We start from the raw sequence: 57384 nt of genomic DNA on the forward strand, positions 1-57384 counted from the left end.
CGAACCGACCGAAGCGGAATCCCGGCGCGCGTCCTCGGGGGCAGCCGAACCGGCCTTCCCCGCGGAACCAACACCAGGCGCCCCGGCCGCCGGCTTCACGGCGCGGAACACGGCGGTGCGCTCACTGTCGCCCGAACCCTCCGCATCCGGCGACCGGTCGGCAGCAGGCTTGCCCGAACCGACCGAAGCGGAATCCCGGCGCGCGTCCTCGGGGGCAGCCGAACCGGCCTTCCCCGCGGAACCAACACCAGGCGCCCCGGCCGCCGGCTTCACCGCACGGAACACAGCCGTGCGCTCACTGTCGCCCTGCTTCGCCGCGTCCTGGGCAGGCTTCTCAGCGGCGTCGGTCGGCTTCACGGCGCGGAACACGGCGGTGCGCTCACTGTCGTCCGAACCCTCCGCATCCGGCGACCGATCGGCAACGGGCTTGCCCGCACCGACCGAAGCGGAATCCCGGCGCGCGTCCTCGGGGGCAGCCGAACCGGCCTTCCCGGCGGAACCAGCACCAGGCGCCCCGGCCGCCGGCTTCACCGCACGGAACACAGCCGTGCGCTCGCTGTCGCCCGAACCCTCCCCGTCCGACGACCGATCGGCAACGGGCTTGTCCACGCCCGCCGAAGCGGAATCCCGAACCACCGGCCGAGCACCCCCAGCAGGGGCACCGGCCGGCTTCGCGGGATCCACCCGCCCGGAAGGCCCGGCAGGGGCCCCCGGCTCCTCGTCGGAGACGGGGTCGTCGGCAGTGGCGACCCACGCCGCCACCGCCTCCCGCAGCGGATCCCGCTGCGCGGAATCGGACTCGGGCTCGGGCTCCCGCTCCGGGCCCGGGTCCGGCTCGGCGGCGGCGCCGTCGGCGCGGCCGCCTGAACCGCCCTCAGGATCCCTAGGCCGGAACACCGAAAGCCTGGGATCGCGCTCCGCGGAGGTCTCCGCCGCCCCCGGCGCTGCTTCATCTACCGACTTGTCGGGGGACTCGCCCGCCACCAGTTCCTCCTCGATCGCCGCCACGTCCGGCTGTCCGAATGTCTAACAGTGTCCCGTCTAGGGGGCATCGCCCCCGTGCTAGACGAGAACGACATAGCTGCGGGTTCCCCCACAAAGCGGCCAGGCGCTCTCGACAGATGAATGTGAGAGGCGTCACCCTGTCACTCATCCACGCGGGGAGGCATGGATGGGCAGGAGCCGCAGAACAATTCCGGAGGAGCTTCTGCTGCTCGCTTTGGACCCGGCCACGGGTACCACGGCGCAGCCGCAGTCGCTCGACCTCGGCCTGGCCGGGGCACAGCTAGTGGAGCTGGCTCTGGCAGGACGGATAGCCCCTGACGGGGATCGTATCGCCGTGGTGATGCCACGGCCGACAGGAGATCCGACATTGGACTCCGCACTGGAACTGCTGCGCAGGCGCGGCAGCCCGGTACGGGCCGTCCACTGGATTGGTGGACCCCGACTGGGGCTCCGCCAGATTTACCTCGCCCACCTGGAGCGTTGCGGCATGGTTCATGCCGTCGCGGGACAGATGTGCGGGGTGCTGCCGACGACTCGCTACCAGGCGACGGACACGGCGATCAGCCGGGAGATCCGTAACCGGCTGGACAGTGCGATCCGCACCGGCGTACCGCCGGACCCGCGGACCGCGGCGCTTGCCGCACTGGCCCACGCGGTCGGACTCGGCAAGCACCTGTACCCCGGCAACGAAGGGCGTTCGTCCAGGTCCCGGCTGCGGGATCTGATCCGGCACGACCCGATGGGCGGTCTCGTGGCGCATGCCGTGATGGACGTCCAGAACGGCGTGGGTGCACAGCCACGCCGTGACCGCGCCCCAGTACCGCCCACCGCCCGGGCCACGACCACGGCCACCGCCACCGCAAGCGGTGTTCCGCTACAGCCACGCCGGACGGGTGCGATGGCCCGCGTGGCCGCACACTGATCGACCCGCAGCACCGCAGCACCGCAGCACCGCAGCACCAGTCTCGGATTCACAGCTCCACAGCTCCACAGCAACGCCATCGCCGCAACCGACGTCCGCAATGACCCGGTTCGGGAGCCGCCAGTGCGCGGGGTGGCGAGGCCGGTTCGCCGGTCTCGCCACCCCGCGCGTCTGTTTTCCCGGCCGTTCCCGAGCGGCGGCCCGTGCTTCGGTGGCAGTCTGCTCATCATCAAGCACGCAGAGAGACAGAAACAAAAGAAGGCGGAGGTGCCGTTCACGTGGCGTCCAATGTCAATCCCACCGTCCGACGCCGCCGACTGGGCATGGAGTTGCGCAAGCTCCGCGAGGACAAAGGCATGACGGCCGAGCAGGTCGCCGAACGCCTGCTGGTCTCCCAGTCGAAGATCAGCCGACTGGAGAACGGTCGCCGTTCCATCAGCCAGCGCGATGTCCGCGACCTGTGCGACGTGTACGAGGTCGAGGACCGCCGGCTCGTCGACTCCCTCATGCAGATGGCCAAGGATTCCCGCCAGCAGGGCTGGTGGCACGCCTTCGGCGACATCCCGTACAGCGTCTACATCGGCTTGGAAACGGACGCCGCCAGCCTGCGTACGTACGAGCCCCAGATGGTGCCCGGACTGCTCCAGACCCCGGAGTACGCCCATGCCCTCATCCGCGGCGCGCAGCCCGAGACGGCGGCGGCCGACGTGGACAAGCGGGTCCAGGTCCGGATGCACCGCCAGAAGCGGCTGTCGGAGACGGACAACAACAACGCGGAAGTCGGTCCGCTGCGCCTGTGGGCGGTCATCGACGAGGCGGCGCTGCGGCGGCACGTCGGCAACGCGCAGTTGATGATCCAGCAGTTGGAGTACCTGATAGAGCAGTCCGAGCAGCCGTACATCACCGTGCAGGTGATGCCTTTCTCGATGGGCGCGCACCCGGGCGTGAACGGCCAGTACTCCATTCTGGAATTCCCGGACGCCTCGGACTCGACCGTGGTCTACATCGAGGGCGTAACGAGCGATTTGTACCTGGAGAAGGCAAATGATGTTCAGAAATACAGTGTGATGTACGAGCATCTGCGGGCCCAGGCCCTCAACGTCGATCAGACCCGGCAGTTCATCGCCGAGATCATCGCCGCCTACGCGGGCAAGGACCAGTAGGCGGAGAAAGCGGGGAACAGGACAGTCGGCGAGGAGGGCCGGTACGGTACACCGCCGCCCCCCAGCCGCAGAAGGCCTGAATGGAATATGCCACTCGGTCGGGTGAATGAGTCCTTCACCCATCGGGCGGTGCGGGTAGCGTCGATCACGTCGGCGGGAAAACACAGAATTTTTGCCGACGCCCCCCTCGCACTCGCACCACTCGCTGAACCGGAGAGAAACATGGCAATTCGTCAGGGCGCTACGGAAAACTGGACCAAGTCCTCCTACTCCGGCCCCAACGGCGCCTGCGTCGAGGTCAAGTCCCCCGCCGTGGAAGCCATCGCGGTCCGCGACTCGAAGGTGCAGGACGGCCCGTCCCTCACGTTCGCGCCGGGCTCCTGGACCTCGTTCGTCGCCGATGTCGTCGCCGAGGGCCGACTGGGGCGCCTCGTCTGAACGTCACCATGTGCGCCCCAACCGACCGATCTGCACGACCCGCTCAGCCCGCACCAGCACCACCAGCACCACTGACTGGAGCCCTCTCGACCGGCCCGCCGTCTTGGCCGAGGGGGCTCGGCCATGTCCGCGTCCGGTCACCGCACTCCGGCATCACCGCATTCCGGCATCACCGCGTCACCGCAGCTGGTCGACGTAGCGATCCGTCCCCGGAACCGTCGGAATGAACGGCGCCACCAGCTCCACCCGCCCCCTCCCGGCCCCCGCGACCTCCGCGTCCAGCCCCTCGAAGCGCTCCCAGCACCCCCGCGGGTCCTCCTCCAGGAACCAGAGCAGGGTGAGGCGGGTGTCGACCCCCTCCACCTGCTTGACGTACGTCATCCGATCACCGGGCAGCGGCGTCGGCCGGAAGACCGTCACCATCGCGGCGGGCGAGCCGTCGAGCCGCTTCGGCAGGGCGCGTGAGCGCAGCCACTCCAGCAGCTCGGAACGCTGCTCCGGCCCGTCGGCGTCGATGACCTGGACGACGAGCCCGGCGTACGGGTGGTCGAGCGCGTGGAAGTCCCGCGGGCCGGCGGCTCCGTCGCGGTAGACCGTGGCCTCGTGGTCCTGGAAGGCCGTGAAGACGTGGGTGCGGTCCTGGTAGACCCGGCCGTCACGGTTGAGACGCTTGTTGATGCCGACGGTCCACTTCATGTGTTCGTCGTAGCGCCCCTCGGTCACCCAGTACGTCGAGAGGTAGCACCCGGCGGTGACCGGCTGGGCGACGGCCGACTTCTCGGGGTAGCGCAGCTCCTGGAGTTCGCGGGTGGCTACCCAGCGGCGGCCCGCGTACATCCAGGGCATGGCCATGGCACCGGCGTAGTAGTGGTCGTCCTCGTACCAGCGGTTGTACGCGTACTCGTGGCCCGGGTGCGGTTCCACCATGGTGATCAGCGCATGGCCGGGCCGGACACCGTACGGACCGACGGCCGCGAGCGCGGCGTAGTCGTCCACGAGGGTGTCCTGCTGCCGCTCCCCCTGTCGTTCCTGCTGTCGTTCCTGCTGCCGTTCCCACTGCTGCTCTCGCTGCTGCTGCTGCTCCTGCTCTCCTGTCGTCATGGGTACGGTCTAGCTGATGTGGCGTCAGATCGGGAGGGCCGGAACGGAGTCGGGAAGGTGGCAGGTACCGCCGTCCACGACCTGACACATACGTGCTGTCTGCATCTTTCTGCGGTTAGGATGCGCGCACCCACCTCCCGGAGGAGCCCCCCGTGTCCGCTGCCGCCGTCCTCACGTCGCCGCCACCCGCGTTCGCCGTCCGTGCCGCCTCGGTCGGAAGTTCGCCCGTACGCGAGATCCTCGCCCTCACCGAGCGCCCCGGGCTGATCTCCTTCGCCGGCGGACTGCCCGCGCCGGAGCTCTTCGACACCGAGGGGCTGCGCGCCGCGTACGACGCCGCCTTCGCCGTGTCGGCGCGTCGTGCGCTCCAGTACTCGACCACCGAAGGCGTACCGGAACTCCGCGCGGCGATAGCGGCCCGGGCGACCGCCCGCGCCCTGCCGACCTGCGCGGACGACGTACTGATCACCTCGGGCTCCCAGCAGGGCCTCACCCTCATCACGGCCGCGCTGGTCGAGCCCGGGGACGTGGTCCTGGTCGAGAACCCGACGTACCTCGCGGCGTTGCAGTGCTTCGGGCTCGCCGGAGCGCGGGTCGTGGCCGTGCCGTGCGACGAGGAGGGCATCATCCCCGACGCCCTCGCCGACCTCGTCGCGCGCGAACGCCCCAAGCTGCTCTACTCCGTCCCCACCTTCCAGAACCCGACCGGACGCACCCTGCCGGGAGCTCGTCGGGCGGCGGTTGCGGACATCGCGGCGCGCCTCGGGCTGTGGCTGGTGGAGGACGACCCGTACGGAGACCTCCGCTACGAGGGGTACGAGGTCCCCTGGCTCGCCGCCCACCCGGGAGCGGAGGACCGTACGGCTCTGCTCGGCAGCTTCTCGAAGGTCATGGCGCCCGGGCTGCGGCTCGGCTGGCTCCGGGCCCCGGCGGCGCTGCGCCGGGCGGCGGTCGTCGCGAAGCAGGCGGCCGACCTGCACACCTCCACGGTGGACCAGCTGGCCGCCGCGCACTACCTCGGCGCGGTGGACCTGGACGCCCACATCGCCACCGTCCGCACGGCGTACCGGGCGCGCCGGGACGCCCTGCTGGCGGGCCTGGGCGAAGCCCTCCCGCCGGGCTCTTCCTGGAACCGCCCGGAGGGCGGCATGTTCGTCTGGGCCCGCCTCCCCGAGGGCCACGACGCGACGGCCCTCCTCACCTCGGCGATCGCCCACGACGTGGCCTTCGTCCCGGGAGCCCCCTTCTTCACGGGCCCCCCGGACCCCCGTACCCTGCGCCTCTCCTTCACGACGCACACCCCGCGGGACATCACGGAGGGCCTGGCCAGACTGGGCCGCGCGGTGGGCTGAGAGAGGGCGGGGGGCGGGGTCGAGGGTCGGGGACCAGGGACCGGGACGGAATCGGCGCACATCGGTGGCCGTCAGCGGTCACACTTCCGCGACGCGGCGGGTCAGAGGAGTAACGAACGTACGACCCCGGCCGGAGCGAGCCCGCACCGGCAAGCCGATGGGAGCACCCCTGATGTCCACCGCCCACGTCATCGTCACCGTCCTTGCCGCCGCCATGGTGGGCTTCTCGGCCGCCTCCGTCTTCCTGCGCGCCAAGTGGGTCGTGGAGCCCATGGCCGACTACCGCATCCCCCTGCCTTGGCTGCCCTGGCTCGGCACGGCCAAGGCCGCGGGGGCGGCGGGCCTGCTGATCGGCCTGTTCGTGCCGGTCATCGGCGTCATGGCCGGTATCGCCCTCGTCCTCTACTTCGCCGGCGCGGTCGTCGCCGTCATCCGGGCGCGCTGGTACACCCACATCCCGTTCCCCCTGGTGTACGCCGCGCCCGTGATCGGCGCCCTGGCACTGGGCTTCAACTCCTGAGCCCCACCCCGCGGGGAGAGGAGTCGGGCGGTTCACCTGCGCCCCCGGCACCCATGGCCTCACCCCTTCACAACCCGGTCCCCCTCCCCTACCCTGACCCGCCTGACGCATAGTCAGATCACCAGGCCCGCCAGGTCCCCCCGCCCCCGGAGGCCGCCATGCTGCTGCAAGGGAAGACCGTCATCGTCTCCGGCGTCGGGGCCGGGCTCGGGCATCAGGTCGCCGCCGCCGTCGTGCGGGACGGCGGGAACGCCGTTCTCGGGGCGCGGACCGAGGCGAATCTCGCCAAGTCCGCCGCCGAGATCGATCCCGACGGCGCGCGCACCGCCTACCTCCCCACCGACATCACCGACGAGCAGCAGTGCGAGGCTCTCGCGGCGCTCGCCGCCGAGCGGTTCGGGGGTGTGGACGCGGTCGTGCACGTGGCCGCCTGGGACTCCTACTTCGGCGGGCTCGAAGACGCCGACTTCGGGACCTGGCTCCAGATCATCGACGTCAATCTGCTCGGCACCCTGCGGATGACGCGCGCCTGCCTCCCCGCCCTCAAGGCGGCCGGCGGCTCCGTCGTCATCATCGGCACCCAGTCCGCCGTCGCCTCGCCCTCCCAGGTGCGGCAGGCCGCCTACGCCGCCTCCAAGGGCGCTCTGACCTCGGCCATGTACTCCATGGCCCGAGAACTCGGCCCCCACCGGATCCGCGTCAACACCGTGCTGCCCGGCTGGATGTGGGGCCCGCCGGTGCAGGCCTTCGTCACCTTCACCGCCCACTCCGAGGGCGTCCCCGAAGCCGAGGTCCACGCCCGCCTCACCGAGCGCATGGCGCTGCCCGACCTCGCCACCGACGGGGACGTCGCCGACGCCGCCGTCTTCCTCGCCTCCGACCGGGCGCGGGCGATAACCGGCCAGTCACTGCTGGTCAACGCCGGTGAGCTGATGCGATGAGTCATCCCGTGCAGCGACCACCGGATCGTATGCTCACCGCATGACCACTCCGAGTGACGCTCCGACCGAAAACGCGACGCGCCGCGCTCTCCGGCGGGCCCGCGACGGCGTCGCGCTCGACGCGACCGAGGCGGCCGTACTCCTCCAGGCGCGCGGTGAAGCGCTGCGGGACCTCGCCGCCTCCGCCGCCCGGGTCCGCGACGCCGGCCTCGCCGCCGCCGGCCGCCCCGGCGTCATCACCTACTCGCGCAAGGTCTTCGTCCCCCTCACCCGTCTTTGCCGCGACAAGTGCCACTACTGCACCTTCGTCACCGTCCCCGGCAAGCTCCGCCGCGCCGGCCACGGCTTGTACCTGTCCCCCGACGAGGTCCTCGACATCGCCCGCCAGGGCGCGGCGATGGGCTGCAAGGAAGCCCTGTTCACGCTCGGCGACCGTCCCGAGGACCGCTGGCCCGAGGCGCGCGAGTGGCTGGACGCGCACGGCTACGACGACACCCTCGCCTACGTACGGGCCATGGCGATCAGGGTCCTGGAGGAGACGGGCCTGCTCCCCCACCTCAACCCCGGGGTCATGAGCTGGTCGGACCTCCAGCGCCTCAAGCCCGTCGCGCCGTCCATGGGCATGATGCTGGAGACCACCGCCACCCGCCTGTGGTCCGAGCCCGGTGGCCCCCACCACGGCTCCCCCGACAAGGAACCGGCCGTGCGGCTGCGCGTGCTGGAGGACGCGGGCCGTTCCAACGTGCCCTTCACCACCGGTGTCCTCATCGGCATCGGCGAGTCCTACGAGGAGCGCGCGGACGCCTTCTTCGAGCTGCGCCGGATCCAGCGCAGCTATCACGGCATCCAGGAGGTCATCGTCCAGAACTTCCGCGCCAAGCCGGACACCGCCATGCGCGGCATGCCGGACGCGGAGCTGGAGGAGCTGGCCGCCGCCGTCGCCGTCGCCCGGCACATCCTGGGCCCGAGTGCCCGGATCCAGGCGCCGCCGAATCTGGTGGACGCCGAGTACGCGCTGCTCATCGGCGCGGGCATCGACGACTGGGGCGGCGTCTCGCCGCTCACCCCCGACCACGTCAACCCCGAGCGCCCCTGGCCGCACATCGAGGAGCTGGCCGCGCGCACCGCCGCCGCCGGTTTCGAACTGCGCGAACGCCTCACCGTCTACCCGGAGTTCCTGCGGCGCGGCGAACCGTGGCTGGATCCCCGGCTGCTGCCGCACGTCCGCGCGCTGGCCGACGCGGAGAGCGGGCTCGCGGACGAGGGCGCGACGGTCGAGGGCAGGCCCTGGCAGGAGCCGGACGAGGGTTTCACCGCGTACGGGCGGACCGATCTGCACGCGACCATCGACACCGAGGGCCGCACCGGGGACCGGCGTGACGACTTCGACCACGTCTATGGCGACTGGGAGGCCCTGCGCGAGGCCGCCGTGCCCGGTATGGTCCCGGAGCGCATCGACACGGACGTGCGTGCCGCCCTCGCGCGGGCCGCCGACGACCCGACCGCTCTCACCGACGCGCAGGCGCTGGCGCTGCTGCACGCGGACGGGCCGGCGCTGGACGCCCTGTGCCGCGTCGCGGACGACCTGCGCAAGTCGGTGGTGGGCGAGGACGTCACGTACATCGTCACGCGGAACATCAACTTCACCAACGTCTGCTACACCGGCTGCCGCTTCTGCGCGTTCGCGCAGCGCCGCACGGACGCCGACGCGTACACGCTCTCCCTGGACCAGGTCGCGGACCGCGCCGCGCAGGCGTGGGACGTCGGCGCGGTCGAGGTGTGCATGCAGGGCGGCATCCACCCCGACCTGCCCGGGACGGCGTACTTCGACATCGCGCGGGCGGTGAAGGAGCGGGTCCCCGGCATGCACGTGCACGCCTTCTCGCCGATGGAGGTCGTCAACGGCGCGACCCGCACCGGAATGTCCGTACGGGACTGGCTGACGGCGGCCAAGGAGGCCGGGCTGGACTCGATTCCCGGGACGGCGGCGGAGATCCTGGACGACGAGGTCCGCTGGATCCTCACCAAGGGCAAACTCCCGACGGCGGACTGGATCGACGTGATCACCACTGCCCACGAACTCGGGATCCGGTCCTCGTCCACGATGATGTACGGCCATGTGGACCAGCCCCGGCACTGGCTCGGCCACTTCCGCACGCTGGCCCGGATCCAGCGGGCCGCGCGGGCGAAGGACGTGGCCGGCTTCACGGAGTTCGTGACGCTGCCGTTCATCCACACCAACGCGCCCGTGTACCTGGCGGGCATCGCCCGGCCCGGCCCGACCGTCCGCGACAACCGGGCCGTGACGGCGATGGCCCGGCTCCTGCTCCACCCGCACATCACCAACATTCAGACGAGCTGGGTGAAGCTGGGCGCGGAGGGTGCGGCCGAGATGCTGCGGTCCGGGGCGAACGATCTGGGCGGCACCCTGATGGAGGAGACCATCTCCCGTATGGCGGGGTCGAGTTACGGCTCGTACAAGTCGGTGCGGGACCTGATCGCGGTCGCGGAGGCGGCCGGGCGGCCCGCGAAGGCCCGTACGACGCTGTACGGGGAGGTGCCGCGGGAGCGCCAGGAGGCGGCCCGCGCCTCGGACGGGCACCTGCCGGAGCTGCTCCCCGTACTGGACTAGCGGTAGGGGGCCAGCCGTACGGGACGGCGCCGGGTCTGGCCGAAACCGGCCGACTCGAAGTCGACCGACAAAACGCGCCACTTGCCAGGTCCAGGGCGGTTCCCGGCCGGGGGCAGGCTGGAAGTGTTCGTTTTCCGGCCGATGTGCGCCTCCTTACAGCCCGCTTGGCGCACTCCTTCCGCTTCTGACCGAACCTGTCCACTACAGTGCGCGCCAGAGTCGGCGGGGGGAACAGCATGGACATGACGAGGTCTACGGGGGCCGCCGCGGGCCCGGCCATGCCGCCCGCACCCCCGTTCGCGATGGCGGGCCCCGCCGCGGCGGCCGAATCCCAGGAGTTGGGGTCGGTCGGCCTGCCCGCCGGGACCGCACCGGGCCCGGCCGCAGGCCAGGCGTCGGGGTCCACCGGCCTGCCTGCCGGGACGGCGGAGCCCGGGCCCGCCGCAGGCCGTCCGGACGCGGTCCCGGCGAAGCCGATGCCCGCCGCAGGCCGGGCGGTGGTCACCGGGCTGTGGGGGCGCGTCGAGCAGCAGGACTTTCGCAGCCGGGTCCGCGGGACGCTCCTCGGCTCCGCCCTCGGTGACGCCCTCGGCGCGCCCCTCGCCGCCCTCTCCCTCGACCGCATACGCGAGACCCACGGCCCGGACGGCCTCACCGCCCCCGCCCCCGCGTTCGGCCGCCGCGGCGCGGTCACCGCCTCCACCCAGCTCACCCTCTTCACCGTGGACGGGCTGATACGGGCCCACGTACGCCGGGACACCGGCGCCTGGCACCCGCCCACCGACGTCCACCGCGCGTACCTGCGCTGGGCCGCCACCCAGCGCGACTGGGGTCCCGACGAGCGCCGCAAGGACAACGGCTGGCTCGCGCAGGAGGAGTGGCTCTACGCCCGCCGCGCCCCCCGCCGCGCCTGCATGACCGGCTTCGGCGACGACGTCCTCGGCACCCTCGACCAGCCCAAGAACCCCGCCGCCCAGGACGCGGCCGCCGCCGCCCGCTCGGCTCCCTTCGGGCTGCTGGTCGGCTGGGATCCCGCCCTCGTGCTCCAACTCGCCGTCGAGTGCGCCGCGCAGAGCCACGGGCACCCCACCGCGTACCTTTCGGCGGGTGCCTTCGCCGTCATCGTCCACGGCCTGACGCGCGGCGACTCCCTGGATTCCGCCGTGCAGCGCACCCTCGGCCTGCTGGGTTCCCGCCCGGCCCACCAGCCCGTCACGGACGCCCTGCAGCGCGCGTTGTCGGCCGTCACCCTCGGCTCACCCGGCCCCGCGGCCGTGGAGGCCCTCGCCCCGAGCGACGGCCACGACGGCGCGGACGGCCCCGGCGGCCCCGACGGCCGCACCGCCGAGGACGCTCTCGCCGTCGCCCTGTACTGCGCCCTGGTCGCCGAGGACGTCGCGCACGGCCTGCGCCTGGCCGTCAACCACGGCGGCGACTCCGCCGCCACCGGCGCCCTGTGCGGGGCCCTGCTCGGCGCCCTGCACGGCGAGACCGCCCTCCCGGCCGCCTGGCTCGCCGACCTCGAAGGGCGTGCCACGCTGCTGGAGCTCTGCGACGACTTCGCCCTGGAGATGACCCAGGGCCCCTCCCTCCACGGCCCGGCCGGCGCGGCCCCGGGCTGGCTGGCCCGCTACCCGCGCGGCTGAAAGCGCGCACCCGGTTCGCGTACGGCGCCGCGACGCGGCGGGACGCCCCCTGCCACCGGCGCGCGGAACGCCGTACGTTGGCCGTCCCACACACCGGAGGTGCCCACGCATGCGGATCGCCACGACCGTCTTCCTCACCGACCGCACCATCGCCCCGGTCCGTCTGGCCCGCGCCCTGGAAGAGCGCGGGTTCTCCGGCCTCTACCTCCCGGAGCACACCCACATCCCGGTCAGCCGCGACACGGCCGCCCCCATGGGCGGGGAACTTCCCGAGATGTACGGGCACACCCTGGACCCCTTCGTGGCCCTCGGCCAGGCCTCCGCCGTGACCGAGCGGCTGCACCTCGGCACCGGCATCACCCTGGTCGCCCAGCACGATCCGATCGACCTCGCGAAGCAGATCGCCACCCTGGACCACCTCTCCGCCGGCCGCCTGACCCTCGGCATCGGCTACGGCTGGAACGTCGAGGAGGCCGCCGACCACGGCGTCGAGTGGAGCACCCGCCGCGAACTGGTCCGCGACCGGATGGGCTTGATGCGTGCGCTGTGGGCCCCCGAGCCGACGGCGTACGTCGGCCAGTACTGCTCCGTCCAGGCCAGCGCGGCCCACCCGAAGCCGGTCCAGGTCCCCCGCGAGCTCGGCCCCAGCGTCCCCCTCTACGGCCCCCGCACCCTCATCGGCGGCGCGGCCGGCCCGAAGCTCTTCGCGGCCATCGCCGACCACGCCGACGGCTGGCTCCCGATCGGCGGCCGCGGCCTCTCCGAGTCCCTCCCGGTCCTGCGCCAGGTCTGGGAGACCGCGGGCCGCGACCCGAAATCCCTCCAGGTGGTCCCGTACGCCGTCCACCCGAGCCCCGGAAAGCTCGCCCACTACGCCGACCTGGGCATCGAGGAGGTCGTCCTCCAGCTCCCCTCGGCGCCGGAACCGGAGATCCTGCGGGCACTGGACGACTTCGCGCAGTACCTGTGAGCTACGCACCGGCCTCTGCGCATCTGGTACGCATAGGGCATGAACGAGCCCGCCGACGAGGCCGAGAGCGCATGGCTGAACCGCCTGGCCGACGAAGCCGAGAGGGAGGGGACCGACGGCTCCGTGTCGGTATTCGGTCCGGATCACCGCGCACGGGGTCCAGTCACCCGTCGGCGGCCAGGCGGTGCCGAAGCTCCTCCTGCGAGACGTCTTCCAAGTGGGTCAGAAATACCCATACGTGACCTGAAGGGTCCTTGAGGATGACGGTGCGGTCACCGTGGAACATGTCCTTCGGCGGCTGGAGGATCTCAGCGCCGGCCGCCTCTGCGCGCTCAGCCAGGCTGTCGACGTCCGGCACGAAGACATGCAGCGTGACGGACGTGCCTCCGCCGAGTGAGCTCGGCGCGGCGAAAGAGGCGGCCTCCGCCTCGTCCACCCTGGCATCGCCCAGCATCAAGGCCGACCGCCCGATGGTGATCTCGGCGTGCAGAATCCCACCGCCCGGAGCGTCGATCCTGAAGTCCTCACGGGCGCCGAACGCCCGCTGGTAGAAATCGATCGCCGCGGCGGCGTCGCCGACCATGATGTGTGGGATCACGGCATAGCGGTAGCGGTCGGGGATCTCGATGTGGGCTGTGTGCTCGGTCACGGCGAACCTCCATGAACACCGCAGGGCGGTTCCTGCGGCTCTGGAAGGAACCTAGAAGCTCAAGTTTGGTTGAGGTCAAGCGTCGATGTGGTCCTGCAAGTGCCTGCCTGCAGGCGCCTGTAGGACCTGTCCGACCCATCGGAAGGCACAGCTCGCCTACTCGAGCGCTCGTCCGCCAACAGAAGCGTTGAGCCACATCAGGCATGCAGATCACGATCTACGGCTGGAGTACTAGGCAGGCCGCGCAAGCACCCCGGACGGCGAGGCCCCGCCCGGCGTGCCCGGCCGGCTGGTCGGGAGCTCGGCCCAGACCGTCTTGCCGATCAGGCGGTCCGTGACACCCCAGTCCGCGGCGATGCCCTCCACGATGCGCAGCCCGTAGCCCGACTCGGCCTGGTACTCCTGCGGCCGCACCGCGGGCCGGCGGTCGCGGCGGGCGTCGGACACCTCCACCCGCAGGACGCCCTCCAGCAGGGTCAGCTTCAGCTCGAAGTCCCGGCCGAGGACGCGGCCATGGGTCACCGCGTTGGCGGCGAGCTCGGAAACGAGCAGCCCCGCGTCGGCGGAGAGCGCGGTGGACTCGGGGATGCCCCAGTCGTGCAGCTCGACCAGGGTCAGCTGCCGGGCGAGGCGGGCCCCGCGCCGGGTGCAGCTGAAACGCTGCGTGAACATGCGTACGAGGGTCCGGGCGGAGCCGGAAGGTGCGGTCATGGCACCCAACGTCCCGTGTGGCCAGGCACGTTCCCAGCAGAACGACCGCTACTTTCCAAACTGTACGAGTCAACGCTCTGGACAGTAGCGGTCACCGTCCGTAAGCCTGTCTGCGGGAGGTGACCGCGATGGCGCATGCCGATGAGAGCGGTGACGGCGAGGTCGAGCCGGACAACGACCTGAGGAACTTCGGCGAGATGGTGAAGGCCTCACGCAAACGGGCCGGTTTGACCCAGGAGCAGATGGGCTCCGAGATCCGCTACTCGGTGCAGTACATCGGTTCGGTGGAACAGGGCCGCCGCCATCCGTCCACGAAGTTCGTGGACCGGGTAGAGGTGGCGCTGGATGCGTACGGGGTCATCCGCATCGCGGCGAAGCAGCTGACCCGGCGGCGGGGGCTGGCGAAGTGGTTCGTGCGGTGGGCAGAGCTGGAGGAGGAGGCGGTCACTCTCAATACGTACGAGTGCAGGTCGATTCCCGGGCTGTTACAGACCGAGGCCTACGCCCGCGCGTTGATCGAGAGCGTCTTGCCGCCGCCGACGCCGGAAGAGGTGGAGTCGCGCATCGTGGCCCGCCTGGCGCGTCAACGGCTGCTCTTCCGCACCCCCTTCACCGTCTTCAGCTTCATCGTCGACGAGTCGGTGCTGGAGAGGCAGACCGGCAGCCCGGAGGTGATGCGCGAACTTATCGACCACCTGTTGGAGATCGCGAAGCTGCCCAATGTCGATCTCCAGATCATGCCGAAGGTCAGCCCGCAGCACGCGGGCCTCGGCGGCCCCTTCCAACTCCTCGAAACCAGGGAGCACGAGTGGCTGGGCTACAGCGAGGGCCAACAGACAGGCCGCGTCATTCCCGACCCGAAAGACGTCAGCGTTCTCCACCAGCGGTATGCCAAACTTCGCATCCAGGCCCTCAATCCTGCGGACAGTGCGGGCCTGTTGATGCGAATGCGAGGATCCCTGTGAACAGCTCCCAGCTGCGGTGGTTCAAGAGCAGTTACAGCAGCGGCGACGGCGACAGCTGTGTCGAGGTCGCCCTCTCCTGGCGCAAGTCCACGTACAGCGGCAGCGAGGGCGACAGCTGCGTCGAAGTCGCCCTGCCCTGGCACAAGTCGACGTACAGCGGCAGCCAAGGCGACGACTGCGTCGAGGTCGCCACCTGCGCCGACACCATCCACATCCGGGACTCCAAGGTGACGGCCGGTCCCGAGCTGGCCGTGGCCTCCGCCAGCTGGACCGTCTTCCTGGACGGGATCACGGCCGGCCGCTGACCCGAAGCAAACCATCAGCTTCAGGCCATAGTTGTCGCGGGCGCCCACAAACGGGCGCCCCTCGGGCGGAGACGGTCCGCCCTGTCCGGCAGGGCGTGCGCTCCGGCGTGCGCCCCGGTCCGGTCCCTTCGCGACGGTCCATGACGGCCCGCGCGGTCGCAGGACCCCTGCTCGCGTCCCTGCGGCCGCCGCACCCGCCGCCCCGCGAACAGATGACCGGTAGTCGCCTGCGAGTCCGCCGCCCGACCGGCACCCGCACGCCGGTCCCGCACGCCCACCAGCGCATGTATGCGCCGTGTGAGAGAACGGTCGCCGCCGGTTCGTATACAAAACCGGGCCGCTTTTCCGCCGATTGCACGCAGCTGTTACTCGCACGCGCTCCTGGACAGGGATCAAGGCCGGGATCAGCCCCTCTCCGCCCGCCTGGACGATCTTTACCCCGTGCGTTCATCCAATCCCCGCCTCTTGGCCACCCGTACCGATCCGGCCAGGACCGCAAACGGCAAGCCACGTCCCCCAGGGCGTCCTTGACGCCAACAAGTGGGCCCCACCATGCTGTTGACGTCCGAAATCCAGGACACAGGTCTTCACTTTCCCAAGAAATGGGGTGACAAAAAATGAAGGTCAAGGTTGCCGAGAAGCAGGACACCGTGCGCACCACCACGCCTTACGTCGCCGGCTAAGGCGAATTCGGTGGGGGGTCCGTTCATTCGGGCCCCCCACTCCCTTCGGTGAGACACATTGCGAACATTGCGACACGGGAGAATCCGGCATGACCGCTCTTTATTCGCGCGTGCGCCCCGCCCTCTTCGCGGAGCTCGACCATGCAAGCAGCCGACTGGATTCCGGGGACCCGGAGGGCCCGGTATTCCTTCTGGTCACCTCACCGGACGGCGGCGGCAAGGCGGACACCGTGCGCGCCTGGCTCGACTCCGAGCGCGGCGGTCGGCAGGGACCCGTGATCGTGGGGAACGGCGACAAGCTGGCCCACGGCTACCTCGCCGGGCTGCAGCCGCTCGTGGACCATGCGATCGCGGTCGCGGAGGCGGACGCTCCGGAGCTGGTCACCGCCGCCGAGCAGTCCCTCAAGCGGATCTTCCCGCACCTGGAGTCCCCGACTTTCCGCGTGCCGAAGGACCTCACGGGAGTCGCGAGCCGGGACGAGCGGACCCGTTTCTACTTCCACGAGTACCAGGGCAAGCTGCTCAACGGCGTGTACGAGTTCCTCGAAGCCTTCCTCGCCTCCGCCGACCGGCCGCCCTACACCCTGGTCATCGACAACGCCGAACGCCTGTCGCCCACGGTGATGCAGTTCCTCGACATCGTCGCCCGCCGCCGCGGCCTGTGCCGCCGGCTGACGATCGTGCTCCTGGTCAACGGGGAGCCGGACGTCGCCCTCGCCGAGCACGGGATCCAGGTCGCTCTGCCGCCGCTGACCAGGCGCGAAGCCCGGGAGCTGATCGAGTCCTGGGGATGCGCGCCCTTGGCGGCCAAGCAGCTCGACAACCTGTGGCGGCTCTCGCAGGGCAGGCCGGCCCGGCTCTCGGCGCTGATGCGCTGCGCCGACGCGAAGGTGTCGCTGCCCGACTACCTGACCTTCGAGACGCATCTCGACCTCTACCTCAGCCTGCTCGGCGAGCGGCCCCGGTACGACCTGCTGGAGCAGTACGTACGGGCCCACTGCTCGGATGACGACCCGGTGACGGTGCGGAACTACGAGACCTACGACGCGGGCGTCAAGGAGCGCGTCCACCGCGAGGTGCTCGCCGGCCTCGCCGGTACGCCCGAGGAGGTCTTCCACCCGGTCCACCACCTCGCCCTGCCGACGGCGTCGGACCGGATGGTGGCGCTGGCGCCGCTGTCCATCTCCCTCCAGGAGATCGGGCTCTACGACACCTGGTTCGACCTGTTCTCCCGCTTCTGGGCGGACCCGCAGCTGCGCACTGTCCCCGGCGGCGGGCAGACCCACAACCTGGTCTACCTGCGCATGTCCTTCGTGCTGTACTCGCTCGGACTGGCGCACGTGTCCATTCCCTATCTGGACACGTTCTACCAGCATTTCCCGCAGAGCCTCTACACGCCCACGGTGCTGTATTCGCAGAGCATGGCGCACGGCCGTTACCAGTCGCCGCCGGACCTCGTCACCGCCGAGCGATTCGCCCTGCTCAACCTGGAGAAGCTCGGCACGGAATTCCAGGACCACCCGAAGTTCGAGTACATCAAGGTCTTCGCCGAAAACGCACTCGCCTACATCCGGGCCCGGCAGGGGCGGATGGACGAGGCGCTCAAACTCTGCACCGAGGGCATGGACCGGATGCAGAAGATTTACGGCGACGAGAAGTACGCGCTCCACCAGTCGATCCTCGTCTACAACACGGCGCAGATCTACGAAATGGTCAAGGACTTCCCGAAGGCGTACGAGATCTACCAGCGGACCATATCCCTGGACCCGAACTACGGGGAATACGCCAACGACCTGGCCAACATGCTCCAGCGCACCGGGCAATTCGATGAGGCGCTGGAATGCTACGAGCGGGCCATCGCCCTCTGCCCGCCCTATTACGAAGCGCATCTCAACCGCGCCCGGCTCCATCTGCAAAGGGGGGACTCGGCAGCCGCCGAGCAGGACTTCCGGCGCGTGGTGGAGCTCAAGCCGGGCGAGGCGCGGGCCCACTTGGGGCTCGGGACGCTCCGGCTCAAGCAGGGCCGGGCGGCCGAGGCGCTGGAGAGCCTGGACGCCGCCGTCTACCACGACCCGAAGAACGCGCAGGCATGGAGCAACCGGGGCCTGGCCCTGTCCGAGCTCGGGCGCGCCGAGGAGGCGGAGGAGAGCCTGCGCACCGCGGTGGCCCGCAACCCGAAGCTGACCGAGGCCTGGAACAACCTCGCGCACGTCCTCCACGGAAGCGGGCGCCCCCAGGAGTCCCTGGCCTGCCTGGACAGCGCCGTACAGCTGTCCGACGACCCGGACTACGTCTACAACCGGGCGGTGCTGCGGCTCGAACTGGCCGACGTGGACGGCGCTTCGGCGGACATCGAGCTCGCCGCCGAGCGCGGCGCCGACACCGCGGAGCTGGACGACCTGCGCGCCCAGCTGGCCGAGGCGCGCGGCTGAACCGCTCGATCCGCTCGTACGTCGAGCATCCACAAGGAGCAGGAGCACCTCGTGCCACCCACTGAGCGCCGCGATACAGCCGAGCGCCGTTCCCTCCGTTCGCTGTTGTCGGCGTATGCGGTGAGCCAGTTCGGCAACTGGCTGTTCCGCACGGGCGTCGTCTACTACGCCTACAACCAGAGCCACGGCTCGACCGCGTTGCTCACCACGGCGATCGTGCTGGTGTACCTGCCGATCCTGTTCGGCTCGCGGCTGCTGGCTCCGCTGGCCGACCGCTACGAGACCCGGCGGATGCTGATCGGGCTGGACGCGTTGCGCGCCGTGGTGCTCGCGGTGCTCCTCGCCGCGGTCTGGGGCGGCATCGGCTTCGTCTCCGCCGCCACCATCGGCGTGATGGGGTTCCTCTCCCTGCTCACCCCCTTCTTCACCGCTTCGCAGACGGCCTACATGCGGCGGGTCCTGCCGACCGACCGGATGCCTTCGGCGCTGGCGGCGGTGTCGAAGGTCGACTGGTCGATGTTCATCCTGGGCACCGCGGCCGCGCCCGTGATGCTTCAGGTCAGCAACCTGCCCGTGCTGATCTCCCTGGACATCGCCAGCTTCGTGGTGTCCGGGCTGCTGCTGGTCCGGCTGGTGCCGGCCCCCGCGCCGCGGGACGGCCGGCCAGGGGGCACTGCGGCCGGCTCCGGAAAGCCGCGGCTGACCGCGAGCAGCAAATGGCTGCTGGGCAGCGTCTTCGCGCTGAACGCCGGCGCCGGGATCATCAACGTCTACCCGAACGTCGTCGCCCGGGACTTCCTGGGCGGCGGCGCCGTGTGGCTGAGCGTGATCAACCTGGCCAACGGGGCCGGGGCGGTGCTCGGCGCCACCCTCGCGGCGCGGCTGCGCAAACAGCGGGGACTGCGCCCGGGCGTGCTCGCCGCGCTGGCCGTGGCCGTGTCCCTGGTGTGCATGACCTTCGTGACGACCGCCTGGGTGGCGGTCCTCGCCAGCTCCACCATGCTGATGGCGGGCCAGGTGTTCGCGGTGGTCTTTCAGGCCCGGATCCTGGAGAACGAACCGGTGGCGGTGGCCGGCCGGGTGTCCGGCCTCTTCACGCTCGGGACCTTCGCCGGCGTGACGCTCAGCATCCTGCTGTTCATGGGGCTCACCAGCGTCGGTCCGATGCGGAGCTCCTTCACCGTGCTGCTGCTCATCGCCGCGGCCTCGGCGCTGGTGTCGGCCTGGATCGGGCATGCCGCCGCGCGCCGTCACGGGGTCACGGCGCCCGAGCCGGCCGCAGCGGAGGTCCTCGACGCTGACCTCGGCACCGACCTGGGCACAGACCTCCACCCGGACCTGGACCTGGACGCCGAGGCGGTCGCGCTGCTGGTGCGGCAGGCCGGGCGGGCCTTCGCGACCGGTGTCACGGTCGCGTCGACCGTCAACGCCCGCGTCCCGCACGCCACCACGGTGAACTCCTTCGTCACCGTCTCCCTCGACCCGGCGCTCGTGCTGATCTGCGTCGCGCACGGCTCGCACCTCGCTTCGCTGATCACCGAGGGCTCTCCCCTGGGGATCACGGTCCTCTCGGCGCGGCAGCGGGACACCGCCGTGTACTTCGCCCGCGCCGACCGCCCGGTGGGCGAGACCCAGTTCGAGGGGCACCCGTGGCGGCCCGGCAAGGAGACCGGCGCCCCCCTGCTGGAGGCGGGCGCCGCATGGCTCGAATGCCGGGTGCAGACGCTGCTGCCCGCCGGGGACCACGCGATCGTGCTGGCCCGCGTCCTGGCCTTCACCCCGTCGGAGGAGACCGGGGACGGGCCCCTGGTCTTCTTCGGCGGCGCGTTCCACGCGCTGGGCGACTCCCCGTCCGTCCCGCCGGTCCCGGCCGGCCTCCAGAAAGCGGACCAATGAGCCGACCGATGAACGAGCCGATGAACGGCCCCATGAACGGCCCGCTGACCTTCACCTATCCGGCCGCACGCCGCGATCCCCGGCAGGAGAAACTGCACGGTCACGTGGTGGAGGACCCGTACCGGTGGCTGGAGGATCCGCACAGCGAGGAGACCCGGCGCTGGACGGCGCAGCAGCGCGAGGTGTGCGACCGCGTCCTGGACGGGCTGCCCGGGCGGGCCGGCTTGCGTGAGCGCGTCGCCGAACTGCTGGGGACCGGCAGTGTGGGCGCTCCCGTATGGAGGGGGCAGCGGCAGTTCTTCACCCGCCGCCTGCCCGGCGAGGAGCGCGCCGTCCTGCTGACGGTGCAGCCCTCCGGAGAGGTACGCGTCCTCCTCGATCCGATGCGCCTGGACCCCTCCGGCGCCACCACCCTCGACTCCTGGCATCCGGACCTGGAGGGGCGCCGCCTCGCCTACAAGACCTCCCGGGGCGGGAACGAGGAGTCCCACCTCCACGTACTGGACGTCGAGACCGGCGCCCTGCTGGAAGGCCCGATCCCCCGCACCCGGCATTCGGCCATCGCCTGGCTTCCGGGCGGCCGCGCCTTCTACTACGTCCGCCTGCTGCCCGGCTCCGGGCCGGGGAGGCGGGTCTACCTGCACCGGGTCGGCTCCGATCCGGAGCTGGAGGACGTCCTGGTCTTCGGCGAGGACATGCCCGACACCACCGACTTCGGCATCCTCGTCAGCCGCGACGGGCGCTGGCTGAGCCTGGGCGCGTCCCGGGGCACCGAGAACCGCAGCGACCTCTGGCTCGGCGACCTGTCGGCGGGTACGCCCCAGGCCCCGCGGTTCCAGCCGGTCCAGGTCGGCGTCGACGCCGACACCGGCCTCTACATGTGGCGCGACGGCCGCGCGTACCTCTTCACGGACCGCGACGCCCCGCGCTCACGCCTGTGCGTCGCCTCCCCCTCCGACCTGTCCTACGGGGCCTGGCGCGACCTGGTGCCCGAGGACCCCGAGGCGGTGCTGACCGACTTCGCCATCCTGGACGGGCCCGAACTGGACCGGCCGCGCCTCCTGGTGGGCTGGACGCGGCACGCCGTCAACGAGGTCACCGTCCACGACCTGGAGACCGGCGAACGGCTCGGCGCCGTACCGACCCCGGGCGTCGGGTCGCTCGGCGGCCTCTTCGAACGGCCGGAGGGCGGCCACGAGGCGTGGTTCTCCTACACCGACAGCACCTCGCCGGGATCGATCCTGCGCTACGACGCCCGCCACGGGACCACCGAAGTCTGGGCGCCGACCCCGGGCATGGTGCCGGTCCCGGAGGTGAAGAGCTCCCAGATCAGCTACCGCTCCACCGACGGAACGACCGTACGCATGCTGGTCGTCGAGCCCCTCGGCCGGACCGGGCCGCGTCCCACGATCCTCTTCGGCTACGGGGGCTTCGGCTCCTCGCAGGTCCCCGCGTACGACCCCTCGGTCCTGGCCTGGGTGGAGGCCGGCGGCGTCTACGTCGTGGCCAACCTGCGCGGTGGCGGCGAGGAGGGCGAGGAATGGCACCGGGCCGGGATGCGGGAGCACAAGCAGCAGGTCTTCGACGACTTCCACCGCGCGGCCGAAACGCTGATCGCCGGCGGCTGGACCACCGCGGACCGGCTCGGCATCCACGGAGGCTCCAACGGCGGCCTGCTCGTGGGCGCCGCGCTGACCCAGCGGCCCGACCTCTACCGGGCGGTGGTGTGCGAGGCGCCGCTGCTGGACATGGTCAGGTACGAGCGCTTCGGAATGGGGCGCCTGTGGTCCGCCGAGTACGGATCGGCGGACGAGCCCGAGGAGCTCGGGTGGCTCCTGGGGTACTCGCCCTACCACCACGTACGAGAGGCGGCGGACTATCCGGCCGTGCTGTTCACCGTGTCCGAGAACGACGCCCGGGTCGATCCGATGCACGCCCGCAAGATGTGCGCGGCGCTCCAGCACGCCACCGGCGGCCGGGCGCCGATCCTCCTGCGCAGTGAGGCCGAGGCAGGGCACAAGGGCCGGTCGATGAGCAGGGTGGCCGCGCTCGCCGCCGACACCCTGGCGTTCCTCGCGTGGCAGACGGGCCTGCCCCTGCCGTGACGGACGAACCGGCCGCACCCCAGCGCGGCGGCCGGACATCCGACTCCCCGACGCCCGGCCAACAGACGTCCCGACAGACAGCCAGACAGCAAGCCTTGAGGTTCGCATGAGTGAAAAGCCCGCCGCCCGCCCCGTCGTCGCGATCGTCGACGCCTACTCCAGCGCCCGGTGCCTCGCGCCGATCTTCCGGGAGCGGGGTTTCGACTGCCTCCATGTCAGGAGCGCCGCCACCGCGCACCCGGTGTACGAACGCAGCTTCCGGCCGGGGGACTTCGTCGCCGACATCGTGCACGACGGCGACGCCGCGCGCACGGCCGAAGCCGTCGCACGGCACGCACCCGTATGCCTTCTGCCGGGCATCGAGAGCGGCGTCGAGCTGGCCGACGTCCTGAGCGAGGCCCTGGGGCTGCGGACCAACGGCACGGAGCTGAGCCCGGCCCGGCGGGACAAGTACCGCATGCTGGAAACGGTGCGTGCCGCCGGAGTTCCCGCCGTGGAACAGATCCTGGTCACCGACCTCGACACCCTGCTCGACTGGCATGCCAAGGCGGAGGGCCGCGTGGTGCTGAAGCCGGTCAAGAGCGCCGGCAACGACGGCATCCACTTCTGCGACGACGCCGACGACGTACGCGTGGCCTTCGCGGCGCTGATCGGCACCGACAGCGCGCTGGGCGCCCGCAACCGGGAGGTGCTCGCCCAGGAGTACCTCGTCGGCGGCGAGTACATCGTCAACACCGTGAGCCTCGACGGCAGGCACCACGTCACCGATCTGTGGCGGATGCAGCACCTCAGCGCCAACGGGGTCCGCGACCTGGGGGCCAGCGCACGGCTGCTGCCCCGGCACGGCGCGGACCAGGACGCGCTGGTCGCGTACACCTGCCGGGTCCTCGACGCCCTGGGGGTGCGCAACGGGCCCGCGCACAGCGAGGTGAAGCTGACGCCGCACGGCCCGCGGCTGATCGAGACGGCCGCGCGCGCCTGCGGCGCCGACCTCCACGTCCCCGTGAAGGCCGCGATCGGCGAGAGCCAGCTGGACTGGACCGTCGACGCGTACGTGGAGCCAGACCGCTTCCTGGACCGCTGGGAGAGCTCCTACGAACTGGTCCGGCACGCCGGGCTCGTGAACATGGTCTCCCCCGCGGACGGCACCCTGCGCGGCTACCCGAACATGGCGCGGCTGCGCGGGCTCGACAGCTTCCACGACCTGGCCCTGAACGTCCGGCCGGGCGGCCGGATCCACCGCTCGGTGGACGACTGGACCTACCCCATGCGCGTGTACCTGGTGCACGAGACGCAGAGCACCGTGCTGCACGACATCCTGACCGCGCACTACCTGGACGGCGACGGCTTCTACGACATCGTCGCCGACGACTGACGGTGAGTTGACGGCGTACCGGCGGCGTCCGGCTGTGTCCGGCGGCGCCCGGTGGCTCGTTCCCGACCTCCGAGACCTGCCGGGCGCGCTCTGGTCGGGCCCCGGGCGCGCCCGTACGCTGCCCCGCATGATCGATTCACGTACCCACATCCGAGTCGCCCGCCCCTCCCTCGACCTGAAGGCCGCCGAGCGGTTCTACGTCGACGGGCTCGGGCTGGAGGTGCAGTGGCGCAGCGCCGAGAGCGTGCCCGGGGAGCACGATCTGCTGATGGTCGGCCCGGCGGGGGGCGGGTGGCATTTCGAGCTGACCCGTGACGCCGGCAACCCGGTCGCGCCCGCCCCCACCGTCGACGATCTCTTCGTGGTCTACCTCGGCAAGGCGCCCGACGAGGCCCTCGTGCGGCGGCTCGTCGAGCACGGCGGGACCCGGGTCCCCGCCCACAACCCGTACTGGGACGAGCACGGGGTCACCGTCGCCGACCCGGACGGCTACCGGCTCGTCCTGTGCTCGCGCACCTGGGGCTGACGACAGGGCCGAGAGGCTGCTGAGGCAGGGACCACGGGCCGGGTCAGCCGGCCTTCGGGCTCTTCGGCAGCCCGGAGTCGAGGGCCGAGCCCGCGCCCGCCAGGGAGGTGTCCGTGGCCTTCGTGGAGCTGCCGACCACCGACGCGGCGGTGCCGACCGCCGTCTTCGTGTCCTCCATGGCCTGTCCCGGGTCGGCGACGATCTCACCGACGCGCTGGGTGATCGGCGGCCCCTCGACCGGGGCCTCGTCGGCGTGCGCGACGACGGGTGTGAGGGCGAGGGCGGCGCCGCCGGAAAGAACCAGGGCGGCAAGGGTGCGCTTCATGGTCTTCTTCATGGCGTGACCAACGACAGCGGGCAGCGGGGGTCACCGCACACGCCGGGGCCACCGCGAACGCCGGCGGCCCCGGACCGAAGGAATTCGGTCCGGGGCCGCCGGAATGACACAGCAGGCAGTGGGTCTGGGTCAGTCCTCGACCACCAGGGCCGGGGTGGACTTCGTCAGGACCTCACCGCGGAAGAAGGCGGGGCTGCGGCGTTCGGTGATCACCATGATGACCACGCCCAGGAGCAGCAGGCCCACTCCGATGATGAACACGCTGCCGATGCCGAAGAGCGAGGAGCCGGAGCCGTAGGCCGGGTCCCACATGTCGTACAGCGTCTGGAAGAAGACCGCGGCGAGCATCAGGCCGCCGATGCCCGGCAGGATGCCCTTGACGAAGAGGTTGCGCACCGAGGCGCGCAGTTCGTCGCGGAAGAACCAGACGCAGGCGAAGGCGGTGATCGAGTAGTAGAAGCAGATCATGAGGCCGAGGGCGTAGATCGTGTCGATCAGTACGTTCTCGCTGACCAGGGTCATCACCGCGTAGAAGACGCCGGTGGCGATGCCCGCCATGACGGTGGCGCGGCCCGGGGTCTTGAAGCGGGGGTGGACCTTGGCGAACGAGGCCGGGAGGGCCTCGTAGGTGCTCATGGACAGGACCGTGCGCGCCACCGGGATGAAGGTGGTCTGCAGGCTGGCGGCGGCGGAGGCCAGGACCGCGACGAAGAGCAGGATCCCGAGGCCGGAGCCCATGATCGGCTCGGCGAGGGTGGCGAAGACGTTGTCCGCGGTCTCCTCGTTGCCGAGGCCGTTGCCCTCGGTGCCGACACCGGCGTACATCTGGGCGGCGATGGCGACGACCAGGTACGAGGCGACGATGACGACCATGGCGAGCATCGCGGCGCGGCCGGGCGTCTTGGCGCTGCCGACGCTCTCCTCGTTGACCGACAGGCAGGCGTCCCAGCCCCAGTAGATGAAGATCGAGAGGGAGAGGCCGGCGGTGAAGGCGGCGAGCGAGTCGACGCCGAAGGGGTTCATCCAGGACCAGGAGAAGGCGAGCGAGCCCGCGACCTCGTCGGACTTGGTGATGGCCATGTAGGCGAACATCGCCAGCACCGCGAGCTGCAGTCCGACCAGGACGTACTGGACCCACTTGGTGGCGGTGATGCCGCGGTAGCTGATCGCGGTGGCGATCGCGATGAAGGCCAGGGTGGTGAGGATGTGGACGTACTTGTTGTCGTCCAGCGCGGCGAGGTCCGCGCTGCCGCTCACCTCGCCCAGGAGGAGGAAGAAGAAGTTGGTGGCCACACCGGCGAGGTTGGAGAGCACGACGATGGTGGCGATGAGGAGGCCCCAGCCGCACATCCAGCCGACGCGGGGGCCGAAGGCCTTGACCGACCAGGTGAAGGAGGTGCCGCAGTCGGGCACTGCCTTGTTCAGTGCGCGGTAGGCGAAGGCCACCAGCAGCATGGGGATGAATCCGGCCAGGAAGATCGCCGGCATCTGCACGCCGACCTCGCTGACCGTGGGGCCGAGGGTGGCCGTAAGACAATAGACGGGGGCGACCGTCGATACGCCGATGACGGCGTTGCCGATGAGCCCGACCGAATTGCCGCCGAGTCCCTTGCCGCGTACGCCCTGGGCGACGCCGTTTACCGTGTCTCCGGCCTGGGGCCGAGCATCCGTCTGTGTCATGGGTCAGGACGTTAGACCCTGCGTTTTCCACATCTGGAGGTCTTACCTCCGGAACGGGAGGTGCTCCGACGCCTTTGAATTTCGAGATCCAGAGACTTCATGAGCATGTAATTCAAGGTTCATCCGGTGATCCGGCCTCGGTTCAGTAGGGCCTGGACAGCGGTTTCCGGTGTACGGAAACCGTAGCCATGTCCGTTTTGGGCCTTTCTAAAGTTTCCCTTACGACTTTCGGGTGACCCCTGGTAACCCGGCGTGAGGGCGGCCGCCGCTCAGCCCGCCCACACGATCGACTGCGTCTCGCTGTAGGCGTGCAGGGCGTACGAACCCACGTCGCGCCCCACCCCGGACTGCTTGAAGCCGCCGAACGGGGCCTCCATGTTGCGCCCGACGGTGTTCACGCCGACCCCGCCCGCCCGCAGCCGCCGCGCCACCCGGAAGCCGCGCGCCGCGTCGCCGGACCACACGTAGCTCAGCAGGCCGTAATCGCTGTCGTTGGCCAGCGCCACCGCCTCGTCCTCGCCGCCGTCGAAGGGGACGACCACGACGACCGGCCCGAAGATCTCCTCGCGGACCACGCGCATGTCGTTCGTACAGTCCACCAGGAGGGTGGGAGCCACGTAGAAACCGCGGCCCTCCCCCACCACCGGGCGCGCGCCGCCGTACGCGATCCGCGCACCCTCCTTCCTCCCCAGCTCCACGTACGACTCCACGCGGTCCCGGTGCGCCCCCGAGATCACCGGGCCGACCACCGTGCCCGCCGCCGCCGGGTGGCCCACCTTCATGTACGCCAGGTAGCCGGTCAGCTTCTCGACCAGCCGGTCGTAGACCGCCCGCTGTGCGATCACCCGGGTCGGTGCCGTGCAGATCTGGCCGGAGTAGAAGGAGAAGGTGGTCCCGATGCCCCTCACCGCCGCGTCCAGACCCGCGTCGTCCAGGTCGTCGAAGACGAGCGCCGCGCCCTTGCCGCCCAGCTCCATCAGCTGCCGCTTCATCGTCCGGCCGCAGACCTCCGCGATGCGCCGGCCGACGCCCGTGGAGCCGGTGAAGGACACCATGTCCACGTACGGGGAGTCGACGGCGGCCTCGCCCACCTCCACCGAGGTGCCCGAGACCACGTTCACCACCCCGGCCGGGACGCCCGCCTCGTGGAGCGCCTCGGCCATCTTGAACACCGACAGCGGGTCCTGCGGGGCCGGCTTGACCACCACCGTGTTGCCCATGGCCAGCGCCGGGGCCACCTTGCCCGCCGCGTTGGCCCACGGATTGTTGTACGAGGTGACGCAGGTGACCACGCCGACCGGCTGGCGCACCTCCAGCGCGCCCAGCACGCTCGCCCTGCCCATCGGCCCCGCCTCGGTGACCTGCGGCGGCAAGCCCCGCTCCACCGGCTCCAGGGCGCCCTTGGCGTACCGCCGGAAGCGGGCGACCCCGACCCCGACCTGCATGCCGCGGGCGATCCCGGTCGGCGCCCCGGTCTCCGCCCGGGCCAGGGCCGACCACGGCTCGGACTCCCGCTGGATGATGTCCGCGGCCCGGTCGAGGATCGCCGCCCGCGCCTCGGGCGGCGTGCGGGACCAGGCCTCGAAGGCCTCGGCCGCGGCGCGCGCCGCCTCTCCCACCTGGCCCCGCGAGGCCTCGGGCGCCAGGCCGGCCACCGACTCGTCCGCCGGGTCGACCACCTCGTAGTGGCCGCCGTCGGGCTCGACCCACTCCCCGCCGATGTAGAGCTTCTGCGGCTCGTCCCGAAGGCTCACCTGGTACTCACCGTCCTCGTGTCCCGGCCCGACCGGAGCACGATGCCCGGGATCGCACCCGTCACCTCGTCGTCGCGGACGGTCTCCACGCCGTTGACCCGTACCGAGACGATGCCGACGGCCCGCGCGTCCAGTCGCGGGCTGTTCCCCGGCAGGTCGTGGACGAGCGTCGCGGGGCCGGCCTCGATCCGCGCCGGGTCGAAGAGGACCAGGTCCGCGTGGAAGCCCTCGGCGATCCGGCCGCGCTCGCGCAGCCCGAACAACTGGGCCGGGTCGTCGGTGAGCATCCGTACGGCCTGCTCCAGCGGCACCAGCTTGCGGCCGCGCAGGCAGTCGCCGAGGAAGCGGGTCGTGTACGGGGCGCCGCACATCCGGTCCAGGTGCGCGCCGGCGTCGGAGCCGCCCAGCATGACGTCCTCGTGCTGCCAGGTCTCCCGGCGCAGGGCCCAGCTCGCCGGGTCGTTGTCGGTGGGCATCGGCCAGAGCACCGTACGCAGGTCGTCGTGGGCGCAGATCTCCACCAGGCAGTGGAAGGGATCCTGGCCACGCTCGGCCGCGATGTCGTTCACGACGCGGCCGCAGAGGCCCTCGTTCTCCTTGCTGTACGTGTCACCGATGACGTAGCGCCCGAAGTCGGCGAGGCGGCGGAAGACACCGGCCTCCTTGCTGTCGGCCCGGCGCAGCATCCGCGTCCGCACGTCCGCGTCGCGCAGCTTCTCGATCCGCTCGGGGACGGGCAGGGCGAGGATCTCGCCCCAGCCAGGAATGAGGTTGAGCGCGCAGAAGGTGCCGAGGGACATGTTCATGGGGGTCAGGATCGGCATCGTCAGCGCCACGATCCGGCCGCCCGCCGCACGGGCCCGCTCGCTGGGTACGAGCTGGCGCGGCACCCGCTCCGGGACGGAGGCGTCGATGGTGAGGACGTTCCAGTTGAGCGGGCGTCCCGCGGCGGCGCTCATCTCCACGAAGAGGTCGATCTCCTCGTCCGAGAACTGGTCGAGGCAGCCCGCGACGATCGCTTCCAGCTGGGTGCCCTCGTGTGCGGCGACGGCTTTCGCCAGGACCAGCAGCTCGGCCGGCTCGGCGTGCCGGGAGGCCACGGGGGATCCGGCGCCGTCGGAGTGGGTGGAGGACTGGGTGGTGGACAGGCCCCAGGCGCCCGCGTTCATGGCGTCGTGGAAGAGGGCGAGCATCTCCTCCATCTGCTCGGGGGTCGGCTGCCCGCCGACGGCCGCCTCGCCCATCACGTACCGGCGCAGCGCGCAGTGGCCGACCATGAAACCGGCGTTGACGGCGATCCGCCCCTCCAGGGCGTCGAGGTACTCGCCGAAGGTGGACCAGGTCCAGTCGACGCCCTCCTCCAGGGCCTTGAGGGCCATGCCCTCGACCTTGCTCATCATGCGGCGCGTGTAATCGGCGTCCTCGGGGCGGGCGGGGTTCAGGGGCGCCAGGGTGAAGCCGCAGTTGCCGCCGGCGACGGTGGTGACGCCGTGGTTCATGGAGGGGGTGGCGTACGGGTCCCAGAAGAGCTGGGCGTCGTAGTGCGTGTGCGGGTCGATGAAACCGGGCGTCAGGACGAGGCCGGTGGCGTCCTCGCTGGTGCGGGCCGGGTCGGTGACGGTGCCGGGCGCGGCGATGACGGCGATGCGGCCGTCCCGGATGCCGATGTCCGCGGTGAACGCGGGGGCGCCCGTGCCGTCCACGACGGTCGCTCCGCGAATGAGGTGGTCGAGCATGGGTTTCCCCTCCTGGGCCATTGCCCTGGCCGGGCCTTGACCGGTCCTGGCCGTTGCCCTGGCCGGGCGATGACCGGGCCGGGCGGGCGGGTCCTGTACGACTGTGTCGAGCGGTCGCTCCGGCGGGTCGGGGGCGGGCCCCGCCCGGCCCGGCTCGGCCCCGTTCCCGCCGGGCGCGACGGTCAGGCGGCTTCGCGGAAGCGCGTCGTGCGGTGCACCGGGTCCGTGTCGATCTCCGGGATCACGTGTTCCCCGATGAGCCGGATGCTGTTCAGCGTGTCCTCGTACGAGACCCCGATCGGCAGGCCGAAGGACAGCTGGTCCGCCCCCGCCGCCTCCCACCGCTTGCACTGCCGGAGGACCTCCGAGGGGTCGCCGCAGATCATCAGCTCCTCGGCGATCAGCAGCTCGATGATCTCCGCGCTGTACTCCGGGAGCAGCTCCGGCCACTCCGGGATGCCCTCGGGACGCGGGAAGGTGTCGTGGTAGCGGAAGACCAGGGACTGGAGCCGGTTCAGCCCGCCGTTGACGGCGATCTCGACGGCCTTGTCGTGGGTTTCCGCACAGATCGCGGTCGAGGTGACCATGACGTTGTCGTTGACGAAGGCGCCGATGGCCTTCGCCTCCTGGATGGCGGTCTTGTACTGCTCCAGGACCCATGACATGTCCGAGACCTTCTGCACGCTGAAGCCGAGGACCCCGAGGCCCTTCTTCGCGGCCATCGCGTACGAGGACGGCGAGCCCGCGGCGTACCACATGGCCGGGTGCGCCTTCCCGTACGGCTTGGGGAAGATCTTCCGCGGCGGGAGCGACCAGTGCTTGCCGGAGAACCCTTCGTACTCCGCCTGGAGGAACATCTTGGGGAACTCCGCGATGGTCTCTTCCCAGATCTCCTTGGTGTGGTTCATGTCCGTGATGCCCGGAAAGAAGCCGAGGATCTCGTGGCTGCCCGCGCCGCGGCCGGTGCCGAATTCGAAGCGGCCCTTGGAGAGGTGGTCGAGCATGGTGACCTTCTCGGCCACCTTGACCGGGTGGTTCACCGGGGCGAGCGGGTTGAAGATGCCCGAGCCGAGGTGGATGCGTTCGGTGGCGTGGGCTAGGTACCCGAGGAAGACCTCGTTCGCCGACAGGTGCGAGTACTCCTCCAGGAAGTGGTGCTCGGAGGCCCAGGCGTACTTGAAGCCGGACTTGTCGGCCTGGATGACGTACTCGGTCTCCTCGATCAGCGCCTTGTGCTCCGCCTCGGGGTCGACCTTGGACCGCGCCTCAGGCACGTATCCCTGCACGAAGAGCCCGAATTCCAAGGGGTTCACCGTCCTTTGGTTTCTGACGAACCGTCAGATCAGATGGGACGACTGTTCCATCGCGAAGGCGCGAGCGTCAAGACCCGGGGCCTCTCCTATCTGACGCCACATCAGGTTTCACTCTCCAGCTCACCTCAGAGGACGCTGACCCCCGCCATCCAGCCGCCGTCGATGACGAACGGCTGGCCGGTGATGTAGGAGGAGTCCTCGCCGGTCAGGAAGAGCGCCAGCCTGGCGATCTCCTCCGGCCGCCCCACCCGCCCCATCGGCACCACGCGCTTGTAGAGCTCCGCCATCGCGTCCCTTGCCTCGTCCGTCATCGCGGCCGGGTCCAACAGCCCCGGATTGGCCATGGGGGTGTCCACCGCGCCCGGGCACATCGCGTTGACGCGGATCCCCTTCGCGGCCAGCTCCAGGGCGGCGACCCGGGTCAGGCCGACGATGGCCGACTTGGTCGCCGCGTACGAGCCGACGTACGCCATGCCCGTCAGGCCGGTGTACGAGGAGGTGTTGACGATCGTGCCGCCGCCCGCCGCCTCGATCTCGGGGGCGACCGACTTGATGCCGAGGAAGGCGCCGACCTGGTTGACCTGGACCACCTGCTGGAACTCCTCCAGCGGGGTCGCGGTCAGTTCGTTGAAGCGCAGGATCCCCGCATTGTTGACCAGCCCGTCGACCCGGCCGAAGGCCTCCTTCGCGGCCGCTATCGCAGCCGCCCAGTCCTCCTCGCGGCTCACGTCCATCCGTACGTACCGGGCCCGGTCCTCGCCGATCTCCTTGGCGACCGCCGCGCCCTGCTCGTCCAGTACGTCGCCGAGCAGCACCTTGGCGCCCTCGGCGGCGAAGAGGCGGGCCTCCTGCTCGCCCTGGCCGCGTGCCGCGCCCGTGATGATGACGACGCGTCCGTCCAGCTTGCCCATGCCGGTCCCCTAATCGTTGAGGAGCGGGGCCACCTCGGCCCCGAAAGCGGTGATCTGGTCGACGAGTTCGGCCCGGTCGCGGCTGCGGAAGCGCACCTGGATCTGGTCCACGCCGAGCCCCTTGTACTCCCGCAGGGACGCGGCGAGCACCTCCGCCTTACCCGTGAGGGTCCGCCGGCCGGTGTCCCAGCCGGGCTCGCCGACGTACAGCGCCTCGGCGATCGCACCGAACTCCATGGGGCCGGTGACCCCGGCCCGCGTGCGCAGCTCCTTGATACGGGCGATCCGCGCCGGCAGCTCGTGGCGCGGGTCGCCCTGCGGCAGCCAGCCGTCCCCGCGGACGGCGGCCCGGCGCAGAGCGGCGGGCGAGGACCCGCCGACCCAGACGGGGATCCGCTCCTGCGCGGGCCGGGGCAGCTGGCCGAGATCCTTGAAGGAGAACAGCTCGCCCTCGTACTCCGGATACTCCTCGGGCCCGAGCGCGGCCCGCAGGGCGTCCAGGGTCTCGTCCAGCACCGCCCCGCGGCGCGCGAAGTCCACGCCGAGGATCTCGAACTCCTCCTGGACGTGCCCGGCGCCGACGCCGAGGATCAGCCGGCCGCCGCAGAGGTGGTCGAGGGTGGCGTACTGCTTGGCACTGACCAGCGGGTGGCGCAGGCCGACGATCGCGACGTGGCTCAGCAGCCGCACCCGCTCGGTGATGCCGGCCAGGAAGGCGAGGGTGGCCACCGGGTCGTACCAGACGGTGCTCATGGGCCCGGCGAGCCGCCGCGGGACGGCCACGTGGTCACAGGTGGCCACGTACCCGAAGCCGGCCCGGTCGGCGGCCCGCGCGACCTCGGCCAGATCGGAGGCGGTGGCCGACGCCTCCCAGGGCTCGGCGTAGAGGGTGCTCTGCGACTGGATCGGGAGCTGCATCCCGTAGACCAGCCGACCTTCCGGAAACACGCGCGCCATGCCGGGCCCGCCTCGCCTTCGTCTGCCGATTCGTCCTAGGCCCTGTCGTCAAAGTCCCGCCTGGCCCGCGCCGTCTGGCACCGCACCTCGCCGTACTGCGTTCGCTGCGCTCACTGCGTCTCGGCTCCTCTTCGAGGACCTTGGCGGCCGAGCTGTCGGAGCGCCCAAGTACGTCCAGTACTCGGGCGCTCCTCCGCCTTGCGATGCACGGCGCCAGACGACGCGGGCCTTACCGGCGCTACTTTGACGACAGGACCTAGCGGTGCCGGGCCATCGTCGTAGCTGACGGTCCGTCAGGCAAGGGGTGCGGCAGCACGGACGTGCGGGCGTCGGCCCCGCGGGGAACCGGGCGCGGTCCGCCTACGCGGTCTCCGGCGCGGGCGTCCTGGCGCCGAGCGGTGCGGCGGGCGAGCGAGGTGTTCCGGCCGCGGCCGGGCGGCCGGGCGTACGGGCGCCCGGGTCTGACGGCGGCGGCCGTCACATGCCTTCGGGGCCCATCACGATCACCGGCTTCGCCGCCGGGTCGAGGGTCGCCAGAACCTTGCGCATGGCCTCCTTCGGGATGCCGACGCAGCCCTGTGAGGGGCCGTCGTGGTCGACGTGGAGCCAGATGTTGCCGCCCTTGCGCTCACCCTCCGGCTTGGCCGGGTCCAGCGGTGAGCGGCCGGGCCTGCGGTTGAAGTCGATGGCGACGACATAGTCGAAGGAGCCCAGCAGGGACTCGCCGTTGACGCCTCGGCCCGTGGCGACGAAGGCACCGTCCTTGTCGTACGGGAGGCGCGTGCCGGGCGGCGGGGGCAGCAGGCCGCCCGCGTCGGTGAGCGCGAAGACGCCCTGGGGCGAGGTCAGATCCCCGTACGTGCGCTCCGTGGACCAGCCCTTGGCACCGTTGCGGGCCGGCCAGCTCTCGATCTTGACCCAGTCGGCGCCGGGCGCGGGTCGGGTGTAGAGGGTGGCCGTGGACTCCGAGGAGTCCTTGGCCTTGCCGGTGACGAGGACGAGCTGGCGGGAGTCGACCGGGATCTTGGCCCGGGTCTGCTCACTGATGCCGGTCAGGCCCTGCATGACGTCGCGCCGGGCGTCGCGCCGGGCGTCGCGCGCGGCCCGGTCGGCGACGCCGCCCGTGGCGGGCGGCCGGCTGTCCGCGCCCGCCTGGGCCGCGCTGCCGGCGGCCCTGCCCGCGTCCTGGAGCGCGTACACCCAGCCCGCCCCGAAGGTCAGCAGGCCGAGGGTGGCGGCGAAGGCCACGCGGCGGGACGCGCGGGGCGTGCCGGTCTTACGGGGCGTGCGGGAGCGGGCCCGGGCGTGCTTGCTCATTGAATCGACCGTACAGCAGGCAATCTTCAGAGACGTTGAGCATCCGCCGCGCGCGGCCCGGCGGGTGGCACGGGAAACCTGACCCGGACCGTCAGGCCGCCCTCCGGGGCCGGATTGGCCTGCGCCGCCAGCTCCGCGCCGTGCGCCCGCGCGACCGAGGCGACGATCGACAGCCCGAGCCCGGCGCCCTCGCCCGCGGTGTGCTGCCGCTCGACGCTCCGCCGGAAGGGCTCCAGGAGCCCCGGCACCTCCGCCGGATCGATCACCGGGCCGGTATTGGACACCGTCAGCCCGCCGTCGGCGGAGGTCGCCACGGTGAGGCGGCCGCCCGCACGGTTGTGACGTACGGCATTGCTCAGCAGGTTCCGGACCAGGTGGCCCAGCAGGGCGCGGTCTCCCGTCACGGTCAGCGGCGCGAGGGTCCGTACGACCGTCAGCCCCCGGTGGGGGCCGGCGGCGGGGGCTGCGGTGTCGGCCACCCCGGCCTCGGGCGGGGTCTCGGGCCGGGTCTCGGGCGCGGTCTCGGGCTTGGGCTTGGGCTTGGGCTTGGGCTCCGCCACGGTCTCGGCCGCCGCCGTCTCGGGCGCGGTCTCCGCCGTCCCGGCCGCCGTCCCGGGCGCGGTCTCCGCCGCCGTCTCGGGCACGGTCTCCGCCGTCCCGGCCGCCGCCGCCTCGGCCGTGGTGTCCGTCGCGGCGAGCCCGGCCAGCTCGGCCAGGTCCACCGGCTCGGCCGACCGCAGCCCCTCCTGCGACACCGCGAGCAGCAGCAGCGACTCGATGAGGTGCTCGCTGGTGTCCGCGACGTCGATGAGCTTGTGCCGGATCCGGGCGACCCGCTCCGGCGACGGATCTCCCGCCAGCCCGATCTCGGCCGCCGCCCGCTGCACGGCCAGCGGGGTGCGCAGCTCGTGCGCCGCGTTCGCCGCGAACCGCCGTTGGGCGCAGACCAGGTCCTCCATCCGCCCCAGCATCGCGTCGAAGGTGTCGGCGAGCTGCTTGAGCTCGCCGGGCGGCGCGTCGAGGGCGATCCGCTCGTCCAGGTTCTCGCCCGACAGGCGGCGCGCGGTCTCGGTGATCACGCCGACGGGCCGCAGCACCCGGCCGGCCATCCACCAGGCCAGCCAGATCGACAGCACGGCGAAGACGGCCAGGGCGATGAGCGAGAAGGTCAGCAACCGGTGCTGGGTGGCCTCGGTGACGGCGTCCGAGAGGTCGCGGGTGTAGGCGTACTGCTTCAGCTGCTCGGCGGTCGGCCCCTCGCCCGGAGGCAGGGTCCGGGCCGGCTCGGGGCCGCGGCCCGGTTCCGCCTCCTCGCCCATGCGGAACGCGGGACTCACCGTGGTGACGACCCCGCTGACACTCGCGTACAGGCCCTGGCCGACCAGGACGTAGACCAGCGCCACGAGACCGCCGCCCGCGAGGAGCAGCAGCGACCCGTACAGGACGGTGAGGCGGCCTCGCTCGGTCCGCAGGAAGCGCTTCACCGGGCGCTCGCCTGCGCGATCCGGTAGCCCGCGCCCGGCACCGTCTCGATCAGCGGCGGCTCGCCCAGCTTGGCGCGGAGCTTGCTGAGCGTGACCCGGACGGCGTTGGTGGAGTAGCTGGTGTCCTCCTCCCACACCTCCTCGATCAGGTCGTCGTTGCTGACCACCGCCCCCTCGGCGCGCAGCAGGGTCTCCAGTACGGCGAACTCCTTGGGGGACAGCGCGAGCCGGCGGCCATCGCGGCTCGCGGTGCGGCGGGCGGTGTCGACGGCGGTCCCGGCGCGTTCCAGTACGGGCGGCAGGGCCGGGCGGGCGCGCCGGCCCAGGGCCAGGACGCGGGCGAGGAGCTCGTCGTAGGCGAAGGGCTTGGTGAGGTAGTCGTCGGCGCCGAGGCCGAGGCCCTCGACGCGGTCCCGTACGGTCCCGGACGCGGTCAGCATCAGCACGCGGGTCAGCAGCCGCTCGCGCACCACCTGGCGGCAGACCTCGTCTCCGTGCAGTCCGGGCAGATCGCGGTCGAGGACGAGGACGTCGTACGCGCCCAGGCGCAGGCGCCGCAGGGCCTCCAGGCCGTCGGCCGCCTCGTCGACGGCCAGCGCGTCGCGGCGCAGCCCTTCGGCGATCATCTCCCGGAGGAATTCCTCGTCCTCCACCACCAGTACGCGCATGCCGTCCTCTTTACCCGAGAACGGCATTTCGGCGTTGTAAGCACCGTGCGAGAGGGAAGCGAAATCCCCCTCTGCCGCAGGCTCGGGCCCATGAAGCGATCCCTGATCATGACCACGGCCGCAGCCGTCACCGGGCTGGCCCTCGCCGTCACCGGATGCGCGAACGGGACGTCCGAAGGGAAGGAGGACGACTCCGCAAGTTCCGGGAGCTCCGGGAGCTCCGGGAGCTCCGGGAACGGCTCGGCGGGCAGTGGCGGCGGCGCCGATGCGGACAACGCCCTCAAGATGCGCCAGTGCCTGCGCGAGCAGGGCATAGACATGCCCGACCCCGAGCCCGGCCAGGACCCCCGCGGCATGACCGTGGGCGCGGGCGTGGACCCGCAGAAGATGCAGGAGGCCATGAAGGCGTGCGGGATGAGCGGCCCCGGCTCCGGCAAGGAGCCCACGCAGGAGGAGAAGGACAAGCAGCTCGCGTGGACCCGGTGCATGCGCGAGAACGGCGTGGACCTCAAGGACCCGCAGTACAGCGGCAGCAGCATGTCGGGCATCGAGATCCCCAAGGGCCAGGAGAAGGCCTTCGAGGAAGCCCAGAAGAAGTGCGAAACGGCCCGGTCGTGAAGAAGGACGACGAGGACGGCAAGGACGCCAAGGACGATGCGGACGGCCGGGGCGGGGCGCGCGGGGCGGGCGGGAGCCGGGCCAAGCGCGGGAAGCGCGGCAAGTGGCTGCTGGTCTCCCTGGCCGTCGTGCTCGCGGCCTCCGGCGGCGGCTACGCGGTCATCGCCCAGCCCCGGCAGGAGAGCGAGCGGGAACAGCGCGGCGACGGCCTGCCGCCCGCCACGGCTCCGGTCCAGCGCGGCGATCTCAGCTCGGGCCTCCAGGTCGACGGCACCCTCGGCTACGCGCAGGAGCGCAAGCTGAACGCGGCCGGGCCGGGCGTGCTCACCTGGATCGCGGGCGAGGGCACGGCGGTGGAGCGGGACGGGCGACTGTACGAGGTCAACGGCAAGCCGGTGCGGCTGATGTACGGCGCCACGCCCATGTACCGGCCGCTGAAGGCGGGGGACAAGGGCGAGGACGTCAAGCAGCTCAAGCGGAACCTCAAGGCGCTGGGGTACGGGACCGGTCTGGACCCGGATGACCCCACCTTCACGGCGGGTACGGCGACGGCGGTCAAGCGCTGGCAGAAGGCCCACAAGGCGGCGGAGACGGGCGAGGTCGCCAAGGAGGACATCGCCTTCGCCTCCGGGCCGCAGCGGATACGGAAGAACGACGCGGCGGTGGGCGACGAGCCCGCGCCGGGCAAGCCGGTGCTGACGCTGACCGGCACCGATCGGATCGTGCGCTTCCAGCTGGATGCGGCGAAGGCGGGCGCCGCACCGGCCGGGGAGCGGGTCACCGTACGGCTGCCGGGCGGCGCCGGCGCCACCGGGACGATCGAGTCGGTCGGCGGCGCGGCCGGGCCGGACGACATGAACGGGTCCGGAGGCGGCGGCGGAGGCGGCGGGGGTGGCGACAAGAAGGCCAAGGTCGAGGTGGTCGTGGTCTTCGACGACCCAGCCGGGATCAAGGCCCCGGACCAGTCCCCGGTGTCCGTCGCCCTGACCGGCGAGACCCGCAAGAGCGTACTCTCCGTACCCGTCAACGCGCTCCTCGCACTCTCCGGCGGCGGCTTCGGCGTCCAGGTCGTCGAGGACGGCAGGGTGCGCGAGGTCAAGGTCGAGCTGGGCATGTTCGGCAACGGCCGGGTCGAGGTGACCGGCCCGTCCCTCAAGGAGGGCATGCAGGTAGGGATCCCGAAGCTATGACGACAACACACACGGACGCGGTTGTGGACACGGGTGTGGACAGGCACCCGGTCGTCGAACTGGCCGGGGTCACCAAGGAGTACCCGGGCGGCGTCGCGGCCCTGCGCGGCGTCGACCTGACCGTCATGAATGGCGAACTGCTCGCCATCGTCGGCCCGTCCGGCTCCGGCAAGTCCACCCTGCTGCACATCGTCGGCACGCTCGACCGGCCGACGGCCGGCCGGGTCGCCATCGCCGGGTACGACATCGCGGCCTTGTCCGACCGTTCGCTGTCGGCCCTGCGCTCGCGCCACGTCGGCTTCGTCTTCCAGTCCTTCCACCTCGTGCCGGGCCTCAGCGCCCGCGCGAACGTCGCCGAAGGACTGCTGTACTCCGGCCTCTCCAGGGCCGAGCGCGGCCGCCGGGCGGCGCAGGCGCTGGAGCGGGTCGGCCTCGGCGACCGGATGGAACACCGGCCGCACGAGCTGTCCGGCGGACAGAAGCAGCGCGTGGCGATCGCCCGGGCGGTGGCGGGCGCACCGGACCTGCTGCTGGCGGACGAACCGACCGGCGCGCTCGACACGGCGTCCGGGGAATCGGTGATGGAGCTGCTGCACGAGCTGAACCGGGACGGGGCCACCATCGCCGTGATCACCCACGACAACGAGATCGCTTCGAGCCTGCCACGACACGTGCGGATCCGGGACGGGGAGATCGTGGCGGACGTGCGGAACGCGGCCGGGGCGGGGGCGGCGTGAGGGGCCGTACGGACCGAGGTGCGCGTACGGGTGGCCGTACGCGTACGCGTACGCACACGCCGGCGGCCAAGCTGCGCCCACCGAGGCTGTCCCCCCGGGACGTCCTGCACGTCGGATCGGCCGGCCTGCGCTCGCGCCCCATGCGGGTCTTCCTCTCCGCGCTCGGCATCGCCATCGGTATCGCGACGATGATCGCGGTGGTCGGAATCTCCTCCTCCAGCCAGGCCAAACTGCTGCGCGAGCTCGACAAGCTCGGCACGAACATGCTGGTCGCGACGCCCGGGCAGGGGATGTTCAACGGCCAGGACACCAAGCTGCCCAAGGACTCGCCGGGCATGATCTCCCGGATCAAGGGGGTCCGGTCGGTCGGCACCACCGGGGACGTGGCCGAATCCGTACGCCGGTCGGAGAACATCCCGAAGGAGGAGACCGGCGGAATCGCGCTGAAGGCGGCCAAGGACGACCTGCTGGGCACCCTGCGTGCGGAGATGGCCGACGGCACCTGGCTGAACGAAGCCACCGGCCGCTACCCGGCCGTGGTGCTCGGCCACGTCTCGGCGCGCCGACTCGGCATCACCGAACCGGGCGGGCAGGTCTTCATCGGCGGCCGGTACTTCACGGTGATCGGCATCCTGAAGCCGATCCCGCTGGCCCCGGAGATCGAGCGCTCCGCGCTGATCGGCTGGGACGTGGCCGAGCGACTGCTGGGCTTCGACGGCCACCCGACGGCGGTGTACGAGCGGTCGGCGGACGACCGCGTCCCGGAGGTCCGCGGCCTGATCCCGCACACCGCCAATCCGCAGTCGCCGAGCACGGTATCGGTGACCGACCCGTCGGCGGCGCTCCAGGCGAAGGCGGCGACGGAGGGAGCCTTCAGCACCCTGCTGCTCGGGCTGGGCGGGATCGCGCTGCTGGTGGGCGGGGTCGGCGTGGCCAACACCATGATCATCTCGGTGCTGGAACGACGCCACGAGATCGGCCTGCGCCGCTCGCTGGGCGGGACGAAGGGCCAGATCCGGATCCAGTTCGTGACGGAGTCGCTGCTCCTGTCCGGCCTGGGCGGCCTGGCGGGCATCGTCCTCGGCGGCGCGGCCACCGCGGTCTACGCCCGCGCCGGCGATCTCCCCTGGGTGGTCCCCCTCTGGTCGGTGACCGGCGGCTTCACCGCCACCCTGGCCATCGGCACCCTGGCGGGCCTCTACCCGGCCATCCGCGCGGCCCGCCTCTCCCCGACGCTGGCCCTGTCCTCGGCGTAGCGCGCTGGGGGCGCGGGGCGGGCGCGGGCCCGGGGCGGGCGCGGGCCCGGGGCGGGCGCGGGCCCGGGGCGGGCGCGGGCCCGGGGCGGGCGCGGGCCCGGGGCGGGCGCGGCCCCACCCCGGGCCCAGGCCCAGCCAACCCACCGTCCCGGCAGGCCAAACCCAGCCCCGCCGACGACTGAGGCGCGGGGTGCGGGGCAGAGCCCCGAAACCCCGGGCGCAGCCCAGCCCGCGGCCGACCCCGCGCCCGCACCCGACCAGCTCGGCCCCGCCGGCGATTGAGGCGCGGGCCGAGCCCGGGAGGAGGCCGGGCCCGGGCCTCCACCTGCCGCCGCCCCGGACGTACGCTGAGCTGATGCGAACTCCACGCCACGCCGCCCGCGTTGTCATCGTCTCCCCCACCGGATCGGTGTTCCTCTTCCGCGAGAACAACGTAGAGGTCGGCATCCACTGGCTACCCCCCGGCGGCGGCATAGACCCCGGCGAGAGCCCCGAGGACTGCGTACGGCGCGAGCTGCGCGAGGAGACCGGCTGGACCGACGTCGAGCCCGGCCGGCTGCTCTGCACGTGGGAACACGACTTCACCCACCAGGGCGTCCCCGTCCGCCAGCACGAGCACATCTACGTCACCACCGGCCCCCGCCGCGAACCCGTCCTGGAAGAGCCCGGCATCCACTGGCAGTGGCTCTCCCCGCAGCGGCTGGCCGCTCTCGGCGAACCGCTGTGGCCGCCGCGCCTGCCGGACCTCCTGGCGGACCTCACGGCGAACGCCCAGGCCGAGCCGGTGCACCTCGGACTCCTCGCCTGAGCTCAAGGCCCGGCTGGCCGGCCAGCCGGGCCGCAGCCACCCCCGACGCACCGCCCGTCCCACCGGCCCGTCCCACCGGCCCGTCCTGCATGTACGGCCGGACAGCGAGAAGGGCGCCGAGCACCGAAGCGAAGCGACACCGCCACCGCCCGGAAAATCGCGTCGCCCCCGTCCGCGTTCGGAACTAGCCTCGACCTCCATGAGCACCCCGCAGACGATCCACGACGTGCCCGTCCTGATGTGCGCCGCCGAGGGCGAGGTGATCGGCGGCGATCGCGACGTCACGGATCTGGTGGGCAACGCCATGTACCAGGGCGTCCAGTGGGTCGTCATCCCCACCGGGCGGCTCGACGAGGCCTTCTTCCGGCTGCGCACCCGCGTCGCCGGCGACATCATCCAGAAGTTCGCCAACTACCGGGTGGGGCTCGTCGTTCTCGGCGACATCACGCCCTACACGCAGGCCAGTTCGGCGCTCCGGGACTTCGTCCGTGAGTGCAACCGGGGGCGGCAGACGTGGTTCCTCGCCGATGTCGAAGAACTGCGGGAACGGCTGAAGGGCTAGCCGAGGCGCTGGTCGGCCGGGGCGGGTGTCGGGCCCGCGCCCGCCGCCGAGCCTGCCCCCGCCGCCGAACCCGCGCCGGCGGCCCGAGTTGCGGCCGTGGCCTTCGCGTACAGCGAGGCCGCGTAGTCGCCGAGGACCGTGCTGGTCGAGACGTCGTCGGTGTCGCCGCCGGTGAGGATGCCGATGATCTTCCCGTCCCGGGCGATCCACGCGCTGCCGCTCGTGCCGCCCGGGAAGTCCGCGCAGTCGAAGCGCTGCTGCGTCGCGCTCTCGCGGACCGCGACCGCCGTGCAGGTACGGGGCACCTTGCGGTCGGCCGGATAGCCGGTCACGGTGACCTCCTCGCCCCCGCGCCCGCTGGTGTCGAGCACGGCCGCACCGGTCACGTCCTCGATGGCGCGGCCGTTCGCGTCCGGGGCGAGACGGGCGAAGGCTAGGTCGTAGGCGTCGTCCGTGCCCTCGGACCAGCGGTCGTCCTCGAAGACCTCTTCAAGCTTCCATGTTCCGTACGGCGCGAAGCCGTTGGCGTATGCGGGCGCGAACACCGCTTCCCCGTCGGGCTGTTCTCCGTCGAGCAGGCAGTGCCCGGCGGTGACGATCAGGTTCCGGCCCGGGCTGCGCACCACGGTCGCGGTGCAGAAGTGGTCCCCGTCCAAGCCGCCCGTGAAGAGCGCGCCGGTGAAGGCGGCCGGGCCGCCGGGCCGGGGGGTGACGGGCGGCGGCAGCGTGGTCCCGGGCGGGTTGGAGAGCTGCGGCTTCGCCGCTTGCGATCGCGACGGCGTCGTCGCCGGCGCCGTAGGTCCCGCCTTCGCCCGCACGGCCGGGGTCCCTTCGGGCGGTGGCGCGAACTTGGCCATCGCCGCAGACGCCCCCAGCGCCGCGGCGGCACAGAGCACCACCGTCGCCAGAGTCCGCTTGTCCACCGGCATGATGATCCTCCTACTTTGCCCTGGCGAAGCATGCCTTGGGGGCGCGCCGGGGTGCAAGCGGGGCCGAGTGCCGCGCTGCGCTGTCAGTTCTCTCCCCTATCATCTGTTCGACTCCCGGCGGCCCGAGGGGGTGACGCGGGGGGATCGGGAAGTGATTCTTGATGAGAGGGCAACGGGGACTTGAAATTTGCGGGTAAGCGTCGAATATCCATCGTCGCGGTGTGTGCCGTGGCGGCGATCGCGGGCAGTGTGCAGCTCTCGGCCAGTGCGTTCGGAACCGAGACCGCGGAGCCGGAGGCCGTGACCTCGGCTTCGGCGCCGGCGGCCGTAGAGGAGCACGACGCCCACACGGACGACTCCACCTACAGCAGCGACAGCCCGGTCTTCAAGGACGGCGTCATGTCGCTCGGCGCGGAGGCGCCCCGGCCCGCGGCGAGGTTGGCCGCGGCCGCACCGCCCCAGGGCGATGGGTGGAAGCTGGTCGGTGCGACCAAGTGGCTGCAGACCGGCTACACGATCAAGTTCTACGATCAGAAGTCCGCGGACTGGCTGGCCCCGTACGTGCAGGCTTCCGCCGCCGACTTGCGGCGCATCACGAACCTGCCGGTCACCGTCGACACGAAGCCGGTCGGCTGGGACTACGCCAGGCCCAAGGGCGAAGTGGTCCTCGGGGTCCTGCACCGCCCATGCGTCCCGCCGGCCGAAGGCGGCATCATGGGCGACACGGGATGGAAGGTGGTCCGCGACGGGTCGGGCCGCGCGAACATCAGTTGTGGCTTCACCAGCTCTTCCGTGGCCGAGACCGTGACCAGCGGACACGCTTACATCGACAGTGAGTTCTTCACCTCGGACGGCAAGCCGACCGCCGCCATGGGCGAGACGCACATGCGCAACCACATCAGCCACGAGCTCGGACACACGCTGGGCCTGGCGCACGCCAACCGCAGCCTGAACAGGAGCGACTGCGTCAAGGGGACCGACTCCGGCCAGTTCCCGGTCATGTGCTCACCCGAACACGCCTACCAGGACAAGCGCGCGGGTACCTTCGTCCAGCAGTTCGACGTACAGGGCTGGCGCCAGCTCGCCGCCGGTGCCGGCGCCGCGCTGCCCCCACAGGGCAAGGTGAGCGGGCTCGCCGGCAAGTGCATGGACGTCAAGGGCGGGAAGGCGGCCAACGGCACGCAGATCCAGCTCTACACGTGCAACGGCACCTGGGCGCAGTCGTGGATCCTAAGCAAGGACGGCACGTTCCGCGCGCTGGGCAAGTGCCTGGACAACGCGGCCAACGCGGCCACCAACGGCAACAAGATCAGGCTCTATGACTGCAACGGCACGCCGGCCCAGCGGTGGTCCGTCAACGCGAAGGGCCAGATCGTGCACGTCGCGTCGGGCAAGGTTCTCGACGTGACCGGCGGCGCGACCGCCAACGGCACCGCGATCCAGCTCTACACGCCGAACACGACCAAGGCCCAGGTCTGGGTCACCCCGAAGTAGCCACACGTAGTTGCATGTACCGCATGTACCGCATGTACCGCATGTACCGCATGTACCGCATGTACCGCATGTAGCCGCATGTAGCTCCCAAGTAGTACGAGACGCAGGTCAGGGGCCGGCCGGGCACACGCCCGCCCGGCCCCTTCCCGTGGGGCGCGGTCGGCCCCTCCCCCTCGGGTCAGGCGCCCGGTCCCGCCCACAGCCCTTCCGCCGTGAGCCCCAGCAGATCGATCGCGTTGCCGCGCACGATGCGGTCCACCACGTCCGGCGGCAGGTGGCCCATCTGGGACTCGCCGACCTCGCGGGACTTCGGCCAGGTCGAGTCCGAGTGGGGGTAGTCCGTCTCGTAGAGGACGTTGCCCACCCCGATCGCGTCGAGGTTCTTCAGGCCGAAGGCGTCGTCGAAGAAGCAGCCGAAGACGTGCTCCGCGAAGAGTTCCGACGGCGGGCGGTGGACCTTGTCCGCTACGCCGCCCCAGCCGCGGTTCTCCTCCCAGACCACGTTCGCGCGTTCCAGGATGTACGGGATCCAGCCGATCTGTCCCTCCGCGTACATGATCTTCAGGTGGGGGAAGCGCTCGAACTTGCCGCTCATCAGCCAGTCGACCATCGAGAAGCAGCAGTTGGCGAAGGTGATGGTGGAGCCGACCGCCGGCGGGGCGTCCGCCGAGGTCGACGGCATGCGCGACGAGGAGCCGATGTGCATGGCGATGACCGTGCCGGTCTCGTCGCACGCCTGGAGGAAGGGGTCCCAGTCGTCGGTGTGGATCGAGGGAAGGCCCAGGTGCGGGGGTATCTCGGAGAACGCGACCGCGCGTACGCCCCGTGCCGCGTTGCGGCGTACCTCCGCCGCCGCGAGGCGGGCGTCCCAGAGCGGGATGAGGGTGAGGGGGATCAAGCGGCCGTGCGCGTCGGGGCCGCACCACTCCTCCACCATCCAGTCGTTGTAGGCCCGTACGCCGAGCAGCCCGAGTTCGCGGTCCTTCGCCTCGGTGAAGGTCTGGCCGCAGAAGCGGGGGAAGGTCGGGAAGCAGAGGGCCGACTGGACGTGGTTGACGTCCATGTCCGCGAGCCGGTCGGGAACCGAAAAGGACCCCGGGCGCATCTGCTCGTAGGTGATGACTTCCAGTTTGATCTCGTCGCGGTCGTACCCGACGGCGGTGTCGAGACGGGTGAGCGGCCGGTGCAGGTCCTCGTACACCCACCAGTCGCCGATCGGGCCGTCGTCGCCCTTGGCTCCCATGACGGGGGCGAACTTCCCACCGAGGAAGGTCATTTCCTTCAAGGGGGCGCGGACGACGCGTGGGCCGGTGTCCTGGTACTTGGACGGGAGCCGGTCCCGCCAGACGTGGGGGGGCTCAACCGTGTGGTCGTCCACCGAGATGATCTTCGGGAAGGTCTCCATCGTCCCACCGTAGCGCTGATCTGACGAACCGTCAGCTACTTGGGAGCCGATCGGTCCGTTACGGGCTGACGTGCAACCGCAACACAGGGCAGACTGACCCTTAAACCGACGGAAGGCAGGGGGGACGACAGATGGACGGCATACCGGCCATCCCGCACCCGCGGAACCACCCCGAGGCAGCCCGGCTCACCCCCACAAGCGCAGGTCCCAGAAGCACAGGTCGCACGAGCACAGGTCACACAAGCGCAGGTCCCACCAGCGCAAGTCCGTCAAGCGCAGGTCCGTCAAGCGCAGGTCCGTCAAACCCAGGTCCCGCCCGCACCGTCCGCACCGGCACGGCCACCGCGGGCACCGCATCCGCCACCACCGCCACCGCCGCCTCCACCGGCTCCGCCACCACCGCCTCCGGCGATTCCCGCTTCGCCGTCCTCGGCCCCATCCGCGCCTGGCGCGGAGCCGAGGCCCTGCCCTCCGGCACTCCCCAGCAGCGCGCCCTGCTCGCCGCGCTGCTGCTGCGCGACGGCCGCACCGCCACCGCGCCCGAGCTCATCGACGCCATCTGGGGCGAAGACCCGCCGCAGCAGGCCCTCGCCACCATCCGGACGTACGCCTCCCGCCTGCGCAAGGTCCTCGACCCCGGGCTCCTCGTCACCGAGTCCGGCGGGTACGCCATCCGGCTGCGCTCCACCGCCACCCTCGACCTCGGCGTGGCCCGCCGCCTCGCCGCCGAGGCCGAGGCGGCCCGCGCCGCCGGTGATCGCGCCCTCGCCCGTACGCTCCTCGCCCGCGCCCTCGACCTGTGGGACGGCGAACCCCTCGCAGGAGTCCCCGGCCCGCACGCGGAGACCGAGCGCACCCGCCTCGCCGAATGGCGCCTCCAGCTCCTGGAGACCCGCCTCGACCTCGACCTGGAGGTCGGCCACCACGCCGAGGCCGTCTCGGAGCTCACCGCCCTGACCGCCGCCCACCCCCTGCGCGAGCGCCTGCGCGAGCTGCTCATGCTCGCCCTCTACCGCAGCGGCCGGCAGGCCGAGGCCCTCGCCGTCTACGCCGACACCCGCCGGCTCCTCGCCGACGAGCTCGGCGTCGACCCGCGTCCCGAGCTCGCCGCCCTCCAGCAGCGCATCCTGAACGCCGACGCCGACCTCGCCCGCGCCGAGGACCCGGCCCCCGCCGCCGCGCCCGTCCTCGTGAGGCCAGCCCAACTCCCCGCGACTGTGCCCGACTTCACTGGCCGGTCCAGCTTCGTGGGCGAACTCGGCGCCATCCTGTCCGGCGGCGCCCACGGCCAGGTCATGGCCGTCTCCGCGCTCGCCGGGATAGGCGGCGTCGGCAAGACCACCCTCGCCGTGCACGTCGCCCACGCCGCCCGCCCGCACTTCCCCGACGGGCAGCTCTACGCCGACCTCCAGGGCACCGAGGCCCGCCCCGTCGAGCCCGAAGCCGTCCTCGGCTCCTTCCTGCGTGCCCTCGGCACCCCCGACACCGCCATCCCCGACTCCCCCGCCGAACGGGCCGCGCTCTACCGCTCCACCCTCGACGGCCGCCGCGTCCTGGTCCTCCTCGACAACGCCCGCGACGCCGCCCAGGTACGCCCGCTGCTGCCCGGCACCGCCGGCTGCGCCGCGCTCGTCACCAGCCGGGTCCGCATGGCAGGCCTCGCCGGGGCCCATCTCGTCGACCTCGACGTGATGAGCCCCGAGGAGGCCCTCCAGCTGTTCACCCGGATCGTGGGCGCCGAGCGGGTCGGCGCGGAACGCCAGGCCGCCCTCGACGTCGTCGGCGCCTGCGGATTCCTGCCGCTCGCCATCCGCATCGCCGCCTCCCGCCTCGCCGCCCGCCGCACCTGGACCGTCTCCGTCCTCGCCGCCAAACTCGCCGACGAACGCCGCCGCCTCGACGAGCTCCAGGCCGGCGACCTGGCCGTCAAGGCCACCTTCGAGCTGGGTTACGGCCAGCTGGAGCCCGCCCAGCAGCGCGCCTTCCGCCTGCTGGGCCTCGCCGACGGCCCCGACATCTCCCTCTCCGCGGCAGCCGCCGTACTCGACCTGCCCGAACACGACACCGAGGACCTCCTCGAAGCGTTGGTCGACTGCTCCCTCCTCGAATCCGCCGCCCCCGGCCGCTACCGCTTCCACGACCTCGTACGGCTCTACGCGCGTGCGTGCGCGGAACGCGACGAGCAGCCGCAGAGCGGGCGCGACGCCGCCCTCGACCGGCTGCTGGACTTCTACCTGGCCACCGCCTCCGGGGTCTACGCACTGGAACGCCCCGGCGACCGGCTCCCCGCCCACCTGTCCGCCACCTGCTACCCCGGCCTGGCCTTCACCGAGCCGCGCGCCGCCCTGGACTGGCTGTACGCCGAGGCGGACCCGCTGCTGGCCTGCGTCCGGCAGGCCGCCGTACGCGACGACGGTACGCGCGTCCTGCGGCGGGCCGTGGACCTGCTGTGGGCGGCCAAGGACCTCGCCGAGTCCGGGGCCAACTCCAAGCAGTACGAGTCGGCCGCCGTGGCCCTGCGCGACGCCGCGCACACCGCCCGGGACCCGCAGTCCGAGGGCCGCGCCCGTACCACCCTCACCAACGTCCACCTGGTCGCAGGCCGCTTCGCCGAAGCCGACGACGAGGCCCGCCAGGCCATGGCGCTCGCCCGCGAGGCCGGCGACCCGCTGCCCAGCTGCTGGGCGCCCAACGACCGCGGGATCATCGCCCTCTACCAGGGCCGCCACGCGGACGGCGAGCGGTACCTGCTGGAGGCCATCGAGAACTTCCGCGCGGACGGCAACCACGTCGGGGAGGCCAGCGCCCTGTGCAACCTCTCCCGGATCCACGTCGAGCTGGGCCGGCTGACCAGCGCCATCGACCTCGCCCAGCAGGGCATCGCCGTCTACGACCGGATGGGCCTCACCCTGCGCCTGGCGAACGGCCGCTACGCCCTGGGCATCGCACTCACCCAGGCCGGCCGGCTGGGCGAGGCCCTGACGCAGCTCGCCGAGGCGCTGTCGCTGTTCCACGACAACCGCCAGCCGCTGTGGGAGGGCGTGACCCATTTCCGGCTCGCCGAAGCCCACTTGGCGGCGCGCAGGCCCGCCCTGGCCGCCTCGCACGCCGAACAGGCCATCGCGCTGCGCGGCATCGGCGGGGAGTGGCGCCGGGCCACCGTCCTGACCGTCCTCGGCAAGGCGCTGCGGCGGCTCGGCCAGACGGACCGGGCGCGGGCGTGCTGGCGCGACGCGGAGGCCGTCTTCGCACAGCTCAGCTCGGCCGAACTGGCCGAGGTGCGGGCGCTGCTGGCCTCGGAGATCGCCGCCTGAACCCCATCCGGCCTGGGACTTCACATGATGAACGAGGCGTTCATCGTTCGTTTATCGCCCTCCGACAAGATAAGTACATCGACCCGGCGCGGCGGGGGGCACGCAGGTCGGTTGGAGGACCACCCGTTCGGCGGTCCGCGGGGGAATCGCCGAACGGGTCCTACCCATCCATCAGGAGATCCGATGACGACGAACGAGAACATCCTGCCGATCGACGGCGACATCAAGCCGCTGGACAACCACGCCTCGGGTGTCGAGATCACACCGCTGGACAATCACGCGTCGGGCATCGAGATCAAACCTCTCGACTCCACCCCGGTCGTGCCGGGCGAGGAGATCCAGACCCTGGACAACCACGCGTCCACGCCGCGTCCGTAGCGGAGGTCGCACCGGCCCACGGGGGAATCACGGGGGACGGGGGAGCACGGGGGAGCAGGGGGGCAACGGGGGAACGGCGGTCGCGGTGGCCAGGAGGGGAGCCACCGCGACCGCCGCGTTTGCGTGTGCCCGCTCCTCCCCCGACGGGTCCGGCGCACCCGGCGCACCCACGGCTCACTTCGGCCGGGCCCGGCGCCTGCCCACCGAATCCCCGACCGGTCACTAGGCTGGGTGGGTGTTCACCAGCCACGGGCCGAGCGTCCGCGAACTCGCCGCGCAGGCCCTCACCTCGGTCGAGCGGGGCTACGACCTGCTCGCGCCGAAGTTCGACCACACGCCCTTCCGCACCCCGGACCGGATGCTCGACGCGGTCGAGGAGACCCTCGCCGAGCGGGAGGGCTCCTTCGGCGCCGGGCTGGACGTCTGCTGCGGCACCGGCGCCGCAATCGGCATGCTCCGTCGGCTGTGCCGGGAGCGGGTGACCGGGGTGGACCTCAGCGCGGGCATGCTGGCCGAGGCCGAGCGCGTCCACGGCCGGCGCCCCGGACCCGACGCCGGGCCGGGGCGGGACCCCGGCCAGGCCCATGCGTCCGCGTCCCCGCCGGTGGACTTCGTACGGGCCGACGCGCGGGCGCTTCCGCCCGCGCTCGGGGACTCGTACGACCTCGCGGTGAGCTTCGGGGCCTTCGGCCACTTCCTCCCGTCCGAGCGGCCCGCCCTCTTCGCCGGCGTCCACTCCGCACTGCGCGCGGGCGGGCTCTTCGCCTTCCCCATCGGCGCCCCGATCCCGCCCGCCTCGCCGCTGTGGTGGGCGGTGACCGGCTTCGACGCGGCGATGCGCGTGCGCAACGCGGTGTGGCGGCCGCCCTTCGTCATGTACTACCGGACCTTCCCGCTGAGCGGCGTCCGCAGCGACCTCCAAGCGGCCGGTTTCACGGTGGAGACGGTGCCGCTGGAACACTTCGGCCGCCGCCCCGTGCGCTCTGCCCAGGCCGGAGGGCGAGGACAGAGCAGCCCCCGGTGGCGCCTGGTCCTGGCCCGCCGCGGCCCGGCCGGGGGTTAGCGGGCCCGGAGCTCCCGCTTCAGCACCTTGCCGCTCGCGTTGCGCGGCAGGCCGGTGACGAATTCCACCGCCCGCGGCACCTTGTAGTTGGCCATCTCCCGCCGGGACCAGGCGATCAGGTCGTCGGCGGTGAGCGTCGAGCCCGGGCGCCGGACCGCGTACGCCTTGCCGACCTCGCCCAGGCGCGGATCCGGGATGCCGACGACCGCGACGTCCGCGATGTCCGGGTGCAGGCCGAGGAGTTGCTCGATCTCGGCCGGATAGGCGTTGAAGCCGCCGACGATGAACATGTCCTTGATGCGGTCGGTGATGCGGAGGTTGCCGCCCGCGTCGAGGACTCCGACGTCGCCCGTACGCAGCCAGCCCTCCGGTGTGATGGCCCTGGCGGTCTCGGCCGGGTCCTCGAAGTAGCCCCGCATCACGTGGTGGCCGCGGACCCACACCTCGCCCGCCGCCCCGGCGGGCAGGGCCCGGCCCGCGGGGCCGGTGATCCGTATCTCGGTGCCGGGGATGGCCCGCCCCGAGGTGGCGGCGATGACCTCCGCCGGGTCGCCCCTGCGGCACATGGTGACGATGCCGCCGGCCTCGGAGAGCCCGTACGCCGTGAGCACGACGCCGATGCGCAGCTCGCTGCGGAGCCTCTCGACGAGCCGGAGCGGGACGACGGCCGCGCCGGTGACGACCAGGCGCAGCGCGGACAGGTCGTGGTGGTCGCGCTGGGGGTGGTCGAGGAGGGACTGGTGGAGGGTGGGCGGCCCGGGGAGTACGGAGATCCGCTCGGCGGCGATGTTGGCGAGGACGGTGTCCACGTTGAAGACGGGCTGCGGGACCATCGTGGCCCCGCGCATCAGGCAGGCGATGATGCCGGCCTTGTAGCCGAAGGTGTGGAAGAAGGGGTTCACGATCAGGTAGCGGTCGCCCTCGCGCAGTCCGGCGAGCTCGCTCCACACGTCGTAGCAGCGCAGGGACTGGGCGTGGGTGATGACCGCGCCCTTGGGGCTGCCGGTGGTGCCGGAGGTGAAGATGATGTCGGAGGGTGCTTCGGAGGGGATGGACTCGGCGCGCTCGCGGACGGCCGCGGCCGGTACGCCGTCGCCGCCCGCCAGGAAGTCCTTCCAGGTGCGGAAGGACTGGGGGGCGTCCTCGGCGAGGACGACGACCTGGTCCAGGTGCGGAAGCCCGGGCAGTGGGCCGGCGCCCGGCCCCTCGGCGGTGGCGCGGCGCAGGGAGGCGACGTAGGAGGTGCCGAGGAAGGTGCCGGTGACGAAGAGCAGGCGGGCCCGGCTGCTCTGGAGGACGTACGCCGCTTCGGCGCCCTTGAAACGTGTGTTGAGGGGGACCAGGACCGCGCCCGCCGAGACGGCTCCGAGCGCGGAGACGATCCACTCCAGGGTGTTGGGTGCCCAGACGGCGACCCGGTCACCCGGCTCGACCCCGGCGGCGATGCAGGCCGCCGCGGCGCGTTCGACGCGCTCGCCGAGCTGGGTGTAGCTGATCCGGACCCGTCCGTCGACGACGGCCTCGCGGTCGGCGTACCGCGCCGCCGCCGCGCGTACGAGCCGGGCGATGCTGCCCCAGCGCAGGTCCCCGCGTACGCCCTCGCCTGCTTCACCGCCTGCTTCCCCGATCACGCGCTCGTCCATCGTCCGCCCTCCCGGTTACCCCGTAGCTGACTATCCGTCAGATTAGCTGTACCCTTCGCGGCTGTCAGCACTGACGCACCCCGGAGGTGGCGATGGCGGCAACGCTCAAGGACGCTACGGCGATAGTCGGCATCGGCCAGACCGCCTTTGCCAGACAACTGCCGGAGTCGGAGAAGGAATTGGCCTGCCGCGCCATCCTGGCGGCGCTCGCCGACGCCGGCGTGGAGGCCCGCGAGGTCGACGCCTTCGCGTCGTACACCATGGAGGAGACCGACGAGGTCGAGGTGGCCAAGGCCATCGGCGCCGGCGATGTCACCTTCTTCTCCAAGGTGGGCTACGGCGGCGGCGGTTCCTGCGCCACCGTCGGCCACCTCGCGGCCGCCGTGGCCACCGGCCAGGCCACCGTCGGCGTCGCGTGGCGCTCGCGCAAGCGCGGCTCGGGCCCGCGTCCCTGGAAGAACACCGCCGTCCAGCTGCCCACCCCCGGCCAGTGGACCCGCCCCTTCGGGCTGCTGCGCCCCGCCGACGAGATCGCCATGCTGGCCCGCCGCTACATGCACGAGTACGGCGCCACCCGCGACCACCTCTTCAACGTGGCGATGGCCTGCCGCAACCGCGCCAACGAGAACCCGGCCGCGATGATGTACGAACGCCCGCTGACCCGCGAGATGTACATGACCTCCCGCATGATCAGCGAGCCGCTCTGCCTCTTCGACAACTGCCTGGAGACCGACGGCGCGCTGGCCTGCGTGATCGTCTCCGCCGAACGGGCCCGGGACTGCCGCCAGAAGCCCGTCTACGTGCACTCCGTCGCCCAGGGCCTGCCCGCCCAGCACCACGGCATGGTCAACTACTGGAGCGACGACCCGCTGTCCGGGCCCGCCTGGACGGCGGCCCGCCACCTGTGGAAGCAGGCCGACTTCGGCCCGCAGGACGTGGACGTCGCCCAGATCTACGACGCCTTCACGCCCCTGATCCCGCTCTCGCTGGAGGGCTACGGCTTCTGCGGGCGCGGCGAGGGCGGTTCCTTCACCGAGGGCGGCGCCCTGGAGACAGGCGGTCGGCTCCCGATCAACACCGGTGGCGGCGGCCTGTCCGAGGCCTACGTACACGGCTTCAACCTGATCAACGAAGGCGTCAAGCAGCTGCGCGGCGTCTCCACCGCCCAGGTGCCGGACGCCTCCACCTGCCTGGTGACGGCGGGCGAGGGTGTCCCGACGTCCGCGATCCTGCTTCGAACCTGAGGAGAGCCGCGCCATGACGACCACCGAGGAATCACTCACCAGGGAACCGGGCCCGGAGCCGGGGCCGGGCAGGGGGCCGGGCAGGGGGCCGGGGCCGGAGCCGGTCACCGGGGATTCGCTTCTCCTCCCGGTACCCGACGAGGACGGCGCCCCCTTCTGGGAGTACGCCGCCCAGGGCGAACTCCGCGTCCAGGCCTGCGCCGCCCCCGCCTGCGGCAAGCTCCGCTTCCCGCCCCGCCCCTGCTGCCCCCACTGCCGGTCGTTCTCCTCGGACTGGCGCCTGATGAGCGGGCGCGGCCGCATCTGGTCCTATGTCCGGCCGCATCCGCCACTGCTCCCGGCGTACGCCGCGCAAGCCCCGTACAACGTGATCCTCGTGGAGCTGGCCGACGCCCCGCACATCCGGCTGGTGGGCAATCTCGTGACCTCGGCCGACGCACCGCTGGACTCCGTCGACCCGGCCCGGCTGCGCATCGGCGCGAGGGTCCAGGTGGTCTTCACCGAGACGGGCGGGGTGGCCGTGCCGCGCTGGATCCCGGAGAAGCCGTGAAAACTGTGAAGGCTGTGGAAGCGGTGCAAGCCGTCCACTCGACCGTGCGGGTGGAGCGGGACAAGGCGAGCGGCGTCGCGGTCGTCACCCTGGACCGGGAGCACCGGCACAACGCCATCGACCTGGCGGCGGCCGCCGAGCTGAGCGCGGTGTGGAGGGAGTTCCGGTACGAGGAGGACGTACGGGCGGTGGTGGTGACGGGGGCCGGGACGGCCGCCTTCTGTACGGGCATCGACCGGGACGTGGAGGTCCCGCAGCCCCCCTCCCCGTACTCGGTGGACGATCCGCTGGTCGCGATCGGCCCCAAGGCGGGCGACCTGTGGAAGCCGGTGATCGCCGCCGTCAACGGCATGGCCTGCGGCGGGGCGTTCTACCTGCTGGGCGAGGCGGACTTCCTGATCGCCTCGGAGACGGCCACCTTCTTCGACCCGCACACGACGTACGGGATGGTCAGCGCCTACGAGGCCGTGTACATGGCCCAGCGCATGCCGTTCGGCGAGGTCGCCCGGATGTCCCTCATGGGCACGGCGGAACGGCTCTCCGCTCGGCGGGCGTACGAGATCGGCCTCGTCTCCGAACTGACCGCGCCCACGGAGCTGCTCGCGGCGGCCCTGCGCGCGGCGCGGACGCTGGCCGGCTTCCCGACGGAGGCCGTACAGGGCACCGTACGGGCCCTGTGGTCGGCGAAGCAGGCGGCGCTGCAGCAGGCCCTCGCGCAGGCGCCGGCGCTGATCGCGCTGGGGAACCTGCCGCCCCAGCGGCAGGCGGAACTCTTCGGGTCCCGTCGGCCGGGCGGGGACTTCCGGCTGCGCTGACGGGCGTGTCGCTAGGAGCGGGGCTTGGCGGGCTTGGGCTTGGGCTTCGACGTGGACGTCGGCGTGGACGCGGCGCCGGACCCTGTCGGCGTGGGGCCCTTCGGCGTGGAGCTGCTCGTGGCGGAGGAGGTCGGGTCGGCGAGGACGGTGATCGAGCTGATCCGGCACGTCCTGACCTCGGCGGCGCGCGCCGGATTCTCCAGGGCGACGTCGACCGTGCGGGTCTCGCGGGCCTCCAGGGTGACCTTGACGACGGTCGCCTCGACGACGGCATCTGACGCGGTCTCCCGGTAGAGCTCCATCTCGAAGGTCGCCTTGCGGGCCAGTCGCGAAATGACCTTGAGGGTGGTCACCGGCGGGTTGGCACCGACGCAGGTGACCACGACGGCCGTGGCCGGATCACCGCTGGGGCTGGACGAGGGCGTTGCGGTCGCCGTACTGCCGCTGCTGCCGCTCCTGCCGGAGTTCGTCTTCTTCTTGCTGCTCTTGGAGCTGGAGCAGCCGCCCCCGCCGCTGCTCTTGCTCTTGCTCTTCCCGCTGCTGCCGCTGCCGCCACTGCTGCCGCCGCTCGACGAGAACCCGGTGAGCGCGCACACGACGGTCACCACCACCGCGGTGAACCTGATACGACGTCCAGCCACCACGGCCCGAACCCCTCCCCCTGGACAACGGCGGGCCACGCTATCAGGCGGACCTGCCGGATGTGCGGCCCACGGGAGCCCGGCGTAGCTTGGGGATCAAGACCCCTACCTCGGAGGGTGCCGCGCATGATCCGCAACATACTCGGCTCGCTGATGGGTCTGATCGGAGCGACGGCCGCCGTCTGGAGCCCCTTCCGTGCCTGGTACGACGGCCGCCACGGACGCGACTACCGCGTGCAGGACCTCTTCACCGGCGCCGGGATCACCGACCACAAGGCGGCCCTGATGGGGTCGATCCTGCTGCCCTTCCTCGTCGCGGCCCTGTTCGCCCTGGTCGCGATCGTGCTCCGGTCCCGCCTGCTGATGGCACTGGCGGGGGTCGTGGTCCTCGGCTTCTCCGTCCTCTGGATGGTCCGCCAGGGCCAGGCCGCCGGCAGCCTCTCCGTGGGCAGCGACGGCCGGGGCCTCGGCGACGGCGTCGCGAGCGCCTTCGGCGCGGGCGCGCTGCTCATCCTGGCGGCGGCGGTCATGCGCGGCCGCCCCCGCCGCACCCGGGCCCGCCACACGGCCCCGGACTCGCCGGAGTCCCCGGACCACCGGGACTATCCGGACCACCGGGACCACCGGGACCACCCGGACCGCCGGGACTATCCGGACCACCGGGACCACCCGGACCGCCCGGACCACCGGAACCACCCTGACTACCCGGCATCCCCGGACTCGCCCCCGACCACCCCACCCCACGACCCCGGGCCGCCGGCCCCGCCTCGGGACCGTACGTAGCGCCGTGGTGAGGTGCCGGACGTGACGGCGGCCCCGGCCCCCTGAAGGGGACGGGGCCGGCCAGCCGTAACGGGCGGGGTGGGGATCAGGCGGCGTCGACGACGCCCGAGGCCGCGATCTCGATCTTGGCGCGGGTGGCGCCCGACGGGGAGCCCAGGGACTCGATCTTCTGGACCAGGTCCGAGCCCTCGACGACCTCGCCGAAGACGACGTGCTTGCCGTCGAGCCACGGGGTCGGGACGGTGGTGATGAAGAACTGCGAGCCGTTGGTGTTCCGGCCGGCGTTCGCCATCGACAGCAGGAACGGGCGGTCGTGCTTCAGCTCGAAGTTCTCGTCGGCGAACTTCTCGCCGTAGATGCTCTTGCCGCCGGTGCCGTTCTGGTTGGTGAAGTCGCCGCCCTGCAGCATGAACTGCGGGATCACACGGTGGAACGGCGAGTCCTTGTAGCCGTAGCCGTGCTCGCCGGTGGCGAGCTCGCGGAAGTTCTTGGCGGTCTTCGGAACCACGTCGTCGAAGAGGTTGAAGACGATGCGGCCGGCGGACTCGCCGTTGATGTTGATGTCGAAGTAGACGTTGCTCATGGGGTCCATCCTGTCACTCCCGGTACGGTGCGCGACCCGGAGGGCCCGTTCGGCGCCTCAGTGGGCGCCTCAGTGGGCGCCTCGGTGGTCACCTCAGTCGGCGTCTTACGAAGAAGCCCCGGCCGTACGGGTGCCCGTCCCCTTCGCCGCGTCCAGGGCGTACACGCAGCGGTCCTTGCTGCACGCGTAGACCACGCCCGCCTCCGCTACCGGCGCACCCGTGATCTCCCCGCCCGTGGCCAGCTTCCAGCGGAGCTGGCCACCCGCCGCGTCCAGGGTGTACAGGCAGTGGTCCGCCGAGCCGAAGTGCACCCGGCCGTCGGCGACCGCCGGCAGGCCGGTGATCTCGCCGCCCGCGGCGAAGCGCCACTTCGGGGTGCCGGTGACCGCGTCGAGCGTGTACAGCGCGCTGCCCGCGCCCAGGTGGACGTTGCCGTTGGCCACCAGCACCGGGTCCGAGGACGGCCGCGACTCGGTCGCGATGCGCCAGCGGTCCTTGCCGGTGGCGGCGTCCAGGGCGTAGACGGTGCCCAGGTAGTCGGCGAGGTAGACCCCGCCGCCCGTGACCGCCGCGCCCGGCGCGAAGGCCGGGGCCGCCAGGAAGACCGCGGGGGCCTCGAAGTGCCAGCGGACCCGCCCGGAGGCCCGGTCCACGGACAGGACCCGGGTGCCGGCGGTGACGTAGACATTGCCGTCCTGGGCGGGGGTGACCCGTACAGGGACGTTCCCGCAGGAGGCCGCGTCGCCGACCGGGTACGACCAGCACTCGCGGCCGCTGCGGGCGTCCAGGGCGCGCAGCCGCGCGTCCTGCCACACGTACACCGTGCCGTCGTGGAGGACGGGGGCCGCCTCCGGGGTCTCGAACTCGGTCTGGGCG

49 protein-coding genes and 1 pseudogene (1 of these 50 running past the window's edge) are annotated in these 57384 nt (G+C 71.8%); 30 read left to right on the forward strand and 20 right to left on the reverse strand.

Translation table 11 applies throughout. The annotated features are described in order from the left end of the window. A pseudogene (locus ABZX75_RS08345) lies at positions 1-1008 on the reverse strand (hypothetical protein); the annotation flags it as partial. Positions 1009-1171: 163 nt separating this feature from the next. Here ABZX75_RS08345 and ABZX75_RS08350 point away from each other — a divergent pair. From ABZX75_RS08350 to ABZX75_RS08360, 3 genes are all read left to right on the forward strand, one after another. Continuing rightward, positions 1172-1927 carry a GPP34 family phosphoprotein gene (locus tag ABZX75_RS08350; RefSeq protein ID WP_355409146.1) on the forward strand — a complete coding sequence of 252 codons (756 nt, stop codon included), beginning with the start codon at positions 1172-1174 and terminating at the stop codon, positions 1925-1927. A 278-nt stretch (positions 1928-2205) separates the two neighbouring features. After that, the gene (locus tag ABZX75_RS08355; RefSeq protein WP_355409147.1) at positions 2206-3090 is read left to right on the forward strand and encodes a helix-turn-helix transcriptional regulator; all 885 of its coding nucleotides are present in this window, start codon (positions 2206-2208) and stop codon (positions 3088-3090) included. Between the two features lie 222 nt (positions 3091-3312). Further along, positions 3313-3528, forward strand: coding sequence for a DUF397 domain-containing protein (locus ABZX75_RS08360; protein ID WP_355409149.1), 216 nt, complete (start codon positions 3313-3315; stop codon positions 3526-3528). Between the two features lie 177 nt (positions 3529-3705). Here the strand turns inward: ABZX75_RS08360 and ABZX75_RS08365 are convergent, their stop codons facing one another. Further along, positions 3706-4629, reverse strand: coding sequence for a hypothetical protein (locus ABZX75_RS08365; RefSeq protein WP_355409151.1), 924 nt, complete (start codon positions 4627-4629; stop codon positions 3706-3708). A gap of 152 nt (positions 4630-4781) precedes the next feature. Here ABZX75_RS08365 and ABZX75_RS08370 point away from each other — a divergent pair, with 152 nt between their 5' ends. The 6 genes from ABZX75_RS08370 to ABZX75_RS08395 all read left to right on the forward strand — a co-directional run bounded on the left by ABZX75_RS08370 (position 4782) and on the right by ABZX75_RS08395 (position 12690). After that, positions 4782-5981, forward strand: coding sequence for a PLP-dependent aminotransferase family protein (locus ABZX75_RS08370; protein ID WP_355409153.1), 1200 nt, complete (start codon positions 4782-4784; stop codon positions 5979-5981). Between the two features lie 172 nt (positions 5982-6153). Further along, positions 6154-6501 carry a DoxX family protein gene (locus ABZX75_RS08375; protein ID WP_355409155.1) on the forward strand — a complete coding sequence of 116 codons (348 nt, stop codon included), beginning with the start codon at positions 6154-6156 and terminating at the stop codon, positions 6499-6501. Positions 6502-6659: 158 nt separating this feature from the next. Further along, positions 6660-7442 (forward strand): SDR family oxidoreductase, encoded by a 783-nt coding sequence (locus ABZX75_RS08380; protein WP_355409157.1) that lies wholly within the window; start codon positions 6660-6662, stop codon positions 7440-7442. Between the two features lie 40 nt (positions 7443-7482). After that, on the forward strand, positions 7483-10074 hold the full coding sequence (locus ABZX75_RS08385) for a bifunctional FO biosynthesis protein CofGH (protein WP_355409159.1): 2592 nt from the start codon (positions 7483-7485) through the stop codon (positions 10072-10074). 476 nt (positions 10075-10550) lie between these two features. Then, entirely contained in the window at positions 10551-11720 is a 1170-nt protein-coding gene (locus tag ABZX75_RS08390; protein WP_355409590.1) for an ADP-ribosylglycohydrolase family protein, read from the forward strand. Between the two features lie 109 nt (positions 11721-11829). Next, positions 11830-12690: a TIGR03619 family F420-dependent LLM class oxidoreductase gene (locus tag ABZX75_RS08395; protein WP_355409161.1), complete on the forward strand. Its 861-nt coding sequence runs from the start codon at positions 11830-11832 to the stop codon at positions 12688-12690. Between the two features lie 163 nt (positions 12691-12853). Here the strand turns inward: ABZX75_RS08395 and ABZX75_RS08400 are convergent, their stop codons facing one another. Further along, complete coding sequence (locus ABZX75_RS08400) at positions 12854-13339, reverse strand: VOC family protein (RefSeq protein WP_355409163.1); 486 nt, start codon at positions 13337-13339, stop codon at positions 12854-12856. A gap of 231 nt (positions 13340-13570) precedes the next feature. Beyond that, complete coding sequence (locus tag ABZX75_RS08405) at positions 13571-14050, reverse strand: ATP-binding protein (protein ID WP_355409165.1); 480 nt, start codon at positions 14048-14050, stop codon at positions 13571-13573. Positions 14051-14178: 128 nt separating this feature from the next. Here ABZX75_RS08405 and ABZX75_RS08410 point away from each other — a divergent pair, with 128 nt between their 5' ends. The 7 genes from ABZX75_RS08410 (at position 14179) to ABZX75_RS08440 (ending at position 24337) form a co-directional block, all read left to right on the forward strand. Then, positions 14179-15015: a helix-turn-helix transcriptional regulator gene (locus ABZX75_RS08410; protein ID WP_355409591.1), complete on the forward strand. Its 837-nt coding sequence runs from the start codon at positions 14179-14181 to the stop codon at positions 15013-15015. Continuing rightward, positions 15012-15320 (forward strand): DUF397 domain-containing protein, encoded by a 309-nt coding sequence (locus tag ABZX75_RS08415; RefSeq protein ID WP_355409167.1) that lies wholly within the window; start codon positions 15012-15014, stop codon positions 15318-15320. Before ABZX75_RS08410 ends, ABZX75_RS08415 begins: the two co-directional genes overlap by 4 nt. Before the next feature lie 772 nt (positions 15321-16092). After that, positions 16093-18435: a tetratricopeptide repeat protein gene (locus tag ABZX75_RS08420; protein WP_355409169.1), complete on the forward strand. Its 2343-nt coding sequence runs from the start codon at positions 16093-16095 to the stop codon at positions 18433-18435. A gap of 51 nt (positions 18436-18486) precedes the next feature. Then, positions 18487-20331, forward strand: a complete 1845-nt coding sequence (locus tag ABZX75_RS08425; RefSeq protein ID WP_355409171.1) for an MFS transporter — start codon at positions 18487-18489, stop codon at positions 20329-20331. Between the two features lie 8 nt (positions 20332-20339). Further along, complete coding sequence (locus ABZX75_RS08430) at positions 20340-22436, forward strand: prolyl oligopeptidase family serine peptidase (protein WP_355409173.1); 2097 nt, start codon at positions 20340-20342, stop codon at positions 22434-22436. Between the two features lie 106 nt (positions 22437-22542). Beyond that, a complete protein-coding gene (locus tag ABZX75_RS08435) occupies positions 22543-23811 on the forward strand; it encodes an ATP-grasp domain-containing protein (protein ID WP_355409175.1) in 1269 nt (422 codons plus the stop codon). A gap of 127 nt (positions 23812-23938) precedes the next feature. Then, a complete protein-coding gene (locus tag ABZX75_RS08440) occupies positions 23939-24337 on the forward strand; it encodes a VOC family protein (protein WP_355409177.1) in 399 nt (132 codons plus the stop codon). Between the two features lie 43 nt (positions 24338-24380). On the opposite strand, the gene ABZX75_RS08445 is transcribed toward ABZX75_RS08440, so the two are convergent. From ABZX75_RS08445 to ABZX75_RS08490, 10 genes are all read right to left on the reverse strand, one after another. Continuing rightward, entirely contained in the window at positions 24381-24662 is a 282-nt protein-coding gene (locus ABZX75_RS08445) for a hypothetical protein (RefSeq protein WP_355409179.1), read from the reverse strand. 141 nt (positions 24663-24803) lie between these two features. After that, positions 24804-26354, reverse strand: a complete 1551-nt coding sequence (locus ABZX75_RS08450; protein ID WP_355409181.1) for an APC family permease — start codon at positions 26352-26354, stop codon at positions 24804-24806. Positions 26355-26623: 269 nt separating this feature from the next. Then, positions 26624-28108, reverse strand: coding sequence for an aldehyde dehydrogenase family protein (locus ABZX75_RS08455; protein WP_355409183.1), 1485 nt, complete (start codon positions 28106-28108; stop codon positions 26624-26626). Next, on the reverse strand, positions 28105-29844 hold the full coding sequence (locus ABZX75_RS08460; RefSeq protein ID WP_355409185.1) for a D-aminoacylase: 1740 nt from the start codon (positions 29842-29844) through the stop codon (positions 28105-28107). The genes ABZX75_RS08455 and ABZX75_RS08460 overlap by 4 nt, the downstream gene beginning before the upstream one ends. Before the next feature lie 182 nt (positions 29845-30026). Next, a complete protein-coding gene (locus tag ABZX75_RS08465) occupies positions 30027-31148 on the reverse strand; it encodes an LLM class flavin-dependent oxidoreductase (RefSeq protein ID WP_355409592.1) in 1122 nt (373 codons plus the stop codon). A 134-nt stretch (positions 31149-31282) separates the two neighbouring features. After that, the gene (locus ABZX75_RS08470) at positions 31283-32068 is read right to left on the reverse strand and encodes a glucose 1-dehydrogenase (protein ID WP_355409187.1); all 786 of its coding nucleotides are present in this window, start codon (positions 32066-32068) and stop codon (positions 31283-31285) included. Between the two features lie 9 nt (positions 32069-32077). After that, positions 32078-33025, reverse strand: coding sequence for a TIGR03619 family F420-dependent LLM class oxidoreductase (locus tag ABZX75_RS08475; RefSeq protein ID WP_355409189.1), 948 nt, complete (start codon positions 33023-33025; stop codon positions 32078-32080). A 477-nt stretch (positions 33026-33502) separates the two neighbouring features. Next, positions 33503-34342, reverse strand: a complete 840-nt coding sequence (locus tag ABZX75_RS08480) for a hypothetical protein (RefSeq protein ID WP_355409191.1) — start codon at positions 34340-34342, stop codon at positions 33503-33505. A 26-nt stretch (positions 34343-34368) separates the two neighbouring features. Beyond that, positions 34369-35826, reverse strand: a complete 1458-nt coding sequence (locus tag ABZX75_RS08485) for an ATP-binding protein (RefSeq protein ID WP_355409193.1) — start codon at positions 35824-35826, stop codon at positions 34369-34371. Continuing rightward, entirely contained in the window at positions 35823-36494 is a 672-nt protein-coding gene (locus ABZX75_RS08490) for a response regulator transcription factor (protein WP_355409593.1), read from the reverse strand. Before ABZX75_RS08490 ends, ABZX75_RS08485 begins: the two co-directional genes overlap by 4 nt. A 90-nt stretch (positions 36495-36584) precedes the next feature. On the opposite strand from ABZX75_RS08490, the gene ABZX75_RS08495 reads away from it, so the two are divergent. The 6 genes from ABZX75_RS08495 to ABZX75_RS08520 all read left to right on the forward strand — a co-directional run bounded on the left by ABZX75_RS08495 (position 36585) and on the right by ABZX75_RS08520 (position 41665). After that, on the forward strand, positions 36585-37112 hold the full coding sequence (locus tag ABZX75_RS08495) for a hypothetical protein (RefSeq protein ID WP_355409195.1): 528 nt from the start codon (positions 36585-36587) through the stop codon (positions 37110-37112). Next, positions 37091-38302, forward strand: a complete 1212-nt coding sequence (locus ABZX75_RS08500; RefSeq protein ID WP_355409197.1) for a peptidoglycan-binding protein — start codon at positions 37091-37093, stop codon at positions 38300-38302. Before ABZX75_RS08495 ends, ABZX75_RS08500 begins: the two co-directional genes overlap by 22 nt. Continuing rightward, on the forward strand, positions 38299-39039 hold the full coding sequence (locus ABZX75_RS08505) for an ABC transporter ATP-binding protein (protein WP_355409199.1): 741 nt from the start codon (positions 38299-38301) through the stop codon (positions 39037-39039). Before ABZX75_RS08500 ends, ABZX75_RS08505 begins: the two co-directional genes overlap by 4 nt. 140 nt (positions 39040-39179) lie before the next feature. Next, on the forward strand, positions 39180-40295 hold the full coding sequence (locus ABZX75_RS08510; RefSeq protein ID WP_355409201.1) for an ABC transporter permease: 1116 nt from the start codon (positions 39180-39182) through the stop codon (positions 40293-40295). A 355-nt stretch (positions 40296-40650) separates the two neighbouring features. Then, a complete protein-coding gene (locus ABZX75_RS08515) occupies positions 40651-41103 on the forward strand; it encodes an NUDIX domain-containing protein (RefSeq protein ID WP_355409203.1) in 453 nt (150 codons plus the stop codon). A gap of 199 nt (positions 41104-41302) precedes the next feature. Then, a complete protein-coding gene (locus ABZX75_RS08520) occupies positions 41303-41665 on the forward strand; it encodes a DUF4180 domain-containing protein (protein WP_355409205.1) in 363 nt (120 codons plus the stop codon). Here the strand turns inward: ABZX75_RS08520 and ABZX75_RS08525 are convergent. Further along, positions 41662-42594 carry a trypsin-like peptidase domain-containing protein gene (locus ABZX75_RS08525; protein WP_355409207.1) on the reverse strand — a complete coding sequence of 311 codons (933 nt, stop codon included), beginning with the start codon at positions 42592-42594 and terminating at the stop codon, positions 41662-41664. The two genes, ABZX75_RS08520 and ABZX75_RS08525, sit on opposite strands and share 4 nt — an antisense overlap. Positions 42595-42822: 228 nt before the next feature. On the opposite strand from ABZX75_RS08525, the gene ABZX75_RS08530 reads away from it, so the two are divergent. Continuing rightward, the gene (locus ABZX75_RS08530) at positions 42823-44088 is read left to right on the forward strand and encodes a ricin-type beta-trefoil lectin domain protein (protein WP_355409209.1); all 1266 of its coding nucleotides are present in this window, start codon (positions 42823-42825) and stop codon (positions 44086-44088) included. A 178-nt stretch (positions 44089-44266) separates the two neighbouring features. Here the strand turns inward: ABZX75_RS08530 and ABZX75_RS08535 are convergent, their stop codons facing one another. Then, a complete protein-coding gene (locus ABZX75_RS08535) occupies positions 44267-45493 on the reverse strand; it encodes an amidohydrolase family protein (RefSeq protein WP_355409211.1) in 1227 nt (408 codons plus the stop codon). A 131-nt stretch (positions 45494-45624) separates the two neighbouring features. Here ABZX75_RS08535 and ABZX75_RS08540 point away from each other — a divergent pair, with 131 nt between their 5' ends. The 3 genes from ABZX75_RS08540 (at position 45625) to ABZX75_RS08550 (ending at position 50248) form a co-directional block, all read left to right on the forward strand. Continuing rightward, a complete protein-coding gene (locus ABZX75_RS08540; protein WP_355409213.1) occupies positions 45625-48807 on the forward strand; it encodes a BTAD domain-containing putative transcriptional regulator in 3183 nt (1060 codons plus the stop codon). A 183-nt stretch (positions 48808-48990) separates the two neighbouring features. Continuing rightward, the gene (locus ABZX75_RS08545) at positions 48991-49185 is read left to right on the forward strand and encodes a hypothetical protein (RefSeq protein WP_355409215.1); all 195 of its coding nucleotides are present in this window, start codon (positions 48991-48993) and stop codon (positions 49183-49185) included. Between the two features lie 235 nt (positions 49186-49420). Then, a complete protein-coding gene (locus ABZX75_RS08550) occupies positions 49421-50248 on the forward strand; it encodes a class I SAM-dependent methyltransferase (RefSeq protein WP_355409217.1) in 828 nt (275 codons plus the stop codon). Here the strand turns inward: ABZX75_RS08550 and ABZX75_RS08555 are convergent. After that, a complete protein-coding gene (locus ABZX75_RS08555; protein ID WP_355409219.1) occupies positions 50245-51891 on the reverse strand; it encodes a FadD3 family acyl-CoA ligase in 1647 nt (548 codons plus the stop codon). The two genes, ABZX75_RS08550 and ABZX75_RS08555, sit on opposite strands and share 4 nt — an antisense overlap. 92 nt (positions 51892-51983) lie before the next feature. Between ABZX75_RS08555 and ABZX75_RS08560 the strand changes: the two genes are divergently transcribed. The 3 genes from ABZX75_RS08560 to ABZX75_RS08570 are packed head-to-tail and all read left to right on the forward strand — an operon-like array spanning position 51984 to position 54500. Further along, positions 51984-53135: a lipid-transfer protein gene (locus ABZX75_RS08560; protein ID WP_355409221.1), complete on the forward strand. Its 1152-nt coding sequence runs from the start codon at positions 51984-51986 to the stop codon at positions 53133-53135. Between the two features lie 13 nt (positions 53136-53148). Next, entirely contained in the window at positions 53149-53685 is a 537-nt protein-coding gene (locus ABZX75_RS08565; protein WP_355409222.1) for an OB-fold domain-containing protein, read from the forward strand. Further along, on the forward strand, positions 53682-54500 hold the full coding sequence (locus tag ABZX75_RS08570; protein WP_355409224.1) for an enoyl-CoA hydratase/isomerase family protein: 819 nt from the start codon (positions 53682-53684) through the stop codon (positions 54498-54500). Before ABZX75_RS08565 ends, ABZX75_RS08570 begins: the two co-directional genes overlap by 4 nt. Positions 54501-54511: 11 nt before the next feature. Here ABZX75_RS08570 and ABZX75_RS08575 read toward each other — a convergent pair whose 3' ends face one another. Next, on the reverse strand, positions 54512-55141 hold the full coding sequence (locus ABZX75_RS08575) for a hypothetical protein (protein ID WP_355409226.1): 630 nt from the start codon (positions 55139-55141) through the stop codon (positions 54512-54514). Positions 55142-55267: 126 nt separating this feature from the next. Between ABZX75_RS08575 and ABZX75_RS08580 the strand changes: the two genes are divergently transcribed. Next, complete coding sequence (locus ABZX75_RS08580; RefSeq protein WP_355409228.1) at positions 55268-55924, forward strand: hypothetical protein; 657 nt, start codon at positions 55268-55270, stop codon at positions 55922-55924. 85 nt (positions 55925-56009) lie between these two features. Here the strand turns inward: ABZX75_RS08580 and ABZX75_RS08585 are convergent, their stop codons facing one another. Together ABZX75_RS08585 and ABZX75_RS08590 are read right to left on the reverse strand one after the other, a co-directional pair. Then, entirely contained in the window at positions 56010-56507 is a 498-nt protein-coding gene (locus tag ABZX75_RS08585; RefSeq protein WP_355409230.1) for a peptidylprolyl isomerase, read from the reverse strand. A 105-nt stretch (positions 56508-56612) separates the two neighbouring features. After that, on the reverse strand, positions 56613-57384 hold the 3' portion of the coding sequence (locus tag ABZX75_RS08590) for a PQQ-binding-like beta-propeller repeat protein (RefSeq protein ID WP_355409232.1). The gene runs 1715 nt beyond the window's last position; only the last 772 of its 2487 coding nucleotides appear in the window; the start codon falls outside the window, past its right edge; its stop codon occupies positions 56613-56615.

The organism is Streptomyces sp. NPDC003038, from assembly GCF_040611115.1.
Lineage (GTDB): Bacteria > Actinomycetota > Actinomycetes > Streptomycetales > Streptomycetaceae > Streptomyces.

What these genes read in the sequence shown, in the direction of transcription:
- ABZX75_RS08350 (WP_355409146.1), top strand. Translation starts at nt 1,172, where the DNA reads ATGGGCAGGAGCCGCAGAACAATTCCGGAGGAGCTTCTGCTGCTCGCT.
- ABZX75_RS08360 (WP_355409149.1), top strand. Translation starts at nt 3,313, where the DNA reads ATGGCAATTCGTCAGGGCGCTACGGAAAACTGGACCAAGTCCTCCTAC.
- ABZX75_RS08365 (WP_355409151.1), bottom strand. Translation starts at nt 4,629, where the DNA reads ATGACGACAGGAGAGCAGGAGCAGCAGCAGCAGCGAGAGCAGCAGTGG.
- ABZX75_RS08375 (WP_355409155.1), top strand. Translation starts at nt 6,154, where the DNA reads ATGTCCACCGCCCACGTCATCGTCACCGTCCTTGCCGCCGCCATGGTG.
- ABZX75_RS08380 (WP_355409157.1), top strand. Translation starts at nt 6,660, where the DNA reads ATGCTGCTGCAAGGGAAGACCGTCATCGTCTCCGGCGTCGGGGCCGGG.
- ABZX75_RS08385 (WP_355409159.1), top strand. Translation starts at nt 7,483, where the DNA reads ATGACCACTCCGAGTGACGCTCCGACCGAAAACGCGACGCGCCGCGCT.
- ABZX75_RS08390 (WP_355409590.1), top strand. Translation starts at nt 10,551, where the DNA reads ATGCCCGCCGCAGGCCGGGCGGTGGTCACCGGGCTGTGGGGGCGCGTC.
- ABZX75_RS08395 (WP_355409161.1), top strand. Translation starts at nt 11,830, where the DNA reads ATGCGGATCGCCACGACCGTCTTCCTCACCGACCGCACCATCGCCCCG.
- ABZX75_RS08405 (WP_355409165.1), bottom strand. Translation starts at nt 14,050, where the DNA reads ATGACCGCACCTTCCGGCTCCGCCCGGACCCTCGTACGCATGTTCACG.
- ABZX75_RS08410 (WP_355409591.1), top strand. Translation starts at nt 14,179, where the DNA reads ATGGCGCATGCCGATGAGAGCGGTGACGGCGAGGTCGAGCCGGACAAC.
- ABZX75_RS08420 (WP_355409169.1), top strand. Translation starts at nt 16,093, where the DNA reads ATGACCGCTCTTTATTCGCGCGTGCGCCCCGCCCTCTTCGCGGAGCTC.
- ABZX75_RS08430 (WP_355409173.1), top strand. Translation starts at nt 20,340, where the DNA reads ATGAACGAGCCGATGAACGGCCCCATGAACGGCCCGCTGACCTTCACC.
- ABZX75_RS08435 (WP_355409175.1), top strand. Translation starts at nt 22,543, where the DNA reads ATGAGTGAAAAGCCCGCCGCCCGCCCCGTCGTCGCGATCGTCGACGCC.
- ABZX75_RS08440 (WP_355409177.1), top strand. Translation starts at nt 23,939, where the DNA reads ATGATCGATTCACGTACCCACATCCGAGTCGCCCGCCCCTCCCTCGAC.
- ABZX75_RS08445 (WP_355409179.1), bottom strand. Translation starts at nt 24,662, where the DNA reads ATGAAGCGCACCCTTGCCGCCCTGGTTCTTTCCGGCGGCGCCGCCCTC.
- ABZX75_RS08450 (WP_355409181.1), bottom strand. Translation starts at nt 26,354, where the DNA reads ATGACACAGACGGATGCTCGGCCCCAGGCCGGAGACACGGTAAACGGC.
- ABZX75_RS08460 (WP_355409185.1), bottom strand. Translation starts at nt 29,844, where the DNA reads ATGCTCGACCACCTCATTCGCGGAGCGACCGTCGTGGACGGCACGGGC.
- ABZX75_RS08470 (WP_355409187.1), bottom strand. Translation starts at nt 32,068, where the DNA reads ATGGGCAAGCTGGACGGACGCGTCGTCATCATCACGGGCGCGGCACGC.
- ABZX75_RS08475 (WP_355409189.1), bottom strand. Translation starts at nt 33,025, where the DNA reads ATGGCGCGCGTGTTTCCGGAAGGTCGGCTGGTCTACGGGATGCAGCTC.
- ABZX75_RS08480 (WP_355409191.1), bottom strand. Translation starts at nt 34,342, where the DNA reads ATGAGCAAGCACGCCCGGGCCCGCTCCCGCACGCCCCGTAAGACCGGC.
- ABZX75_RS08490 (WP_355409593.1), bottom strand. Translation starts at nt 36,494, where the DNA reads ATGCGCGTACTGGTGGTGGAGGACGAGGAATTCCTCCGGGAGATGATC.
- ABZX75_RS08495 (WP_355409195.1), top strand. Translation starts at nt 36,585, where the DNA reads ATGAAGCGATCCCTGATCATGACCACGGCCGCAGCCGTCACCGGGCTG.
- ABZX75_RS08505 (WP_355409199.1), top strand. Translation starts at nt 38,299, where the DNA reads ATGACGACAACACACACGGACGCGGTTGTGGACACGGGTGTGGACAGG.
- ABZX75_RS08510 (WP_355409201.1), top strand. Translation starts at nt 39,180, where the DNA reads ATGCGGGTCTTCCTCTCCGCGCTCGGCATCGCCATCGGTATCGCGACG.
- ABZX75_RS08515 (WP_355409203.1), top strand. Translation starts at nt 40,651, where the DNA reads ATGCGAACTCCACGCCACGCCGCCCGCGTTGTCATCGTCTCCCCCACC.
- ABZX75_RS08520 (WP_355409205.1), top strand. Translation starts at nt 41,303, where the DNA reads ATGAGCACCCCGCAGACGATCCACGACGTGCCCGTCCTGATGTGCGCC.
- ABZX75_RS08525 (WP_355409207.1), bottom strand. Translation starts at nt 42,594, where the DNA reads ATGCCGGTGGACAAGCGGACTCTGGCGACGGTGGTGCTCTGTGCCGCC.
- ABZX75_RS08535 (WP_355409211.1), bottom strand. Translation starts at nt 45,493, where the DNA reads ATGGAGACCTTCCCGAAGATCATCTCGGTGGACGACCACACGGTTGAG.
- ABZX75_RS08540 (WP_355409213.1), top strand. Translation starts at nt 45,625, where the DNA reads ATGGACGGCATACCGGCCATCCCGCACCCGCGGAACCACCCCGAGGCA.
- ABZX75_RS08545 (WP_355409215.1), top strand. Translation starts at nt 48,991, where the DNA reads ATGACGACGAACGAGAACATCCTGCCGATCGACGGCGACATCAAGCCG.
- ABZX75_RS08555 (WP_355409219.1), bottom strand. Translation starts at nt 51,891, where the DNA reads ATGGACGAGCGCGTGATCGGGGAAGCAGGCGGTGAAGCAGGCGAGGGC.
- ABZX75_RS08560 (WP_355409221.1), top strand. Translation starts at nt 51,984, where the DNA reads ATGGCGGCAACGCTCAAGGACGCTACGGCGATAGTCGGCATCGGCCAG.
- ABZX75_RS08565 (WP_355409222.1), top strand. Translation starts at nt 53,149, where the DNA reads ATGACGACCACCGAGGAATCACTCACCAGGGAACCGGGCCCGGAGCCG.
- ABZX75_RS08580 (WP_355409228.1), top strand. Translation starts at nt 55,268, where the DNA reads ATGATCCGCAACATACTCGGCTCGCTGATGGGTCTGATCGGAGCGACG.
- ABZX75_RS08585 (WP_355409230.1), bottom strand. Translation starts at nt 56,507, where the DNA reads ATGAGCAACGTCTACTTCGACATCAACATCAACGGCGAGTCCGCCGGC.